We start from the raw sequence: 57,671 nt of genomic DNA on the forward strand, positions 1-57,671 counted from the left end.
GCCGGCTTAGCTCAATTGGTAGAGCAACTGACTTGTAATCAGTAGGTTGGGGGTTCAAGTCCTCTAGCCGGCATCATTTAGGGGCATAGTTTAAAGGTAGAACTGAGGTCTCCAAAACCTCCAGTGTGGGTTCGATTCCTACTGCCCCTGTAAAGTATATGGGCCTATAGCTCAGCTGGTTAGAGCGCACGCCTGATAAGCGTGAGGTCGATGGTTCGAGTCCATTTAGGCCCACCATATATTATTCCGCAGTAGCTCAGTGGTAGAGCTATCGGCTGTTAACCGATCGGTCGTAGGTTCGAGTCCTACCTGCGGAGCCATGGCCCGTTGGTCAAGTGGTTAAGACACCGCCCTTTCACGGCGGTAACACGGGTTCGAATCCCGTACGGGTCATACAAAAAAGAGTCAGCATTATGCTGGCTCTTTTTTATTTTGTTGATCCTTTTTATCATGTTACTTTCCAGAAATAAATAAAGGAATTTTGGAAAAGCTATGGTATGTATAAAAAGGAGGAAATAAATAATGACACGAGTTAGAGACTTAATGAGTACCCATATTGTACATTGTACATCGCTAGACAATGTATATGAGGCAGCTGTAAAAATGAAGGAAGAATCGGTTGGGTTAATTCCTGTTGTTGAAAATGAGCAAGTTATTGGGCTTGTTACTGATCGAGATTTAGTTGTTCGAGGGATTGCTGAAAAACATCCTGGATCTAATAAAATTACAAATGTAATGACAACAAATATTATCTCAGTTTCTCCAAATGATTCTATTGAAAAAGCTACAGAGCTAATGGCACAGTATCAAATTAGACGGTTACCAGTAGTTGATAGTGGTCAGCTTATTGGCATGTTAGCACTAGGGGATTTAGCTATAAGGGAATCGGCAGATGATCAAGCTGGATTTGCCTTGAGCGAAATCTCAGAGCGTACAGAGTAAATTGAAACTTTAATTAACCGAGATTTTAATGGTCACTCATAAAGAGCTAAATTATATATAAAGTTCAGATGCATTATTCTAGTATATATGGATTAAACTAATATGTTAGCGTGATGTATCTGAGGCATTATATAATAAGTATATGGTTAATAATTTCCACAGTTTTTTTAAATTTGTTATTCTTCATTTTTAATAAGAGAAAAGATGATATACTGATAGATATAAGTATTATGAGAGATTTTGAATATAACAATATTAATTTTTAGTGGTACGATAATAAATTAATATTTCCTACATAGATGAAAAGGGAAGGGGAATTATATGAAGGCTGTACAGGGCGATCCAAATTGGAATTTGGTTACAGATACATATATAGAACCAAATAATTTTGCTGAATTATTTTCTTTGCTTGTACCTTGTCACCCAAAAGGTGAGGGGAAAGAACGAACTATATTAGTATGGAAAGAGAAAGAATTTTATAAAGAAGAAAATTTAGCGGCATTTATCGTATATGGCATGAATAAAGTAAAGAATTTACCGCAGTTTCATAAAGATGAAATTCCAACTTTAGTGCGTATTCTTCGCTTATGCCAAGAGATTGGTTGGTATGAAGAGGCAAATGCTTTTATGATAGCACAAGGATTAGCTGAGTTTGTTCATACTTCATTGGAATATGAAACATGGGATCTTTTGACGCAATCAGTTGCTTTAAACTATTTAATTATTAAATATCGTATAGGTGAATTGACAGATAGGGATATTGAAATTTGGGATAGAGTTAAATTTAATGAGAAATGTATAACCGATTGTAAACATTTATTATCTCATAAAGAAGTATTGGAATTTACATTCTTTTATATGTGCAAGAGAGCGAAATCATTATCAAAAGAGCAATTAAATAGTGATATGATGAGTTTAGCAATGTATTGTAATACTTTCGTATATGATTTATATACACATGATTTATTACGGAAATATCGTAAGTGTACAGATTTCCTATCATATTATGGACCTAGTCAGGCAGTTTTAGCATGTCAAAGAGCTGTATTATCTCAAATTTCCGATCGCTTAGACCCATTAAAGACAACACATGTAGATGATTATTTATATGTAATGAAAGAAATGATGGAGCATATGACGATAGGAGTAATGGATCGATACGGTCATTTTATTGGAAAGCTACTATCTTATGTGCCATTTTTCGAGATGATACAAGTTCCACAGCATGCATATTATTGTGAAGAATTACTGTATATTTGTAAGGGCATTGAATATAAAGAAGAAACACTACGCAATTATATATTTATACAATTACATGATTGTTTACCATCATTCTTTAGGCTATTTCTTAAAAATAAGCGTTACGCAACGATTCATGATATTCTTTTCTATTGGTGCGATGACGAACAACGAATGAGCTTAGAGAAAAAATATAATCTGAGCTTTATTTATGAAAAATATGCTTGTGGATAAACAATATTTTCGATATGAAAAATTAATATAAATTAAAAAGGATCTCCAGTTTATGTGAGATCCTTTTTTGTTAGTAAAACAAGGAGAAAGTGATTAAAACAAGAAACAACATTCCATATAGAAGAAGTTGTGCAGTATAACTTCCTTGTATACCAAAAAAAGTATTGGCTTTCTTATACAAATGCAATATGTATTTTATTGGAGTATCTTTGAAAGATTGGTACACAGTGTCTCCTCTTTCTAAGCTTCTTGTTCTTGTTTTTGTTTTTGGTTATAAGGGACATTAATATATCTAGCTACAAATAATAAAACAGCCATAAAGAATACTGGAAATACAGTAGATAAATAAAAGCCATTACTAATTATATTTGTTATGAGAGCACTCAAAAGAAATATAGCGTTATAAATATGGGCAATTTTTTGTTTTAGTTGCACTTGAAATGATTCCATCATAATTTCTAATGCAACAAAAGCAATAATAATAGATAAAAATACAATGTTTGTATTGTAAATGATTAAACAACAGATTAAACCTAAAAAGGCTGCGTATTCAATTATAAGAGGTATATTGAGTGGCATACAATTTACCTAACTAAATATGGCAGTGGATTTACTGCATTTGTTTTTTCAAAATTCCATTCTCCATTATGTAATTCAAAATGAAGATGTTGCCCGTATGAATGACCTGTGTTGCCCATATGACCTACTAATTGTCCAGCTTGTACTTGATCACCAGTTTGTACAGTGCGATCCTTCATATGAGCATAAACAGTTGTATATAATTTCCCATTGATTTGATGCGCAATGAACACAACATTGCCATAGCTAGCTGAATAATAAGATTTCACAACTTTACCTGCAGCAGCAGCTTGGATAGAGACGTTCCCTGGAGCAGCAATATCTATACCATAATGCATTTGTTCCCAGCGTATATCAAAGGTTGAGCTAATTCTTCCTTGAGCAGGGAATTTGAAAGCAGCTGGAATAGATGAAGGCTGATCTGTTTTAGCCTGTGGTTGATTTTGTACTACATAGTGTTTTGCTACATATCCGTATCCTGTGCCAAAACGAATTTTATACCAAGTTCCTACAGTTTCTACTACTTGTACTTGTGTACCGTTTTGTAATGAACCGAGTAGAGCGCTACTTGTACTAGTGTTGCTACGTACATTCAGATTAGGTGTTGCAACAGTATATTTTGTATTATTTTGAACGGTGATTCCTTTTACTAAGGGTTGTGAACCATTAGAGATGAATGCTTTTTGTACGTAACCCGTTTGGCCATTATGTGATATTTTATACCATTCGCCTTGATCTTCTTGAACGGTAATAAACTTGCCATTTGGTAATACATCTAAAATGGAAGATTCTAAATTAGGTTCAGAGCGAACGTTTAATGCATTAGCATTGACGATGTATTGATCATTAGATTGAAGTTTGTTTTTTAGTAAAATAGCATCTTTTTGTACATAACCTACTTTATTATGAACAGATACTTTATACCAACCATTAGTTGTTTCAAGGATGTTCACTTTTGTATTAAAGCGAATTGTATCAATTGATGTGCTTTTTACGTTATCTTCTGTATGTAATGCTACTTGATCGACTTTGACATACCCAGTTTTAACATTAGATAATTGTTCAGCGTTTGCTTTTTGTACATTTGTTTCACCCATAGAAGGAAGTAAAGAAGCAATCGCTACAGTAGTTGCTGTTAAAGCCGTAGCTTTCATATTCATGGAATAGAGACCTCCTCTAGTTGTATAGTTGTAATTTTATTATAGTATAAAGATATAATATAGTGGGTGTATTCACATAAATGTAATATGAAATCAATATAAAAATAAATTTTTTGAGGATAATGATTCCTTTTTATACAATTAATTTGGGTTTTATTTTCTAAAATAGAATGTATGTATTGTATAACTTCAATATTTTGTTGATAATTAAGAAAATTAAAACAGTTGATGATGTCTTATTAGGGTGTTATACTGACAGTGATAATTTTATAGTTTGCTAGGAGAGCTGGTGTTGCCAGCTGAGAGTAGGCCGTAAGCCTTTGATCCTTTTTATTACCTGATCTAGATTATGCTAGCGTAGGGAAGCAATTCGGACACTAACAATGAGTCCCCGTTTCTTTGCGTATAGAAACGGGGCTTTTTTATTTAAAAATTTCATATTGAAACCACTAGGGGTGCTTGATTTGCTGAGAGAGGAATAATCCTTAACCCTTATAACACCTGATCTAGGTAATACTAGCGAAGGGAAGTGGAACATCGAATAAATGTATAATTTTATTTGCTGTAACCACTTCTTATATATAGAAGTGGTTTTTTATTTAGATACATATATTGAAAGGGGATAGAGAAATGAAATTTTGCGATAGATTATTAGAAACTGTGCAACCGGTTTGGGAGATGAGTCATAATCATCCGTTTGTAGTGGGTATGGGAGATGGCACGTTAGAAAAAGATAAATTCCAGTATTATATTATTCAAGATTATTTATATCTGCTAGATTATGCAAAGTTATATGCGATTGGTGTTGTAAAAGCAACGAATCCACAAGTAATGGGAAAGTTCGCTGAACAAATTGATGGGATATTAAATGGCGAAATGACAATCCATAAACAATATGCAAAAAGACTTGGAATTTCTATAGAGGATATAGAGTCTGCGAAACCATCTGCTAAAAATTTAGCTTATACAAATTACATGATGTCTGTATCTCAAAATGGCACACTTGCAGAATTAATAGCAGCGCTTCTTCCATGTATGTGGAGCTACTGGGAAATTGGAAAGCGTTTAAATGATATTCCTGGAGCAAGAGATCATGAGTTTTTTGGTGAGTGGATTCAAGGATATAGTTCGGAAGAATACGGTAATCTTTGTATTTGGTTAATAGATTTATTAAATGAAATGGCAGTTGGAAAGTCTGAGAAAGAACTAGATAGATTAGAGGAGATTTTCTTATATTCCAGTCGATTTGAATATTTATTCTGGGATATGTCCTATCGTAAGGAGATGTGGGGATTTGAGGAGCAAGAACATACTACAGTTTCATAATGTTTCTTTTCATTACGATGAGAAACCAATCATCCATGAATTAAATGCTTCTATACATGAGAAAGAGTTTGTCAGTATTATCGGACCGAGTGGATGTGGGAAAAGTACTTTATTTCGCCTTATTACAGGCCTAGATAAGGTAAGTATTGGAAAGATAGAACTGACAGAAACAAAGCACCATCCTGTAGGATATATGCCGCAAAAAGATATGCTTTTGCCGTGGAGAACAATTATTGAGAATGCTGCTCTGCCGCTAGAGTGCCAAGGTGTACAGAAGAAAGAAGCCCAAGTAAAGGCAAAGGAACTGTTATATAAATTTGGTTTACAAGGATATGAGACAAAACATCCGAAAGATTTATCTGGTGGTATGAGGCAACGCGTATCTTTTATCCGAACTTTGTTAACGGGCGGGGAGATATTGTTATTAGATGAACCGTTTAGCGCGTTAGATGCTTTAACGAAGGCCTCTTTGCAAGAATGGCTGTTTGAACAATGGCAAGAGTGGGAAAAAACAATTTTATTCATTACTCATGATGTTGAAGAAGCGTTATTTCTTTCGAACCGAGTTTTAGTAGTGGAACAGCAGCCGATAACGACTTTGACTGAGCGGATTGTACCACTTGATCATAACAGAACACGAAAAGATTTATATAAACCGGAAGTATTAGCGCTGAAAGATGAGCTTCTTAGTATGTTACAAAGGCAGGTACTTGTGTGATGAACCGATTGAAAGAATTAGTTCCTGCTATTACACTTTCTAGTATTTTACTAGCTGTGTGGGAAATAGGAGCAAGAATTGTAGATGAGATGTACATTTTACCGTCACCGTCTGCGATTGTAATGAAGATATGGAAACTAAAAGACATATTATTTACGGTTCATTTACCTGCAACGTTATACGTCGTTTTAATAGGTGTTGTTATTTCTATCGTATTAGGTGTAGGGCTAGCGATGTTAATGAATGCGAGTACATGGATGGAAAGAGCATTTTATCCATTATTAGTTGCTTCACAAACGATTCCGATTACTGCGCTTGCTCCGCTATTTGTTTTATGGTTTGGATACACAATTTGGAGTAAGGTTGTTGTCACAGTTTTAATTACGTTTTTCCCGATTGCGGTCAATACGTATGATGGACTGCGTAGTACAAAAAAAGAATGGGAGGAGCTCTTAGTTACATATGGAGCAACGAAAAGAGATATTTTTCTTAAATTAAAGTTGCCGTCTGCTCTTCCTTATTTTTTCTCAGCTTTAAAAATTGCAGTTCCGCTTAGTGTTATCGGAGCAGCAATTGGAGAATGGCTCGGTGCACAAGCTGGACTTGGATATTTCAGTAAGAGAATGATGACGCAGTTAGATGGAGCTGGCGTATTTGCACCCATTGTATTGTTATCATTATTAGCTATTTTCTTCGTCGTACTTATTTCCATATTAGAAAAGAAATTCATTAGTTGGAGGAAGCATTCATGAAATTTTTAAAGCGCATCTTTGTGTTTACATTATTAATTGCAATGATTACAGGATGTTCGAGTAATTCAGCATCAGAAAAAAGTAAAAAAGAGAAAGAAATAACAGTCATGTTAGATTGGTATCCAAATGCGGTACATAGCTTTATTTATGCAGCAATTGAAAAAGGATACTTTAAAGAAGAAGGTGTAAAGGTAAATATTAAATTCCCTTCTAATCCGACTGATCCATTAACATTGGCAGCAGCAGGGAAGGTGACAGTTGGCTTGTATTATCAGCCAGATGTTGTTATGGCAAGAGCAAATGAGCAAATTCCAGTGAAATCAATTGGGGCTGTCGTACGTTCACCATTAAATCATGTCGTATCGCTGAAATCAGCGGGTATTCAATCACCGAAAGATTTAGAAGGAAAAACAGTAGGATATTCTGGAACACCTTTAAGTGAGATGTATTTAAAAACGATGGTAAAAGAAGCTGGTGGTAATCCTGATACAGTGAAAGTAGTTGATGTTGGATTTGATTTAGTACCAGCCTTAATTACGAAAAAAGTGGATGCGGTAACAGGGGCATACATTAATCATGAAGTACCGGTTATGCGTCATGAAGGCCATGAACCAGCTTACTTTAATCCAGCTGATTACGGAGTACCGAACTATCATGAACTTGTGTTTGTAACAGGTGATAAAACGTTGAAAAAAGATAAAGAAGCGTTGCAAGCTTTCTTACGTGGTACGAAAAAAGGCTATGATTTCATGAAGAAAAACCCAGATGAAGCATTGAATATTTTATTAAATCATCAAGAAAAAGAAAACTTCCCACTTGTGCCAGAAGTTGAAAAGGAAAGTATGAAAATTTTATTAGAGAAGATGGAAACGAAAGATGAGCCATTTTTATCAGATTCAAAAGAATCTTGGGAGAAACAAAATAAATGGCTGAAGGACAAAGGAATGACGAAAGAAACCGTTCCAGCCGATGAACTATTCGAAAATATTTTAAAGTAGGCGAATGAATATGAAAAATGAGCTCCACGTAATCTCAAATGGCCATATGCCATTCGAAGAGTTAGTGAATGTAGCGATGCAAATTGAGAGTGAGATTGATTATTTGCATATTCGTGAGCGTGAGAAGAGTACGAAGGAGTTATATGAAGGTGTGGAAAGTCTTTTAATGGAAGGCTTTCCGGCTTCTAAAATTGTCATAAATGATCGAATTGATATTGCAATTTTATTAAATATTCCTCGTGTTCAACTAGGGTATCGAAGCACAGATGTAAAGTCAGTGAAAGAAAAGTTTTCGTATTTGCATGTCGGTTATTCTGTGCATTCGCTAGATGAAGCGATAGTAGCATTTAAAAATGGAGCAGATTCACTCGTTTATGGTCATGTATTTCCGACAGATTGTAAAAAAGGTGTGCCAGCGAGAGGGCTTGAAGAAATTTCTGACATTGCAAGGTGTTTATCTATACCGATTACAGCAATTGGAGGAATTACTCCAGAAAACGCAGTGGATGTCCTTACTAACGGTGTAAGCGGTATAGCAGTTATGTCCGGAATTGTAAGTAGTAGTGACCCGTATAGCAAAGCGAAATCTTATAAGGAATCAATAAGAAAGTGGGCGGAAAAACATGTGTGAGAAGTATGATGTAGCGATTATTGGTGGTGGTGTAATTGGTAGTTCAGTTGCACATTTTCTAGCAGAAAGAGGACATAAAGTAGCGATTGTAGAGAAGCAAAGAATTGCATCGGAAGCTTCAAAAGCAGCTGCTGGTCTACTTGGTGTTCAGGCAGAATGGGATGCGTATGATCCGCTATTTGAACTTGCTAGAGAAAGCCGAGCTATATTTCCACAACTTGCAGCAGTTTTACGTGAAAAGACGGGTATTGATATTGGATATGAAGAAAAAGGAATTTATCGTATTGCTCAAAATGAAGATGAGAAGGAAAGAATTCTTCACATTATGGATTGGCAGCAAAAAACAGGTGAAGATTCCTATTTTCTAACGGGAGACCATGTGCGGGAAAAAGAGCCGTATCTATCCGAATCTATTATAGGAGCAGTATATTATCCGAAAGACGGTCATGTTATTGCACCAGAGCTTACGAAAGCATTCGCACATTCTGCGGCAATGTCAGGTGCTGATATATATGAACAGACAGAAGTGTTTGATATTCGTATTGAAAATAATAAAGTGACCGGAATTTTTACGAGCGAAGGTATTGTCACATGTGAGAAAGTCGTTATTGCAGGAGGTTCATGGAGCACGAAGTTACTCAGTTATTTTCACCGCGATTGGGGTACATATCCAGTTAAAGGAGAAGTGGTTGCGGTAAGAAGTAGAAAACAACTTTTAAAAGCACCTATTTTTCAAGAAAGATTTTACATTGCTCCAAAGCGCGGTGGACGTTACGTAATTGGGGCAACAATGAAGCCACATACGTTCAATAAAACTGTGCAGCCAGAAAGTATAACTTCTATATTGGAGCGTGCTTATACAATATTGCCAGCTTTAAAAGAAGCAGAATGGGAAAGCGCATGGGCAGGATTAAGACCACAATCGAATCATGAAGCTCCTTATATGGGAGAGCATGAAGAAATAAAAGGTTTATATGCTTGCACGGGCCATTATCGGAACGGTATTTTATTAAGTCCTATTTCTGGCCAATATATGGCTGATTTAATAGAAGGAGAGCAAGAGAATCATTTGCTAGATTCATTGCTTTCTAGAAGAGTTTAGAGAGGGGATGGAAGTTTGAGATTAAAAATTAATGGTAACCAAATTGAAGTGCCAGCGAGTGTAAAAACAGTAGCTGAGTTACTTACACATTTAGAGTTAGATAACAGAATTGTTGTAGTAGAGCGTAATAAAGATATTTTACAAAAAGATGATCATACAGATACATCTGTTTTTGATGGAGATCAAATTGAGATTGTAACTTTCGTAGGAGGCGGTTGATTATGTTGAACATTGGACCATTTTCATTTCATTCTAGACTTTTATTAGGTACAGGTAAATTCCCTGATTTTGACGTACAGCAAAAGGCAATTGACGTTTCTGAAGCTGAAATTTTAACATTTGCAGTACGTCGTATGGATATCTTTGATGCAAAGCAACCTAATTTATTAGAGAAACTTGATGTGAAAAAATATACGTTATTACCAAATACAGCAGGGGCAAAAAATGCTGAAGAGGCTGTTCGCATTGCAAAATTAGCAAAAGCGTCTGGGCTTTGTGACATGATAAAGGTAGAAGTTATTGGTGATGATAGAACGTTATTACCGGATCCGGTAGAAACGTTAAAGGCATCTGAAATGTTACTGGAAGAAGGATTTATCGTACTTCCGTACACATCTGATGATGTTGTATTAGCACGTAAATTACAAGAGCTTGGCGTGCATGCGATTATGCCAGGAGCATCTCCAATCGGATCAGGACTTGGTATTGTAAATCCATTAAATTTGGGCTTCATTATTGAACAAGCGACAGTACCAGTTATCGTTGATGCTGGTATTGGTAGCCCAGCTGATGCGGCATTTGCAATGGAATTAGGAGCAGATGGCGTGTTATTAAATACAGCTGTATCAGGAGCAAAAGATCCTATTAAAATGGCGCAGGCAATGAAACTAAGTATTGAAGCAGGCCGTTTAGGATTTGAAGCAGGTCGTATTGCACGTAAGCGCTGTGCAACTGCAAGTAGTCCTTTAGAAGGAATGAGCGTAGTTGAATAATCGATATTCTCGCCAAGAACTATTTTCTCCAATTGGAGCAGAAGGGCAGCAAAAGATAAGAGAAAAGCATGTACTTATTATCGGTGCAGGTGCATTAGGTAGTGCAAATGCAGAGATGTTTGTAAGAGCGGGTGTTGGCAAGATAACAATTGTTGACCGTGATTATGTAGATTGGAGTAATTTACAAAGACAACAATTGTATGCAGAGAGCGACGTAAAGAATAATCTCCCAAAAGCTATAGCGGCTAAAAAACGTTTAGAAGAGATTAATAGCGATGTAACAATAAAAGCTCTCGTTCAAGATGTAACAGCTGAAGAGCTAGAAGAACTTGTTACAAACGTTGATGTAATTATTGATGCGACTGATAATTTCGAAACACGCTTTATTGTGAATGATATAGCACAAAAATATTCTATTCCATGGATTTACGGTGCATGTGTAGGTAGTTACGGTCTTTCTTACACAATCATTCCTAGTAAAACACCATGTTTATCATGTTTATTGCAGTCGATTCCGCTTGGCGGGGCAACATGTGATACAGCGGGTATTATATCACCTGCTGTATCTCTTGTCGTTTCTCATCAAGTAACAGAAGCTCTTAAACTGTTAGTAGAAGATTACGAATCACTTCGAGATGGGCTTGTATCGTTTGATATGTGGAAGAATGAGTATTCATGTATGAATGTGCAAAAGCTTCGCCAGCATAATTGTTCTTCATGCGGAGAGAATGCATTATATCCGTATTTAAATAAAGAGAACACATCAAAAACAGCAGTTTTATGCGGGCGAAATACAGTTCAAATTAGACCACCTCATAAAGAGGAAATGAATTTTGAACAATATAAAGAGTTGCTGGAAGGTCGCGTGAATGATTTAAATGTAAATCCATATTTACTATCATTTTCTGTTGAAGACAAGAGGTTAGTCGCCTTTAAAGATGGCCGTGTGCTCGTACATGGAACGAAAGATATAAGCGAAGCAAAAACGATTTATCATCGCTATTTTGGATAGAAAAGGATGAGTGGGATGAAAGTGAATAAAGCTTTAACAATTGCAGGGTCTGATAGCGGCGGCGGTGCTGGAATTCAGGCAGATTTAAAAACATTCCAAGAGCTTGGTGTATACGGAATGACGGCTATGACGGCAATTACTGCTCAAAACACGCTTGGCGTTCAAGGGGTATATCCTGTTCCGTTAGAAGGTATTACAGAACAGCTGAATTCAATTGGTACGGATTTAACACCAGATGCAGTGAAACTAGGAATGTTATTTAGTAGTGAAATAATTCAAATTGTTGCAGAACAAATTAAAAAATTTGGCTGGAATAATATTGTGCTAGATCCCGTTATGATTGCAAAAGGCGGTGCATCATTATTACAGCAAGAAGCAGTTCAAGCATTAAAAGAATATTTATTACCAGTAGCAACTGTTATAACACCGAATGTCCCAGAAGCAGAAGTGTTAACTGGGATGGAGATTCATAATGTTGAAGATAGTAAGGAAGCTGCAAAAGTATTGCACGAATTAGGTGCTAAATATGTGCTTATGAAGGGCGGACATGCAGAATATCAAGGTAATGAAGTAATTGATTTCCTCTTTGATGGAGAAAAATTTATTGAGTTTAGAAGCGAGCGAATTCCTTCAAAGCAAACGCACGGAAGTGGGTGTACATTTGCTTCAGCGGTTACAGCAGGACTTGCGAAAGGATACTCAATTGAAGATGCTGTTCAAGAAGCAAAACGATTTATTAGTATAGCAATTGAAGAGCCATTGAATATTGGTAGTGGTCATGGACCGACGAATCATTTTGCGTATAAAGTGAATAGAACGCGTGTATAGATAAGTGAAAAGCCAGTTTTATAACTGGCTTTTTTTCTGTTTACTTTTTCAAAATACAGGAGTAATATATCAGCCAGAATATATTTTTTTGTAAACGCTGAGTCCAATTATATGGAGCGGAGGAACCAATTTGTGCAGTGTCACTAGGGGTGAATCTTTCAAATTTGAAAGTAGGGCTACTCTCAAAGCCCGAATCCGACAGCTAACTTCGTAAGCGTCTTGAGAGAGGACGGTGCCATGATGGATACATCACTTCATCGATCTGATTAGTATAGGGGAATATCAATCTATGTTTGATTTCTTTTATACTAAGGAGGATGAGGTACATGGAACTAACACTTATTTGTGTTGGAGAAGAAAGTAAGGTAAATAGTTTAAGAGATCTAGTTGCATTTCAACATGAGTTAGTTATTTTTACAGCAAATGAAGAGGTAGCGGCTGAAGTTAGGAATTGTGGGTTTGATTGGACTTATAGTTGTAGTAAGGAGCAGGATTTTACTAGTATTTGTGAGTGTATTAAGAAGGTCATTTTACTAGGGGATGAGCTTCCAATCGTTAGTTTCTTCACAGAACACATTCGTTTTTTTTTTCAAGCACCTATTACTGTTGTTACAAGGAATAAACGATATCCAGCGAGGCTCTATGAAACAATTGGAGCTAAGTTTGTCGTGTTTACAAATTGTGATAATATTTCTTTTTTATTTTTTGAATAGGGCGGGGGAAGAAATGATGAAGGTACTATTACTTGGAGATATAGCAAATCGTTGGGCAGTATCGGTAGAGCGAGTTCAAGAATTGGTTCAGATTGATCCTCTTTTTCCCGGGCCATATATTATATTACCGTCAAAAGATGCTTTGTATTTAGAGATGGATATTACCGAGTATGAGCAGCTACATGCAGAATTGACACAAGTTTATATTCGTGGGAGAAATTTACGTGCATTTTTAAGAGGAGAATAAAGGTTGAATAAAAAAGAGCGAATGCTGAGTGCAACAGGCTATGCACTTCATGTCATTCGCTCTTTTTATTTCATATTTAAAAGGTCATTTTTAAGAAAAGAAAAGAGAAATAAAGAAAATAGATGAAATAATAGTAATAATCTTCAATGTAAGCGTTTAAATGAATGTAAATATTATTATTTTCAGCAATTTACCCCTTTACAAGTGAAATATAGAGGAGTATATTTACTCTCATAAATCATTCATAAAATTTCCAAAAAAACCTAAAATCGCTGAGTTCCAGAAATGGAGCGGGGGAACCAATTTTGTGCATCGTCACTTGGGGTGAATCTTTCAGTTTTGAAAGTAGGGCTACTCTTTAGGCCCGAATCCGACAGCTAACCTCGTAAGCGTTTAGAGAGGAGGTTTACTTTTTGTTGTTCATTTTTTGAACACTGAGTAGAGCTCAGTGTTCTTTTTTAATATTTTGATGGTAAATTTTTACAAAAAAGAAGAGAGGGATAGTTATGTTAGATGTTGTAATGGTCGGGATTTTTATTTTATTAGTTGCATCGATGGCAAGTCTTGCAAGTTGGTCAGATAAAGTTGTGAAAGAAGGAAAGCAATCATGATGATTGTCTTATCGGTTATTGTCGCAGCAATTACAGTGTATTTAGTGTATGCATTATTAAATCCAGAGAAGTTTTAATTAGGGGGAATCATTCATTATGATTTGGGTTGCAGTCATTATTACAATGCTCTTGTTTATTTTAGTAGCAAAGCCAACGGGGATTTATTTAGAAAAAGCTTTTCAAGGTAGCAAAACGTTAGATAAAGTATTCGGGCCTTTTGAAAAACTTATTTTTAAAATTACGGGTGTAAAAGCATACAATCAAACGTGGAAACAGTACGCATTATCATTAGTTTTATTAAATGGATTTATGATCGTTGTCGTATACTTCATTTTCAGATTACAAGGTGTGCTGCCACTAAATCCAGCGCATATTGAAGGGATGGAGCCTACGCTCGCTTTTAATACAGCAATTAGTTTTATGGCTGATACAAACTTACAGCATTATAGCGGTGAAAATGGTTTATCTTATTTATCACAATTAATCGGAATTACATTTTTAATGTTTGCGGCACCAGCAACGACATTAGCGCTCGTTATGGCTTTTATAAGAGGACTTGCTGGAAAAGAACTTGGTAACTTTTTCGTTGATTTTACGAGAGCGTTAACGAGAGTGTTTCTTCCTATCGCATTTATTGCGGCACTAGTTTTTGTCGCACTTGGTGTACCACAAACGTTAGATGGGGCGGTTACAGCACAAACGATTGAAGGTGCAAAGCAAAGTATTTTACGTGGACCTGTTGCATCATTCGTTTCCATTAAGGAACTTGGAAATAACGGCGGTGGATTTTTCGGAGCAAACTCTACGCATCCTTTCGAAAATCCAGGACAAATGAGTAATATTTTGCAAATGATGCTTATGATGTTATTACCAACAGCACTTCCATTTACGTACGGACGAATGGTCGGAAATAAAAAACAAGGCCGCATCCTTTTCGTGTCACTTTTTATGGTGTTTTTACTAGGATTTATAACGATTACGACATCTGAACTAAACGGGAATCCGGCATTAAATGGAATGGGTATCGAACATGTACAAGGAAGTACAGAAGGGAAAGAAGTACGATTTGGAACAGTATTTTCTTCACTATACGCAACAGTAACGACAGCTGCTGAAACTGGTGCTGTTAATACAATGCATGATACGTTAACACCAATTGGCGGTCTAGTTCCACTTGTAAATATGATGTTAAATACAGTGTATGGCGGCGTTGGAGCAGGCTTTGTAAATATTATTATGTATGCAATTATCGCGGTGTTTATATCTGGGTTAATGGTTGGACGGACACCAGAGTTTTTAGGTAAAAAGATTGAAGGTAAGGAAATGAAATTAATCGCGGTCACGATTTTATTTCATCCATTGCTCATTTTAGGATTTTCGGCATTAGCTCTTTCAACAAATTTAGGGACGGATGCTATTTCTCATTCTGGTTTCCACGGTTTAACGCAAGTTGTATATGAGTATACATCGTCAGCTGCGAATAACGGATCTGGATTTGAAGGATTAGGAGATAATACACCGTTTTGGAATATTACGACTGGTTTAGTTATGTTTTTAGGACGCTACTTTAGTTTAATTACGATGCTAGCTGTGGCAGCTTCGCTGAAAGAAAAAACGGTAGTGCCAGAAACAGTCGGAACGTTCCGCACAGATAATAGTTTATTTGGTGGTATCTTCATCGGAACAATTGTAATTGTCGGTGCATTAACATTCTTCCCGATGTTAGTACTCGGACCAATTGCAGAATTTCTTACATTGAAGTAATGGAGGGTAAATGATGAGACCGGTAGTAGTAAAAGAAAAACAATTAAATAAGTCACAAATACATGCTGTAGAAGATGAAGTTAGACAAGCGAAAACGATGGATCGTGATATCGTAACACATGCGATGAAACAATCCGTTGCGAAATTGAATCCGAAAGTCATGATAAAGAATCCGATTATGTTCGTTGTGGAAATTGGGTTTATCATTACGTTCATTTTATCTTTTCTTCCAAGCAGTTCTAGTAGTATACCAGGATGGTTTAATATAACAGTTTCTCTTATTCTATTATTTACAGTTTTATTTGCGAATTTTGCAGAAGCATTAGCAGAGGGTCGTGGTAAAGCGCAAGCCGATTCTTTAAAGCAGTCGAAGAAAGATGTGTTTGCAAATGTTGTAAAAGAAAATGGAGACATTGTCCAAGTTTCAGCAACTGATCTTAGAAAAGGTGATGTTGTTATCGTAAAACAAGGAGAAATGATTCCGAATGATGGTGAAGTAATCAAAGGATTAGCGTCTGTAGATGAATCTGCAATTACAGGAGAATCAGCTCCTGTAATAAAAGAAGCGGGTGGTGATTTTTGTTCCGTAACAGGTGGAACGATGGTCGTAAGTGATGAAATTACAATTGTTATTACGAGTAATCCTGGTGAATCATTTATCGACAAAATGATTTCTTTAGTAGAAGGAGCTGCTCGTCAAAAAACGCCGAATGAGATTGCTTTAAATACAGTATTAACGAGCTTAACTCTTATCTTCTTGATCGTCGTTGTGACGTTGCCGATTTTTACAAATTATTTAGGTTTTCAAATTGATACAGCTGTACTCGTAGCATTGTTAGTATGTTTAATTCCAACGACAATTGGTGGTTTGCTATCAGCGATTGGTATTGCGGGGATGGATCGGGTGACAAAATTTAACGTGCTAGCGATGTCAGGGAAAGCAGTAGAAGCTGCGGGCGATATTAATACAATTATTTTAGATAAAACAGGTACAATTACTTTTGGGAACCGAATGGCTCATACATTATTACCTGTAGGAAATGAAACGATTGAGCAAGTTGGAAAGTGGGCCGCTATTAGTTCTGTTTTAGATGAAACACCAGAAGGTCGATCTGTTATCGAGTATGTGCAGGGAAAATCTATATCATATAATAGAGAACTTGCAGAACAAGGTGAGTTTGTTCCGTTTAAAGCAGAAACGAGAATGAGTGGTGTTGATTTACAAGACGGAACGAAAGTGAGAAAAGGTGCTGTAGGTGCCGTTATTGAATGGGTTGAGTCACAAGGCGGAACAATTCCGAAAGATGTAAATCAAAAAGCAGACTTAATTTCAAAAGAGGGCGGAACACCACTTGTAGTTGCAGTAGATAATCGTATTTACGGTTTAATTTATTTAAAGGATACAGTAAAACCGGGTATGCGTGAGCGTTTTGAACAGTTACGCCAAATGGGGATTAAAACGGTTATGTGTACAGGTGATAATCCGTTAACAGCAGCAACCATTGCAAAAGAAGCTGGAGTAGATGAATTCGTTGCCGAGTGTAAACCGGAAGATAAAATTGCGGTTATTAAAGCAGAGCAAGATAAAGGGAAACTTGTAGCGATGACAGGTGATGGTACAAATGATGCTCCGGCATTAGCACAGGCTGACGTTGGATTAGCGATGAATAGTGGTACGACAGCAGCGAAAGAAGCGGCGAACATGATTGATTTAGACTCGAATCCGACGAAAATTATTGAGGTTGTAGGAATTGGTAAGCAATTGTTAATGACCCGAGGTGCGTTAACGACGTTTAGTATTGCGAATGATATAGCGAAATATTTTGCGATTATTCCAGCGATGTTTACACTTGCGATTCCGCAAATGGAAGCATTGAACATTATGAAATTAACATCACCACTGTCAGCGATTTTATCAGCATTAATATTTAACGCTGTTATTATTCCATTACTCATTCCGTTAGCGATGAAAGGTATTGCATATAAACCGATGAGTTCTAATGCATTGCTTAGCCGAAACTTACTTATTTATGGGCTTGGCGGAGTTATCGTTCCGTTCATTGGAATTAAAGTAATTGATATAATTGTCGGCTTGTTCATATAAGGAAGAGGGGAAAAAGATGGAAAAGAAACAAAGTATACTATCACCAATTATCCGTATTACTTTTACATTTCTAGTGTTGTGTGGACTTGTATACCCACTTATTGTTACTGGTATTGCACAAGCAGTGATGAAGGATAATGCGGATGGAAGTCTAATATATAATGATAAAAATGAAGTGATTGGTTCTAAATTAATCGGGCAAAACTTCACGGATCCACGTTATTTTCAAGGGCGTGTTTCTAGTATTGAATATAAGGCAGAAGCATCTGGTTCAAATAACTATGCACCATCTAATCCAGATTTAGAGAAACGAGTAGAGAAAAGTATTGAAGAGTGGAAGAAACAAAATCCGAGCGTTCCAGTTACAGAAGTACCGATTGATTTAGTGACAAATTCAGGTTCAGGGCTTGATCCTGACATTAGTCCGAAGGCAGCTTCTGTGCAGGTAAATCGCATCTCGAAATTAACAAATATTCCGAAAGAAACGCTAGATCAATTGATTAAAGATCAAACGGAAGGTGCGGCACTTGGCTTATTTGGAGAAAATCGAGTGAATGTCTTAAAGCTAAATTTAGCATTACAAAAATTAATGAAATAGTAACAGTGCTACCTCAATCTAACGGATTGAGGTAGCGTTGTTTCGAATGAAAGGTAGTGTTTATTTTGTATGCGGATGATTATGAACCGAAGTTTCAAAGGCGAACGCCAGAGGAATATTTAGAATATATTCGGCAACAAAATCGGGGAAAGTTAAAGTTATATGTAGGAGCAGCTCCAGGCGTAGGAAAAAGTTATAAAATGCTCTTTGATGCAAGGGAAATGAAAAAAGATGGAATTGATATTGTAATTGGTTTAATTGAAACGCATGGAAGAAAAGAGACGGAAGAAGCAATTGCTGATTTAGAAAAAGTTCCTTTGAAAGAAATACAGTATAAAGGAAAGGTATTTTATGAGCTTGATGTGGAAGGAATAAAAAAACGCGCGCCTCAAGTAGTCGTAGTGGATGAACTTGCGCATAGTAATGTTCCTGGTTCTAAATATAAGAAACGTTATATGGATGTGCAGGAATTGTTAGAGGCTGGTATATCGGTATTATCAGCTTTTAATATTCAACATTTAGAAAGTGTTCATGATATTGTAGCTCAAATTACGAATGTAAAAGTAAGAGAACGAATTCCAGATTTTATTTTACAAAAAGCAAATGAAATTCAGCTCGTTGATGCAACACCGGAAGTACTTCGGAAGAGGTTAATAGACGGAAAGATATATAAAGAAGAAAAAATTCAGCAAAGCTTACAAAATTTCTTTACGCTTAATAATTTAGGAGCACTCAGGGAATTATCGCTTCGTGAAGTCGCTGACGATATGGACGAAAAGATTAGTCAAACAGTGATAGAACCAATCGGAGTGAAAGAAAAAATTCTCGTTTGTGTACAATACAGTTCAACAGCGGAGAAATTAATAAGACGGGGATGGCGCATGGCTGATCGGTTAAATGCTGAATTGTATGTATTAAATGTTGAAAGAGAAAATATAGACTCTCTTTCAGCTGGTAAAAAACAAACAATTGAAGAGTGGAAGACGCTCACGAATCAATTTGATGCAAGTTTTGTATTAGAAGAAGCAAAGGGAAGAAAGCCAGCAGATGTTATTATTGAAGTGGCAAAAAGATTACAGGTGACGCAAATTTTACTTGGACAATCGGCTAGAACAAGGTGGGAAGAAATACGAAAAGGCTCTATTGTAAATGAAATTATGAGACAAACAAAGTATATTGATATTCATATTGTTGCGGATCAAAGAGGATAAATAGAGCCGACCTTTTTGGGGCTCTATTTTGCTTTTTGTACAGAATGAAAACTTAGCATTTTCATTGCATATAAGATTACAAGTAAAAACATAATTGCGCCTAGGAAGAAAATCCAAAAGTAATTTTGGTTAAATAAAAGAAATCCACCTATAAGTGGCCCTGTGCCCATACCAAGATAGCGGATGAAGTTGTACATACCGATAGCTGTTGCACGTTCTTGCACGAATTCTTCTGTTAATAAAGTAGTGTGAGTTGGCATAGAAAGTCCCATACTAAAACCGTACAAAGATGTAACGATAATGATGAATGGGATATTGATGCTATATGTGAAAGAGAATAAAACGACACATATAATATTGAAGAAACTCGTAATAAATAAAGTTTGCTTTGTTGTGAGGCGTTTTTGCAAAAACTTGTAGCAAAAACTTCCTAGCATGATAGAAAGAGACATTGGTACAAACATAAGACCAATTTCATTTGCAGCTTGATGAAATGAATTTGCTAAAATGCTCGGTAAAAAAACGAGAAAGCAAAAGTAAATACAAAATTGAATGAAGCCAATAAGAGTAATAGAAAATCCAGTTTTATTTTTTAAGATAAGAGAGTAATTCTTTTGTGCTTTAGACTGCTTAATTACATTCGGCTTTGTTTCTGGAAGTAGTGAAATGTTTATAATTAATAAGATAATGCCAAGTGTAGATAAAAAGAGAAATACAGATAAGTGACCATTTATACTGCCAAGAAATCCACCTATGAGAGGAGCCATTGCAGGTGCGAGGGCAAGTAACATTTGGTATAGGCTCATCGCTTCTCCGCGTTCTTTTCCTTCAAATAAATCGCCGATAATCGTTGCTGAAACTACAGGTATAGCCGCTATTCCTATAGCTTGAACAGCTCTAAAAAAGAGAAATAAATAAATGTTTGCCGAAAAAGCACATCCGATTGAACCAATTGTACTAATGACTAAACTAGGGATAAGGACAGATTTTCTCCCTTTTGTATCAATTAAAGGTCCATATACGAGCTGCATAATTGCAAGAACGAATGTGAAAAGTGAAACTGTTACATTTACAAGATAAAGAGAAGTGTGAAAAGAATTTTGAATCATCGGTAAGATAGGTGTGTAAATATTTTGAGCGAAGGAACCGAGTAAGGCACTAATACAGACAACATATAAAATGAAAGTTAGTTTAGATTTTTTCATCTTGTTAACCTCCTTTTATTTTAGTTTCCTTGGAAACTAAGTTTATTTTAACATGATTTTCTCCCTTGTAAAGATGAAAAAAAAATTTTAAAATGGTATATAGTTAAATTGTTTCTTTGGAAACTTAGGAGGCGAACGGATTGAAGCATACAACGAAGCAAATGGAAATACTGTCGGACATTCGTACACTTTTGCATAAAAAAGAAGAACATTTAAAACGACAAAACGAGAAGTTTCTTCGTGAGACAGGTGTAAGTAGTATGTCTTTATCTGAGTTACATGTAATCGAATGTATCGGAAAAAATGGTTTGATGAATGTAACGGCAATTACGACAGAAATGGGCATGACGAAGGGAGCAATCTCTAAAATTTGTACGAAGTTGTTTCAAAAGCAATTCGTTGAGAAGATGCAAATGTTAGATAATCAAAAAGAAATCTTCTTTCGCTTAACGGAAAGCGGAAATGAAATATATAAAGCTCATGAAAAATTGCATAAGCAAGCTGAAGAAAAGTGGTTGTTACTTTTAGATGGATATAGGAAAGAAGAGCAAGACTTTATTCAAAGGTTTATAAAGGATGTCTCCGATCATTTGGAAATATAATTGGAAGAAAAAACTCCTTTTTCTCAAGTCTTTTAAATATAATTTCTGAAAGAACTCATATATAATAGAAAAAGATACTTAACATGGTGAATAATTAAAGAGTCAATATATATAGAGGAGAGAGTAACATGCTTGAAAATACGGGGTTAGTATTAGAAGGCGGCGGTATGCGTGGTGTATATACGGGTGGGATATTAGAATACTTTATGGAACAAGATTTATATTTTCCATATGTAATCGGTGTATCAGCTGGTGCTTGTCATGCAGCGTCGTATCTTTCCAGACAAAGAAATAGAAATAAAACGGTCAATATTGATTATGCATCACATCCGAAATATTTGTCGTATAAAAACTTATGGAGAAAACGTCAGCTATTTGATATGGATTTCATTTTTCATGAAATTCCAGAAAAGCATGTTCCGTTTGATTTTGAAACATACTTTAATAGCCCAGAACGTTTCCTTGTAGGAACGACGGATTGTGAAACAGGACAATCTGTTTATTTTGAGAAAGAAGGAACGAATGATGATGCACTAAATTTATTACAAGCATCTAGTTCATTGCCTTTCATTGCACCAGTAGTAAATTATCGTGGTAAGCAGTTATTAGATGGCGGGATTTCTGATCCAATTCCAGTTCGTAAAGCACAGGAAGATGGATTTAAAAAATCAGTCGTTATTTTAACGAGAAATCATGGTTACGCGAAGAAGAAATCAAAATTCGGATGGATTGCAGGAAAAGCTTATAAAAAATATCCGAATCTTGTTAACACGATGTTGAATCGTTATGAAGTGTATAATGAAACACTTCACTATATTGAAAAAGAAGAGCAAGCTGGTAATTTATTTGTTATTCGCCCAGAAGTGCCGCTTCAAGTAGAGCGTATGGAAAAAGATACAGCAAAACTACAAAATTTATACGAGCAAGGCTATGAAGATGCAAAGAGACAATTTGCAGATTTGCAGGCGTTTTTGCAAAAATAATAATTAGGCTGTGGAGATGGAGTTCTCTGCAGTCTTTTTTATTATTGGTTTCAATACCGAATGTTGGTTATACACGCTTTTAGGTTATGGTATAATATGGATGAAAGTATGTAGAGAGGTGATACATATGGAAAATGTATATAAAGGACTTGGACATACTGGATTTATCATGATGCTTATTTTTGGTGGTGTATTTTTACTTCGCTGGTTTATTCATGATGAAATATTATTAGATCAACTTATTGGTTTTAGTGTGGGCATAGTAATGGTTATTTCATCAGTGTTCATTCAAAAGTATAGTAAAGAATTACAGGTAGAAGAGAAGTATTAAAAGGTTATAAGCTCCTTCATATTTTGGAGGTGCCTTTATAGTTTGAATGATTGTTATAAAAGAAAAGTAGAGCATCGGATTTCGATGCTCTACTTTTTTAATGTGGTAAGAAAATCAATTGATAAGCGAACAAGATGCCGAATACATACACAAGTGGGTGAACAGCACGGAATTTACCTTTTGCTACTTTCATAAGTGGGTATGAAATAAATCCAAGTGCGATACCTGTTGCGATACTTGATGTAAGTGGCATGCTTAAGATTACTAAAAATGCTGGGAATGCTTCATCAAATGCGTCCCAATCGATGTGGCGAACTGAACCCATCATAAGACTACCAACGATAATTAATGATGGTGCAGTAATAGCTGATACACCAGAAACAGCACTTACTAATGGGCCGAAGAATGCTGTTAGTGCGAATAGAACAGCTACTGTAACAGTTGTTAAACCAGTACGACCACCAGCTGCAACACCAGCAGATGATTCAATGTAAGCTGTTGATGGTGTTGTTCCGAACATAGAACCAATAGTTGCTGAGAATGAGTCAGATAGAAGAGCTCGTCCTGCTTTTGGAAGCTTTCCGTCTTTCATAAATCCACCTTGTTGTGCAACGCCAAGTAATGTACCTGTTGTATCGAATAGTGTAACAAGGAAGAATGAGAATACAACGCCATATAATCCGTAGTTAATTACGTCAGATACAGCAGTAATTGGATTTGAAACGATAATTCCTTCTGGTAATCCAGGCATTGATGTAACACCGTTTGAGAATGTTAACTGTCCTGTGAAGAAAGCGATAATACCAGTTAATAGCATACCGATAAATAGTGCGCCATTTACATTTAAAGACATAAGAACAATAGTAATTCCAAGTCCAGCTAGTGCTAGTAGAACTGGAGCAGAGTGAAGATCACCAAGTCCAACTAAGTTTGCATCATTTTTTGTAACGATACCTGTTAAACGTAAACCGATAAAGGCGATGAAAAGACCGATACCAGCAGTAATTGCATGTTTTAAGTTTTCAGGAATTGCTTCCATTAATTTTGTACGGAAAGATGTAAATGATAGCAAAATTAAAATCATACCTGCTACGAATACAGCAGAGAATGCAATTGCGAAAGTCATGCCTTCATGTGCTTTTACAACAGAGTAAGAGAAGTAAGCATTTAATCCCATACCTGGCGCGATTGCGATTGGTAAGTTTGTAAAGATTGCCATAAATAATGTTCCGACAACAGCAGCAATAATTGTTGCTGTAAATGCTTGTTCAAATGGAACACCTGCATCTCCAAGGATAACAGGGTTTACGACAATGATATATGCCATTGTTAAGAAGGTAATAATACCTGCCATAATTTCAGTTTTAATAGAAGTTTTATGTTTTGAAAGGTTAAACATATAAACATCCTTTCTGTTTACGAATAATTTTCACAACAGTTATATATAATATTCGTTTTTTAACTATTTTGCAATAGTTTTGCATAAAAAGTTTATAACAATTCATATTTTGTGTCTTAAATTCGAATATTAATCGTAAACCAATGTGTGAATTTCAGCTTTTTATTGTGCACATGCTAAGAAAAAGGAGTTGAAAGTAGCTATGCCACAGCAAAAAAACTTTGTAACAATGCCAGCGCAACATCAAAATAAACAGCCGGGGATTGAATCATTAATGAATCCACTTCCGCAGTTTGAAGATCCAAATTATAAAGGAAGTGAAAAGTTAAAAGGAAAGAATGTGTTAATTACGGGAGGAGATAGCGGAATTGGACGCGCAGTTTCCATCGCTTTTGCAAAAGAGGGAGCAAATGTTGCGATTGCTTATTTAGATGAGGAAGAAGATGCTAATGAGACGAAGCAATATGTTGAGAAAGAAGGTGTAAAGTGTGTATTGTTGCCGGGTGATTTAAGTGATGAACAGCATTGTAAAGATGTTGTTCAAGAGACCGTCCAGCAGCTAGGTAGTTTACAGGTTTTAGTAAATAATGTCGCGCAGCAATATCCGCAGCAAGGACTAGAGTATATTACAGCAGAACAGCTAGAAAAGACTTTTCGTATTAATATTTTTTCTTATTTTCACGTTGCGAAAGCCGCACTTTCTCATTTAAAGCAAGGGGATGTCATTATAAATACCGCGTCTATCGTTGCATACGAAGGAAATGAAACTTTAATTGATTATTCCGCAACGAAAGGAGCAATCGTAGCTTTTACAAGATCACTTTCACAATCGTTAGTGCAAAAAGGGATTCGTGTAAATGGTGTTGCACCAGGACCGATTTGGACACCACTTATTCCATCGAGCTTTGATGAGAAGAAAGTCTCTCAGTTTGGGAGCAATGTCCCTATGCAAAGACCTGGTCAACCATATGAATTAGCGCCGGCATACGTATACTTAGCGTCTGGCGATTCATCTTATGTTACTGGACAAATGATACATGTAAATGGGGGCGTTATTGTAAATGGATAGTTTTCATTTATAAGAGCAAAGTAATGTTAATTCCACTTATTATAGTGAGCGCTAGGGGGGATATAGCTGAAAAAGTTATGTTTCGTCATACTATTATTTTTCATCCTACCAGTTAGTGCTTTTGCTAATACAGATCATTTAATATTAGTGAATCTTACGACAAATCAGTTGTCTTTTTTTGAGAATGGAAATTATACAAAAACATTTCTAGTAACGACTGGAAGAGATCGTACACCTACGCCTGAAGGTAATTTTTGTATTATAACTAAATTTAAAAATAAAGAATACCATCGAAAAAAAATACCTGGGGGTGCACCGAATAACCCTCTCGGTACGAGGTGGCTTGGACTAGATAAGAATGAATATGCGATTCACGGGACGAACCGGGAATGGACGATTGGAAGTAGGGAATCAAATGGCTGTATTCGCATGCATGACAGGGATATACAATGGTTATATGACCGAGTACAATTACAAACAAAAGTAATCATTTCTCGTTTTCATACGAGCCCCGAATATGAAGCGAATAAGCTTGGTTATCGCGTTGTGAGCTGGAATGGTCGAAAAATAGAAAAAGAACAAATTGGAGTACTTACGTTAGTAGACCGCGCGGATATATATTGGCAAGAACCAAATGGACAGTTAACGAAAGTAAAAACTGTATTGCCAAATGAAAGATATCCGGTGTACTCAGAACGAAAAGATGGAATATATTATATAGGAAACAATTCGTATATTATAGATGAAACAGGAGAGAAAGTTCGTTACGAGCAAATTCCTTCTTCAATTTTAAGTAATATATATAAACGGAAATACAATGTTCCGTAATGGCTACCGTATTATAGACGGTAGCTTATTTATACTTGGAGTTTAACTGCAACTATTGTATTTTGCTGAATATAATACAGTACAGATAGGGGGCGGTTATATTATGAAAAGTGAATTTGCGTTTAAAGTTTTCTTAGTAACGACCTGTTTATTTATCGTGTATTTATATGCGTTTCTCGTCTTTTCTTTTTATGTTCCATATGTTGATTTAATATTGTTCTTCGGATTTATTTGGGCGTTTGTGAAAGCGAGGGAAGGAGAGAAGAGTATATATCGGCGCATTACCCTATGCGGGACGGCCGTTCTCATTATTTTGTACTTTTTTATTATGCATGATTTTTGGAGAGGGATGTAAAAAAGCATACGATGAATCGTATGCTTTTTATGTTTAATATTTAGGCTTAAATGTATGACAACAAGTCTCTACACTCGTTGCTACAGAACTTTCTAGCGTCTCGTTTGTTAAAACAGCAGCTGTATATGAATCATTTTCAGTTTGACCAGTTTCATCTGCATCAGGCTGAACGATGATCGCACTTGCTTGACAAAAGTTACCTTGTCCCCAAAAAGAACAGTTGGAAACAGAACATCTTACTTCTGGCATAAAACCCCCTCCTTATACATTAGTGTGGGATTTTACGCCCATTTCATGTGTAGAAGGAGTTTCCTTTTCTCGTTACTTTTTCGTTTGCTCAAGCCATTCTTTTAATTTGTCTTTCGGCTGTTCACCACTAATACGGCTCACTTCTTTGCCATCTTTAAAATGAATGATTGTTGGTGTACCTTGAATTTTATATTCATCCCAAGGAGCATCTAATTTTTCAATATCCATAACTTTCATATCAACGTTCAAGTCTTTAGCCATTGGCACTACGACAGGAGATAATTTTTGGCAATGAACGCAAGATGTTTGATAAAAGTATACTGTTTCTTCTTTTTTCTCTTTTAAATTCTTTTGAAGATCTGAAAGAGAGATTTTATTTGTGTAGTAGTCAGGACCATCTGTTTGACTACCAGTAGCACTTCCTCCTTCCATTTTTTGGCTGGTAGTAGTTTTTTCTTCCATTTGTGTTACAGCGAAAATTGCCGCAAACAAGGCGATAATAATACCACCAAATATGAGCATTTTTTTCATTCTTTCATCTCCTTATTTGTTTTTGATGACAATAAAGCTACAAACAGCGATTGTAATAAAGCCGATAAGTGCTAAAAACGGGATTGTCACAAAGCCGAACCAGTTTATGTATTCTCCCGTACATGGTACACGTCCACAAGCTGCCCCAGCAGCTGAAAATGCTGCGACTTTTTGAATTGCATAGTGATATAAAGAAATACAAGCACCAATAGTTGCGATTGGTAAAGAATAATTTGCGATGCGATAGTCTTTCTTTGCCACAGCGATACCGAGCCATAAAACGAATGGATACATAAAAATACGTTGATACCAACAAAGAACACAAGGCTCAAATTTCATGATTTCGGAAAAGTACAGACTTCCTAGTGTAGCGATAAAAGAAGCTCCCCATGCGGTAAGTAAAGCATATTCTTGCTTTTTTTCTCGTCCCATATTTTATACCTCTCTTATAATAGTTACATACTAAATTATAGTATGAAGTGGTATGGAAAAGAAAGAAAAAATATTTATATCAATAAAAGTTTTATAAGGAGAAACTTTTATTGATATAAATATTTTAAAAAAGCGCCATTCTCCGGAAGAGAATAGCGCTATAGTTTACATTTGAATTTGTTCTACTTCTTCTACATGCGACTTTTGGGATGCGTGGTCAATATATTGAAATAGGAGCTGTAATTGTTTATCAACTTCTGGTAGTTCTTTACTGTATTGATAAGCGTGTAAAAAATGCTCAATACGCTTAGAAAATAATTGATCGTTCGTTTGAACCATGAGAACGAGTAATTTATCCCAGTTACAGCAATACGTGTAATAGAGAGCTTTATCATAGTCGTTATATGTTTGCACTGTGTACCCTCCTTACCGAGAGTTATATATAGTGTGTGATAAGTAAGGAGAAATACACTTGAAAGAATTTGTTAAGAAAAAAAGTGAATGAAAAGAAAAAACGAGGAGTTTCCTCGTTCTTTAAGCTTTTGGCATTGGCGTAGGTGTTGGTTTGCCATAGCCTTCTTTGTATTTATTATCGATATAGTTACGAATTTCAAGCGTTGATTTTCCTTTTTGTTTCATGGAAGCAGATTCAACTGCGATTTCTAGGCAATTGACGCAAGTCGTTGCATGGGAGTCCCAAACAACTTCACCATTCTTTTTAATTTCACGAATAAAGCAGTTTTTATTATTTTTATGTCCTACACTTTCACCGCAACCACAATAGCATGGAATCCAATCTAATAGCTCTGCATTTTGTCCAGCGACGGTGTAGATATCTTTCATTTGTGGATCAAGCTTATCTAGGAAGGTCGGAAGTGTGTCGACTCCTTTTGTTTTCTCTTGAATGTCAGCTTGCTGAGTGTGCGATGCGTGGTCATGTTCTTCTTTTTTTGATTCAGAAGATTTTTGGTCATTTGTACCAGTACTTCCGCATCCAGCAAGAATTAAGCTTAGTACTGCAAGTAAAGAAAATACATACTTTTTCATTCGCTTGTCCCCTTTACAAATGTATTAATCAAATTGTATCAGAGATTACGGTGTATCGGTTGAAGATTTTTTCGACTGATTTTTGAAGCGCCATCTTAGCGAATGGAATAGAAATAAAAGTGGGATATAAGCGTATACAATATATAAACCTGCTTGAGATAGTACGGTATTTAATGTGTTGATACTTTCACGGTTTGTGAAAAGTAGAGAAGCTGAAAATATGATGAAAATAAAAAACGGTAATGTAAATTTAAATGAAATATGAAAGGAACGCTTCATCGTTTGACATGATGACCAAATGGTTAAGCAAAGGTTTGGTAAAATAATTAAAAACCAAACGAAAATAATAATATATTCAAAGCGCTGAATAAAAGGAACTTTAATTATTTTTAACATCGTTAAAGTAGGCCAAATAGTACGGTTTAATTGTCCCTCGCTGTAATACATAAAAGATACGATAGCTAAAACTACATAAATTAAGGTGCTAAAAGCAATTCCAGCATGGGCCCATCTTTTTAAAGATTTTCCTTTTTCAATAAAGGGATAAAAGATAAGAATTGTTTCAAACCCTAGAAATTCCAATGCAGAGTGTTTTGCAGATATAAGCATGTCAAAAGGTGAATGTGTAAAAATAGGTAAAATATTACGGAAATGAGCATATTTCATTGGATAGATTAAAAAGAATACAACGAAAATAGGAAGAACAATACCCCAAAAACATATCCCTGTCACAGAACGGAAGCCACCTTTTATAATGTAGTAAGTGACTAACAAAAACATAAGCGTAAGTTTCCATAACTTAATGGTAGGGAAAATCCAAACTTGTATCACTTCCATATATGTACGAAGAACAGTAAGGCAAAATAATAAGCAATAAAGAGTGAAAATTACAGAAAATATAGAGCCAAACCACTTTCCAAAGGTTGTTGTATGAATACTAATTAAATCTCCGTCTTTTTCAAGCATTTTTAACATACAAAACAGCACAATATGAGTTGCAATTCCCGCAATAATAAGAGAAATCCAGGCATCATAACCAGCGTTTTTTAAAATTACACGTTGATATCCGAGAATTCCTATACCAATCTGGAGAGAATGCAATAAAATAAATGCAAAATATGGAGAGACTGTCTTTGTTTTATTTATTGTATTCATTGCTTATTTCACCTCACTATTCTCCGATTCCAGATTGTACAATATTAAGATCTAAATTTATATCCACCGCTATATTTTTATACATATTTCGAATTTGTTTTATATTCCATTTTCTTGTATGGCTTCTAATTTCATCTCGTATTCCTAAAGGATCAATTTCCTTTTCTTGAAATTGTTTTATTAAATCTTCACAGTCTTTTTCGACATTTCGTTCAATTTGTTTTTTTATATAGTTGATATTTGTTTTTTTTCTTAGATCAATCCAATTAGGAGAGTTTTTAATTAATCCATTTAGTTTTAAATGGATTTTTACTTTTGGTATGTCGCCAGTTTGATCTATATCATACTTATTTTCCCCAGCTAAGTTTTGTATAACAACCATACCTTTATGTTTATCCTTTTTTATTGCTGCTTCGTAACGTCCATTTTTCGTAGGATTAATAAGTAATTTTGCTAAAACAGAATGTCTTTTATCCGTATACATGACGACTTTATCGCCTTTTAAAAAGGCAAGTCCTTTGACAGCGACAGAATGATTATCGTCCATTTTAATATAAGGAACATAGGCATCACATACAGAAGAGTAATAATTATATAAAAAAATGTTTAATTCAGTTTGTGGAATGTTCTCATTTCTTATATTTTGCTCGAGTAAATCAGCAATATATAAAGACCCATTTTTTTTTCCGTAATTTAAAAGCTCTTCAGCCGATCCATCTACAATTGCTAGTTGTACATCACGCCCGATATTTGGGTCACGTTGTAAGTTAGTAATAATCTCTCCCATTCCGCGTTCCCCTAGAGCCTTTCCAAATAGGACGACACGCATTTGACCTACAACAACATTGTGAGGAGATTTCGCATTTAATCGTGAAGCAATTGTTTCAAGTGAACGGGCAGATGTTGTTTGCGTCTCTGGTTTAGACTTTACACCATGTGTGTACTCTGGGAATAGAATAGTTCCTTGGAATTTTTTGTTTTTTGTGATGTCAAATCCAGCAATATGAATAATACGCTGTGCATCCACTATATACGTTTGTGTACAGCCAGTTTGTAAAACGAAGAAGATAATGATAAGGTGCAATAAAATTTTTTTCATTCATTCTCACCATCACGTTTTTGCTTCGATTTGTTTGGATTGTAGCGCCATTTTGATTTTGGTCTAAGAAAAGAAGGTCTTTGTGCCGTTTGACTAAATGGTAATCGAAGAAAACCTTCTGCTGTACCTAAACCACGAAATGGATATAAAGGTAATAAATAAGGTGATCCAAGTGATTTTAATTTAATTAAATGAGCTAAAATAAATACAAATCCGACAATAAGGCCTAATCCTCCGAATGCACCGGCTAAAAGAATAAGCGGAAAGCGTAACAACCGGATAGTAGAAGACATCTTTACAGTCGGTGTTGTGAAAGATGCAAGGGCGGATAAAGCAACTGCAATTAATAAAATTGTACTTGTTAAAGCTGCTTCAACAGATGCTTGTCCAATTACAATCCCCCCAACAATCCCAATCGTTTGTCCGACTTTTGTCGGTAAACGTGCTCCTGCTTCACGAAGCAATTCAATTGTAATTTCTAAAAAGAGTGCTTCTAGAATAGGAGGGAAAGGTACGTTAGCTCTCGAGAAAATAATAGGACCTAGTAAATCGGCAGGAATCATTTGATAATGATATGTTAAAGCCGCTGTATAAATAGCGGAGGAAAACAGAGAAAATATAGCTCCGAAAAAACGAATAATACGAAAGAACGATCCAATCATCCACGGTAAATAATAATCTTCTGGTGAAATGAAAAAATCCAGTAACGTTGTTGGTCCTGATAAAGCATATGGAGAGCCATCTGTTAAAATTAAAACTTCCCCGTTAATTAACGCAAATACAGCTCGATCTAATCGTTCTGTAGGTAATAGAACAGGAAAAGGTGAATTGCTATTATCACTAATAAATTGCTCAATCATAGTTGAATCAAATGGGACATCAAAGTCAATGTCTTCTAGCCGTTGTATTGCGGTGTTGATGAATTGTTCATTTGTAATTCCTTCTATATAAGCAACTGCTACTTTCGTTTTTGATATAGATCCGACGGTAACTTCTTTAAAAATGAGTTGCTCCGTTACGATATTTCGGCGTAATAAGTGGATATTTGTATCAAGGTTTTCAACGAAACCGATTTTAGGCCCGATTACGCTATACTCATTTTCTGTATCGTTATATAATCGTTTTCCTAAAACAGTACTTTCGGCACGAATTAAAGCATATTGATCAGGATTCGAATTGTTTTTTAATCGTATTAAAATATATCCACCTAATAATTTTTCACGAATATCATCAATAGAAGGGGAGGTAATAATGTCTTCAATAGAGATGATATTACATAAATCAGAGATGTTTTGGATTTGTTCCGATTCCTTTTTTATAGGAGTTAAAATGAATTGTTTAATAATAAGTGCTTCCACGACAGATTTATAATAAAACAAGCACAACGTTTCATCTTTAAGTATGTTATAAGAGACAAAATCGCTTGATTCTTTCATGGTTTGTATAAATTCTGGAATAGAACAAAGTGTTTTTGTATTAGTCTTTTTTGATTTCTTAGATGATAAACCGAACATTTTCTCACCCCTAACTTACATCATTTACTTGTGTTAGTTTTTGGGAAAGACGGGAATTTATACTTAAAAATTGAAAGTTCATAAAGAAAAGGAAGAGTGGTGAATGGCTCTTCCTTTTTAGCATTTTAATTTGTTTTTTGTTCTTTAATAGACTTCACTAATTTCATCATTTCCGCTCGTATATCTTCTTTTTTTACATTTAATTTTTCGGCAATTTGTTTAATGTCCATTCCATCTTTTTTCATTTTTAATACATCGTCAAGAGGGGTATTGCTTTTTTGAGAGATGATTGTTAACACAGTAAGATGACGCAATTTGATGTTATATTCTTTCATTTTTTGCTTTAGCTGATCCGGTGTGGATTTTTGCATAGTTGCTAACTGTTGTAGCAGTGCTTGCTTTGTTTCTTTATTCATATGATGGTTTTTCAGCTTACTTGGATCTACACCGAAATGCTCGGCTGTTTTCTCCCAAGATTTATTTTGCTTATAGTAAGCTAAAACGTCTTTTATTTCTTTATTACTAATCCTTGCAATATGAGCAGCTTTCCAAATTTCATGTTTGTTATAGCCAAGTTTTTCTAGCGATTGCATTTCTTCTTCTGAAATTGGTTTATGATGATGCATTGTTACTTCTTTTGGCGTGGCAGCGGACGTAGGGAAGGTGGATATCCCGTATAATAATGCTGCCATAGTCATACTTACTGCGATTTTTTTGTACATGTAAACTCCTCCTAGATGGATAATGTAGAAAACTGTACACATATCATTTCCATAAAATGTGAAATACTTGTGAACAAGTTAAGTTTTTTTATTCACAGCATGGAATGATGTTTTTAGAAGTTTTCCAACATAAAACATTGATTAATAGTAAAAAACTAAGGTATAATCGAAATTGAAAATCAATATCAATACCAACAATAAACTTATACATATAGATAAAAATAAGGGAGAGATAAATATGACTACATATACTTCCATCGCTAATGTGATTAAAGAAAGGCGCTCTGTTCGTACATTTACAGACAAAGCAGTAGAAAAAGATTTATTAATTGAACTATTAAACGATGCAACATGGGCACCAAATCATAAGCACCGTGAACCATGGAATTGTAAACTATACATCGGAGAAGGCCGCAAGAAATTAGTAGATGCAGTATTAAACTCTTTCACAGAAGAAGAAAGAGCGAAACGCGGTAAAATTTTATCAGATCGTTTCTTAAGCACGCCTGCACAAATCGTTGTATATATAAATGAAGATCCGCGTCAAATTCAACGTGATGAAGATTACGCTGCAACATGTGCATTTATGCAAAACTTCCAACTTCTTGCTTGGGAACGTGGATTAGGTTGCGTTTGGAAATCAGGCGGATTAAACTACAATCCATTATTTATAGAAGGAATCGGTTTAACAAGAGGCCAACGTATCGTTGGAATTCTTCATATCGGCTATTTCGATAAAGCGCCAGAAGGAAAAGCTCGTACTCCGATTACGGAGAAGATGGAGATTATTGAAGGTTAATAGATGAGACATTCTCGTTTTTGCGGGGGTGTCTTTTTATTATGCAATCAATCCTCATGAAAGCTTGTTTTTCATCATACACTTTCTTAAGGGAAAGTGTAAGGAGGGAAAATAATGAGAGCAAGTGACGATAAAGCACTGCAATATGCGATTGCGGAAATTACGGAAATTGCGACTGGATTTGGGCTTGATTTTTATCCAATGCGTTATGAAATATGTCCAGCGGAAATTATTTATACATTTGGTGCATATGGGATGCCGACAAGGTTTTCACATTGGAGTTTTGGAAAACAATTTTTCAGAATGAAATTACAATACGATTTGGGACTTAGTAAAATATACGAACTCGTTATTAACTCTGATCCATGTTACGCCTTTTTATTAGATACGAACTCTTTAATTCAAAACAAATTAATTGTCGCGCACGTTTTAGCACACTGTGATTTCTTCAAAAATAATATTCGTTTTTCAAATACGAAGCGAGATATGGTAGAGAGTATGGCGGCAACAGCGGACCGTGTGAAAGCGTATGAGCATAAGTACGGAAAAGCAGAGGTAGAAACATTTTTAGATGCCGTACTTGCCATTCAAGAGCATATTGATCCGTCGCTTATGCGTCCGAAGCTCGCATGGAGTATTGATGATTTAGAAGAGGACGAAGTAGAAAAGAAAAAGGTATCACAATACGATGACTTATGGAATTTAGATAACCGAAATAAAAAACAAGAACGCTCTAATATACGTAAAAAGAAGAAAATCCCGCCGCAACCAGAGAAAGATTTACTCCTCTTTATTGAAGAATATAGCCGTGAGCTAGAAGATTGGCAGCGTGATATATTAACGATGATGCGTGAGGAAATGTTATATTTTTGGCCGCAGCTTGAAACGAAAATCATGAACGAAGGCTGGGCGTCCTACTGGCATCAACGCATACTTCGTGAAATGGACTTAACATCTGATGAAGCAATTGAATTTGCAAAATTAAATGCGGGTGTTGTACAGCCATCAAAAACAAGCATTAATCCATACTACCTCGGTATTAAAATGTTTGAAGATATTGAAGAACGGTACAACAATCCAACAGAAGAAATGAAACGACGAGGCGTAAAACCAGGATCTGGCCGTGATAAAATGTTTGAAGTACGCGAAATTGAATGGGACGTATCGTTCCTAAGAAACTACTTAAATAAAGATCTTGTTATGCGAGAAGATATGTACTTATTCCAGCGCCAAGGAAAAGAATATAAAGTAATAGATAAAGAATGGGAGAATGTGCGTGATCAACTCGTAAATATGCGGACAAATGGTGGGTTCCCGTACTTAGTAGTAGAAGATGGAGACTACTTAAAGAACGGAGAATTATACATTAAACATAGTTACGAAGGAATCGAGCTCGATTTAAAATACTTAGAAAAAGTATTACCATATCTTCATCAGCTATGGGGAAGAACGGTGCATATGGAGTCCATTGTGGAGAGTAAGGGCGTTGTGTTTTCTTATGATGGGAAGATGGTGCACCGGAAGTATGTGTGAGGGGAAGAACGGACATAGGATACTGTGTCCGTTCTTTTTTATTTGGAACAAGGTCAAATATGCTATTCTTTAAAAAAGGGAGTTACATAGAGAAATGGAGCGATTCAAATGAGCAAAATAGGGGTATGTAAGGTTGATATTACGCCGCCTGTAGGTATTGATTTTGTCGGATATCATAGAGAGGCAGGCATAAATAATGTTGAAGAACGTATTTACGGGACAGTTTTTGTATTTGAAAAAGATGAAATAAAGACTGTGTTTATAAGCATTGATAATATCGGTATGTTAGTAGAAGATACGAATATGATTCGTGAACGAGTAGCGAGTGAGGTTCATGTGCCAGTTGAGCGAATAACTGTTGTTTATACTCATACGCATTCCGGTCCAGAGACAGTCGGTGATGATCCGCTAGTGCAGTCGTATAAAATGATTTTAGTAAATAATGTAGTACATGGTGCTGTTACTGCAAATAACAATTTAAAGCGATGCGAAGTTGGATGGGGTGTTACGACAGGTGATATTGGGGTCAATCGAAGAGAGAGAACATCTGATGGAAAAGCGAAGATGGGAACAAATATAGATGGTGTTGTAGATAAACGAATTGGTATGTTAGCAATAAGAGATGCTGAAACGAAGGAGTTATCTGGGGTTTTAGTATTTTGTACTGCGCATCCGAATGTTTTAAAAGGTGATAGTGATGAATTATCAGCGGATTATCCTGGAATGACGAGAGAGATTCTAGAGCAGATAGTGAACTGCCCTGTTATTATCGTTCAAGGTGCCGCTGGAAATGTGAATGCGAAATATCGCGGTTCAAGGGAAGCGTTAAAACAAATGGCCTATTTACTTAGTGGACATGTATTAACGATGTTGCCAACAGTTACATATAGCCCAATTGTAAATTTAAGAACAGTTTCGAGTATGATGCAAATGAAGTTGAATGATATTCCTGAATTTGATGAGATACGAAGCATGGCTCGATTAGCCGAGAAGCAGTGGGGCGTGAATACGGACGAATGGCTTACTATCGTATTAGAGAAATATAGGCAAGGTATTCGGCGGTTAAGTATTGATTTAGAAGTGCAACTGTTTCAAGTTAATGATGGGATTTTCTCTGGCATACCGATGGAACCATTTTCAGAAACTGCCCTAGAAATGAAAGAAATCCTTCAAAATGAATTAGTTTTCTTTGGTGGATATATGAACGGATATCTTGGTTATTTACCCACAAAAGACGAATATGCATATGGCGGATATGAAGTAGAATTAAGTCCTATTGTGTATGGAACAGTTACAAATTTGTTAATGCCACCGGGAGAGAATACTGCGGAGCTGATTGTGAAGAAGGTTACGGGTTTATGTAATAAAGTGAACCTTTAATGAGACAGATTTTTGAACGCAGAGTAAAGAATATGACTAAGTGTGTGATTTTGTTAAGTCAACGTAATTAATAATGATTATCATTATTAATTACGTTGACTTTTAAAAAAAGAAAAACTAGAATTTATAAAGGGATCTTCAATTGTTCGCTATCATTTGTATAGGAGGTAAGTTATGGTGTATAGCTTTATTTCTATAAGATGTAGGTTGGCTCTTTATAGTTTTGGTGTTATTTTTATCTTTTTTTGTATAGTATTTTTGGTGAATCAAAAGGTGTATGCAGAAGATGTACCGTGGACATCAGTTTCAAATGAGGGAGAACGTGTACTTTTTCAAGAACAATCTTTGTATAGTGATGATCGAGGGGGAGAAGATCTTGTTTCGCCTTCATTTGAAGGGCGTAAACATGGTAGGGAAGATTGGGGAGCCTTCTTAGAAAATACGAAGTTAAATTATTCACCTAACATTCTTACCTATTCTGTTATAGGAATAGATGATCGAATACGGGTTAATGATACAACTTCATATCCGTATAGTGCCGTAGTCCATATAGCAACTCAGTATAATAGTGGAGAAATTTATGGATGTACAGGAGCACTAATTAGTAAAGATACAGTGCTGACAGCTGGACATTGTATTTACAATAAAGAAATTGGTGGATGGGCAACAAATGTTATTGTAACTCCAGGACGTAATGGAGGACAAGCACCGTATTTACCTTATAAAGGAACAAAACTTTACTCGGTAAGTGGATGGACTGATAACGAAAATTCAAATTATGATTATGGAACGATTAAATTAAATGGGTCTCCAGGAGATTATACAGGTTGGTTTGGATATAGAACTACCTATGTAGAATCACCAAAAGGTTTACTTGCGGTGATTCCTGGATATCCAGCTGATAAAATAGGAAATGAACGTTACACAATGTGGAGAGATTATGGTCCAATTGAAGATGTTAATCCTAGCAGACTAACATACAAGATTGATACTTATGAAGGGCAAAGTGGATCACCTGTATATCATTATTTTGATACAGGTATCAAAATAATAGCCATTCATACAAGAGGGAATAAAAATATGAATTTTGGAAATCGGATAACAGACAATGTGTTTAATAATATTAAAAGATGGTCTGAATAAATATAGTAAATCCATTTGGATTCATTTTCTTAGACTTTGGTATTTAAGAAATTTAAGCGAAATATATTTAACTTCAAGTGAAACTATTGAGTTTGGAAATTTAAATGTAGGTGTAGTTCAGTTATCTAAAACAAGTATGCCCTCATACTACACCATCTTTAGGTATTGATGTAATAGTAAAGAAAGTTATAGAACAGAGCTATATGAAAAAGAACTTGGAAATATCTAAGTTCTTTTTTTGTTTCAAATTTGTGAAAGAAAGACATATTGATTGAAATTAAATTTTTTATACTCTATCATATACCCATACAGGTATAGGTTTTTGTGGTACATGAGAAAATTAAATAATATGGAGGTTTAAAATATGTCCAGAAAAATAGTTGTAGTAGGCGGAGTTGCCGGCGGGGCATCAGTAGCTGCAAGGCTTCGTCGTTTAAGTGAGGAAGATGAAATTATTATGGTTGAACGCGGTGAATACATTTCATTTGCAAACTGTGGATTGCCATATTATATTGGCGGTGTCATTACAGAAAGACAAAAATTATTAGTACAAACTGTTGAAAGGATGTCAAAGCGTTTTAATTTAGATATACGTGTATTGAGTGAAGTGGTAAAGATTAATAAAGAAGAGAAAACAATTACTATAAAGAATGTAACTACAGGTAAAACATATAACGAGGAATATGATGTTTTGATTCTTTCACCAGGGGCGAAACCAATTGTTCCACCTATTCCGGGCATTGAAGAAGCAAAGGCGTTGTTTACGTTACGAAATGTACCTGATACAGATCGTATAAAAGCGTATATTGATGAGAAGAAACCACGTCATGCGACGGTTATTGGTGGTGGATTTATTGGAGTGGAAATGGTTGAGAATTTAAGAGAACGTGGGATTGAAGTTACTCTTGTAGAGATGGCAAATCAAGTAATGCCACCAATCGATTATGAAATGGCAGCATATGTGCATGAGCATATGAACAAGCACAATGTTGAGCTTGTTTTTGAAGATGGTGTAGATGCATTAGAAAAGGGCGGGACTGTTGTACGTTTAAAAAGTGGTTCAATTATAGAGACAGATATGATTATTTTAGCAATTGGTGTACAACCAGAGAGTAGTTTAGCGAAGGATGCAGGATTAGCATTAGGAGTTAGAGGGACGATAAAAGTAAATGAGAAATTTCAAACATCGGATCCACATGTATATGCAATTGGTGATGCGATTGAAGTGAAAGATTTTGTTACAGAAACAGAAACGATGATTCCTTTAGCGTGGCCAGCTAATCGTCAAGGTCGCATGTTAGCAGATATTATTCATGGTCATACGGAGTCTTTATATAAAGGTACGTTGGGAACTTCTGTGGCTAAAGTTTTTGATTTAACAGTTGCTTCGACTGGAGTAAATGAGAAAATATTAAAACGATTAAATATACCCTATGAGGTAGTACATGTACAGGCAAATTCTCATGCAGGATACTATCCGAATGCTACGCCAGTGCTAATAAAATTAATCTTTAATAAAGAAAGCGGAAAAATTTACGGAGCACAGGCTTTAGGGCGTGATGGGGTAGATAAGCGTATCGATGTTATTGCAACGGCAATGAAGGCAAATTTAACTGTAATCGATTTACCAGATTTAGAATTATCATATGCCCCGCCGTATTCTTCTGCAAAAGATCCAGTAAACATGGTGGGGTATGCTGCAAGTAATATAGTAGATGGTTTTGTGGACACAGTGCAATGGCATGAAATAGATCACATTGTTGAAAATGGTGGGTACCTTATTGATGTTCGAGAACCTAATGAACTAAAACAGGGAATGATTAAAGGCTCTATTAATATTCCATTAGATGAATTACGTGATCGATTGGATGAAGTACCAATGGACAAAGAAATATATATCACTTGCCAACTTGGTATGAGAGGGTATGTTGCAGCGCGTATGTTAATGGAAAAGGGATATAAGGTGAAGAATGTAGATGGTGGTTTTAAGTTGTATGGGACAGTATTGCCAGAACGTGTTGTATATTGATATTTTTCATCTTCTACTTCAAGATTTAGTGAAAGATGAAAACCTATAGATTAAGGTTTTAATTTTTGTTTCGCGAACATATAAGACAAAAATTAAAAATAGGGGTTTACAAAATACCCTATAGGGTATAATATATTGTCATAGGTTATAAATGGTGACATAATGGTAATGAGGTGATTATAGAATGGAATATAATCAAGATATGAAAAATAGATTGAAACGTATTGAAGGTCAAGTTCGTGGTGTGCTTCGTATGATGGAAGAAGGAAAAGATTGCCGAGAGGTTATTACACAGTTAACGGCATCTCGTTCTGCCCTTGATCGTACAATTGGACTCGTTGTTGGAACGAATTTAGAGCAATGTTTGCGTGAACAGTTTGAAAGTGGTAATGGTTCAAATGAAGAGTTAATTAAAGAAGCTGTTCAATTACTTGTAAAAAGCCGATAATCTGTCAAACATAAGTGTTGACAGATTTTCAAAAACGTTTTAGTATACCCCTACAGGTATATGTATATAAATTGTGGAGGAATCGATTATGAGTATAAAAGTGGATATGAGTTTAGATGCGAAAGGTTTAGCTTGTCCGATGCCTATTGTGAAAACTAAGAAGGCGATAGAAGGGTTAACACCAGGGCAGGTGATTGAAGTTAAGGCAACAGATAAAGGATCTACGGTAGATATAAAAAGTTGGGCGGGTAAAGTAGGACATCAATATATCGGGACGAAACACGAGGGTGATGTATTGGTGCATTATGTTAGGAAAGCAAACGAGCATGAAGTGAATGAAATTGTGAAATATCCTCATACAATTATGAATGCAGAATTACAGTCTATATTGTCTAATGGAGAAGAGAACATTGTATTAGATGTTCGCGAAGCAGCGGAATTTGCTTTTGGCCATATTCCATCCGCCATTTCGGTACCATTAGGTGAATTAGACAGCGCAGTATTAGATAAGACGAAGCAAATTTATGTTATTTGTCGAACTGGTAACCGCAGTGATGTAGCTTGCCAAATGTTGAAAGAGAAAGGTTTTTCAAATGTGAAAAATGTCATTCCTGGTATGTTAGGGTGGCAAGGAAATGTGGAGAAATAAAATTTTTTAAACAAAAATATACCTATGGGGGTAATTAAATGGACATTAAGATGTTACAAGCAAAAGATGTTGCAGAGAAAGTTTTATTCGGAGAGTTATTCATTTTAGATGTTCGTAATGAGACGGATTATGAAGATTGGAAAATTGAAGGGAAGCAAGTTTCTTCTATTAATAAACCTTATTTTGATTTGTTAGATGGTGTAGATCATATTGTAAGTGAATTACCTAAAGATAAAGATGTTTTAGTAGTATGTGCAAAAGAAGGGTCTTCTATATTTGTGGCAGAGCAATTAACAGAGGTTGGATTACAAAATATTTATTATTTAGTTGGTGGCATGAAAGCTTGGAGTGAATATGTGAAGCCGTTAAAAGTAGGGGATGTACAGGGCGGAGGAAGTATATATCAATTTAATCGTCTTGGAAAAGGCTGTTTATCTTATATGGTTGTTTCTAATGGTGAAGCAGCAGTTATTGATGCAGTAAGAACGGTTGAAGCATATGAGGAGTTTGCGAAAGAGCATGGCGTTACGATTACGAATGTAATGGATACACATTTACATGCAGACCATATTTCCGGAGGACGTAAGTTAGCTGAAAAGGTAGGTGGTACGTATTGGTTACCGCCAAAAGATGCAGAGGAAGTCGTTTTCTCATACGAACCGCTTGTTGAAGGATCTGTTATTACGGTGGGGGGTACTAAAATTGTAATTGACGCATTATACTCACCAGGGCATACGATTGGAAGTACGTCATTCATTGTAGATGATTCTTATTTATTATCAGGCGATATTTTATTTGTAGATTCAATTGGGCGTCCTGATCTTGCTGGTAAGGCTGAAGATTGGGTGAGTGATTTAAGAAATACGTTATATACACTTTATAAGGAACTGTCTCAAGATTTAATTGTTTTACCAGCTCATTATTCAAAAATAAGTGAAATGGATGAAAGAGGCATTGTGAGTGCGAGCTTACAAGATCTATTTAAAGAGAATGTAGGGTTAAATATTGCTGATGAAGTAGAGTTTCGTAAAACTGTGACAGAGAACTTACCGCCACAACCAAATGCATATGAAGAAATTCGTCAAACGAATATGGGGAAAATTCATCCGAGTATGGAAGAAGAGCGTGAAATGGAGATTGGCCCAAATCGTTGTGCAGTGCATGAGTCATTATAAAAATAACAAATTGGAGGAATTGATGATGAATATAAAACAAGTATTAGATGCGAAAGGTTTAGCATGTCCAATGCCGATTGTAAGAACGAAGAAAGCGATGGATACTTTGCAAACTGGAGAAGTGTTAGAAGTACATGTAACGGATAAAGGATCAGTTAAGGATATTCCAGCGTGGGCAAATAAAGGTGGTCATGACATCGTAAAGCATGTAGAAGAAGCTGATGTGCTGAAATTTTGGATTAAGAAGGCGTAGGAAAAAATATTGTTATAAATGCAGAGAGGGTGGTTATATGAACACAATAGTAAGTACGCTTTTCATTGTACTTGCTACATGGTTTGTTATTTCACGATTTTTACCAGTGAAAGGTGTGCAAAATATCAGTGGAAAAGAATTAAAGAATATAGTGGAAAAAAAGGGGAAACAACTTATCGATGTTCGTACAGTAGGTGAATATAGAGGAAATCATATGAAAGGATTTCAGAATATCCCGTTAAATGAGTTAGCTAGTAGAGCAAGTCAGTTAGATAAAAATAAGGAAGTAATCGTTATTTGCCAAAGTGGAATGAGAAGTAAGCAAGCTGCAAAGATGTTGAAAAAACTAGGGTTTCAGCAAGTAATAAACGTTTCAGGTGGTATGAATGCTTTGTGAGGAGGGACTTTAAAATGAAAGAAATGACAGCAAAAGAATTAGAAGAAAAATTGTTACGTAAAGAAGCAGTAAATATCGTAGATGTCCGTGAAGTAGAAGAAGTAGCAGAAGGAAGAATTCCAGAAGCATGTAATATTCCGCTAAGGCTATTAGAGTTTCGAATGCATGAGTTGGATAAAAAGAAAGAGTATATTATCGTTTGTCGCTCTGGCGGAAGAAGTGGAAGAGCAGTTCAGTTTCTAGAGAGCTACGGTTTTCAAGCAATCAATATGATAGGTGGTATGTTAGCGTGGGAAGGTAAAGTCATATAGTGAAGTAAGTGATTTGGGCCTTTTTATAAACAGATAAATACCCCTATAGGTAATTGGAGGGAGAACAATATGGAACAACAGAAGAAAACGACAATCGTGTTATTTAGCGGAGATTACGATAAAGCAATGGCTGCTTATATTATTGCAAATGGTGCAGCGGCGTATGACCAAGAGGTAACTATTTTTCATACTTTCTGGGGATTAAATGCTTTAAGGAAAGATGAACATGTGAATGTAAAGAAAACATTTATAGAAAAAGTATTTGGAAAAATGATGCCACGCGGTGCCGATAAGATGGGATTATCCAAAATGAATTTTGCTGGCATGGGGCCAAAGATGATTAAAGGCATTATGAAAAAACATAACGCAATGCCTTTGCCAGATTTAATTGATTTGGCGAAAGAACAAGGAATTAAACTTGTAGCTTGTCAAATGACAGTAGATTTATTAGGGTTAAAAGAGGAAGAGATTATGGAAGGGGTAGAGTTTGCAGGCGTAGGGGCATATTTAGCAGATGCTTCGGATGGGAATGTAAACTTATTCATTTAAATCACCTTCTTTTTAGAAGGCGGGGGATGTAAGATGAGCTTAGTCGTATTACTTTTTATAATTGGGTTTATAGGATCGTTTATATCAGGAATGGTTGGGATTGGTGGCGCGATTATTAATTATCCAATGATCTTATACATTCCAGTATTGCTAGGATTTACTGGCTATACGTCACATGAAGTGAGCGGTATTACAGCGGTACAAGTATTCTTTGCAACTTTTGCAGGCGCGTGGGCATACCGGAAAAGTAATGACATGAATAAAACGTTAGTTATGTATATGGGAGCTAGTATATTAATAGGAAGCTTCATAGGGAGTTTCGGTGCTAACATATTAGAGGAACATACAGTTAATGTTGTTTATGCAGCATTAGCTACAATTGCAGCTATTATGATGTTTGTACCGAAACAAAATAATAGTGGAGATGTGAAGTATAATAAATGGTTAGCAAGCTTGTTAGCGTTCGTTGTAGGGGGAGCTTCAGGCATTATAGGAGCTGGAGGTTCGTTCCTTTTAGTTCCCATTATGCTAGTTATTTTAAAATTACCACTGCGCATGACGATCGCAACATCTATCGCTATTACGTTTATTTCCTCAATAGGGATTACTACAGGAAAAGTGATTACTGGGCAAGTAGTTATCATTCCAGCTCTAATTATTGCGGTTGCCAGTATATTTGCTGCGCCACTTGGAGCACGAGTCGGGAAGAGGCTAAATCAAAAAGTACTGCAATATGTATTGTCCACTTTAATTGTAGGCACTGCTGTTAAAATGTGGATCGATATGATATCAAAATAAAAGGATGGTGCTGCTTACAGCCCATCCTTTTATTTATTGCCCGTAAACCTAACGGATTATAGTTTTACTTTATGCCCAAATAACTTTCATTAAGTTTTTATATTCGTCATTTGCTAATTTATATAGCATTCTCGTATGTTCAAAGACAAGTGCTGGATTAAAGTTTGGTTCTGAGAATGCAAGAGATGCTGAAATATCAATTGCATTTTGCTTGTTTAATGTGAATTTTGCAAAGCGATAAGATGTGTTTAATTCATTAATAACATGTAAAATATCATTTGTTGATGTTGCATCAGGCACGTGAGCAACATTGAAGCAGTATATATCTACCGTAGGATGTTCGTTTTGGAAAGCAGCGATAAGTTGAATTTTTGCGCCAGCTTCTGTCTCTAATCCTACTGAAAAATGAACAGAGCCATCATTTTCATCTATATTTTCTTCCATGTATATATCGTTGGATTTTAAGTAGTCTTTAAAATCTGAGATGTTATGTTTTACTGCAGCTTTCATATGTATGAGCCCCCTGATAATTGGAATAGATTGCTACTATTTATTATAATTTAAAAATATTAAAAAAGATAGTTAGAAAGTTCTGATTTTTGATTCTGAAGAAATAAAAAGAAGCAGTACTCTACCTCCATAGAGTACTGCTTCTTTACTATTCATTGTCGTTAGACGATGGTTCTGTATCTTCACTGCTATTTTTGTTCTTATTTTTCACTTCATTGTTACTTGATTCGCGTTCACTTGAATTTTCAGACTTAGATTCTTTTGTCTTTTTCGAATCAGAGTCTGAGTCAGACTTTGTATATGCAGGTAGCCCAAGATGAGTACGAAGTTCATTTGTAACATTAGCTAATTCTTTTTTATCTGGATTGTAGTAGTAAGTTCGACCACCACCAGCAGATTTGCTACATGTATCGTCACCTTTTGCCATATAGCAATCATCACCTTGGATTTGTAATTTCTCAATTTCCGAATCCGATCCATATTTATAGAATGAAAGCATATCATCAAATGTTAAGTTTGTAACGAATTGTCCGTTAATATCATCAATGATGTTGCCAACTTTTGTTACAGAACCAACACTTGTTAGTTTCTTTAAAATAGCCTCGATAACGAGTTGTTGACGTTGTCCACGCATTGCATCACTATCGATGTGTCTTGTTCTAGCAAGAGCAAGAGCTTCTTCGCCATTTAACTTTTGAACACCTTTTTCTAGGTGAATTGCCTCAGCATTATCATTGCTATCTTGCTCAGTAAATTCAACTGGTACATCAACTTCAACACCGCCCAAGTCATCGACGATTTTTATAAATGATTTAAAGTTAAATTTCACAAAATAATCGACAGGAACATTCATTAATTTTTCAACTGCATCAATGCTTGCTTGTGGTCCGCCATTTTTTCCGTTTTTAGCAGAACCGAATGCATGAGCGTGTGTAATTTTATCTTTTTTCTTTTCTATTGGAATATAAGTATATGTGTCACGTGGGATACTCAATAGTTTAACAGTTTTGCTATCTTTATTAAATGTTGCAAGTAAAAGCGCATCTGTTCTTATAGCTTCACCATATTCTTTTCCTCGGACATCGCTTTCATCAACACCCATTATTAAAACAGAGACGTTATTTGTAATAGGTTTTACAGCTTTATCTCGTAAATCAGATTTATCACCGCGTGCTAAATCGTGTGCGGCATTTCGAACAGCAGAAGATGCTTTATTTACTAAAAACCAAGTATAACCGCCGCCTATTAATAAAACGAATAGTATAGCGCTTATAATAATTTTTATTTTTTTCTTATTTTTTTTCGGTTTACTGCGTGTATTTTCTTGCAAAGATGGGTTTTGCTCCATTTCTTGTACTCCTTCATTTGGATTGAAATACGACACTCATATCCACTTATTATAATGAAATTTAGCGAAAAAAAACATTACAAATCATTTACATTTCGTAAAAATTCAATTTATTTATAAAAAGTCAGATTTTCTATATATTATTTGTCAGATGTAGAATAAGTATAAGGGCTTTTAGTAGAAATGAAAATATATATTATGAGAAAATGATAGGGAAGTAAGATTTGTTGAAATATATCCAAGAAGAAATGAGTAAGCTTACCTATTTCTTCTATATAATAAAGAAGAATTTGACGGATAAAGGAGAGAGCATAATGAATCATACATCATTCCGAGCAATCGTTGTGAACGAAACGGAAAATCATCAGTTTGTAAGAAAAGTTGTTGAGAGAGAAGTAAGTAGTTTACCTGAGGGAGACGTATTCATACAAGTTCATTATTCTTCATTAAATTATAAAGATGCCCTTTCAGCTACTGGTAATAAAGGGGTTACGAGAACATATCCTCATACGCCGGGAATTGATGCTGCAGGAGAAGTTGTGAGTAGTGAAGATAACTCTTTTAAGGTAGGAGATCAAGTTATTGTAACGGGATATGACTTAGGGATGAATACTTCTGGTGGTTTCGGAGAATATATTCGCGTGCCATCATCTTGGGTCGTGCCTTTACCAGAAGGATTGTCATTAAAGGAAAGTATGATGTATGGGACAGCAGGTTTTACTGCGGCTTTGTCGGTATATAAGCTTATTGGAGCAGGAATCAAGCCTAGTATGGGAGATGTTTTAGTAACGGGTGCTACAGGCGGCGTAGGGAGTGTAGCTGTTAGTATATTAAGTAAGTTAGGGTTTAACGTAGTAGGAGCGACAGGGAAAATGGAAGAGGAACAGATGCTACTACGTCTAGGCGCGAAAAAAGTGATTCATCGCGCGGAATTGAATGATGAATCAGGAAGACCGATGTTAAAAGGGATATACGCCGGAGTTATCGATACTGTAGGTGGGCATATGTTAGAAACAGCTTTAAAAACAGTAAAGTATGGTGGTTGTGTAACGACATGCGGTAATGTGGCAGGCCAGGAACTACAAACAACAGTATATCCATTTATTTTACGAGGCATAAGCCTTTTAGGGGTAGATTCCGTGCAATGTCCAGTGGATGTGAGAAGAGATGTGTGGACGCTTTTAGCGAAAGAATGGGGAAATAAAGAATTACTATCTTATACAGAAGAATGTACATTAGAAGAATTAGAGAAGAAGTTTACACTTATATTGCAAGGAAAGTTAAAAGGAAGAACAGTTGTTAAAATATAATGAAAAAAGAGACGCTTAAGTTAGCGTCTCTTTTTTCATTATAATGATTGTTTTAAATTGATTTTTCCTTGTTCGCCTAAAACACCGTCAGCGATATTTACAGCGTGATCGCCAATGCGCTCTAAGTTACTTACCATATCGACGAAGATGATACTTGCATCACCTGAACAGCTGCGTTCGTTTAGACGTAATACGTGACGTTTACGAAGAACACGTTCCATTTGGTCGATTTTGCGTTCTTTTGCAATAACAGTTTGAGCTAGTTCAGTATCGAAGTTTGTTAAAGCTTCAACTGAGTCTTGCAGTGTTGAAATTGTTAATTCAAGCATTTCGTTTAACTCAGCTAATGCTTCGTTTGATAGTGAAACACGATTTGAAATTTGGAAATCTACAAGTTCTACAAGGTTTTCTACATGATCACCGACACGTTCAATATCTCCAACAACACCTGCTAAAACAGAATGTTTTTCAGAATCCGTAGGTGAAAGTGGCTTTTCTGATAGTAAAACTAAATACTCGGTAATTTTTTTATCTAAATTGTTAATAGCTCCTTCTAGTTGGGTGGCCATGTTTTCATGTTTTTTGTCTTGCGTATTTAAAAATTGATTTGCTTCTTTTAATCCGTGTAATGAAAATTCAGCCATACGCACAATCTCTTTTTGAGCTTCAGTTAAAGCGATGGCTGGAGATTGTTCAATAAAGATTGGATTTAAATGTTGCGGTTTGAAATTAATAGCAGAATCTTCGCCGCGGATAATTTTTGTTACAATCCATGCTAATACTGCAATGAATGGGAACTGAATGATTGTATTTGTTACGTTAAATGTTCCGTGTGCAAATGCAATAGTCATTTCTGGATTCAAGTTTAATGATGTTTGGAAATATTGAATTAAACTTGTAAATGGTACTAATAAAATTGTAAAGATAATTGTACCGATAATATTAAAGATAACGTGAACTAATGCTGCACGTCTTGCTGCAATTGAAGTACCGATTGCTGCTAATACTGCTGTAATTGTCGTACCGATGTTATCACCGAATAATACAGGAAGAGATGCTTGTAAATCGATTGCACCTTGACCGAATAGTTCTTGTAAAATACCGATTGTTGCGCTTGAACTTTGTACAATTAAAGTGAAGACTGTACCGACAACAATTCCTAAAATTGGATTATCACTCATGCTAATCATTAAATCTTGGAATGACTCTAAAGAACGAAGAGGTTTCATACCTGCGCTCATTAATTCTAAACCGAAGAATAGCATACCAAAACCGAATACAACTTGACCTACAGAATGTACTTTTTTATTTTTAAAGAAGAATAGTAAGATCGCTCCAACTGCCATAACTGGGAGAGCATATTCTCCGATTTTAATTCCGATAATAAATGCAGTAACTGTCGTACCGATGTTTGCACCCATAATAACACCGATTGCTTGTCTTAATGTCATAAATCCGGCACTTACAAGTCCGACTGTTAAAGCGGTTGTTCCTGAACTGGATTGGATTAATACAGTAACTAACATACCTGCTAGTACACCCATAAGTGGGTTTGTTGTAAAACGATCTAGAATATCACGAAGACGATCTCCAGCTGCTTGTTGCAGTCCATCGCCCATGTATTTAATCCCGAATAAGAAAATACCTAATCCACCAATGAACTGGAAGATCATATCTTGAACATTATATTCCACGCATTCCACTCCTTAAATTTCATGTACGATGTAATTATTAACTGAACCTTGAGGCACTGTAAACGGTTTGGTAGTAAAATTTACACTAATTTTACAAAGAGAAGAAAAGTTTACAATCCCTTAAAGAAACAGCTGTATTTTATTGGTTTTCATCTTGTATAAATCTTAATTTTGTAAAGAAATCACACTTTTTAGAATAATAATGTCCAGTTGAATATCAAGGAAAGCGTCTGCGAGTTCATCGTATATTTTTTGATGAAAGTTAAAAAAATATGTAGGAAAATGCATGTAGTTTTATAACAGCAAAACGAGGGGAAATAATTTTTTAACACGATAAAAAAGCCACTGATTTATCCAGCAGCTTTTTCCGTGTTTTTATCGCTATGCTTTTGTTTTCTTATGCTTGTAATGTAAATGAAGAGAAAAGCAATAAGTAATAGAGAGGAGTAACGATATACAGTTGCATAGTTTGTAAAATGAGCAATAAATCCAAATATAATAGCTCCAGCGCCGATTCCAAGGTCAAATGCGGAGAAGAATGTAGCCGTTGCTACGCCGCGTCGATGCGGTGCTACGCGGTCAATCATCCATGCTTGTAGTGCAGGTTGGATCGCTCCAAAACCACTTCCGTAACATGCTGCAGCAATAATTAAGCTCGGAATTGTCGTCGTATACGACAATAAAATAATACCTGTAAACGTTATAATAACTCCCGGAATAATGACGAATGTATGGCCTTTTGCATCATATAGCTTTCCAGAGAATGGACGAGTTACAGCGATTGCTAGTGCGTTACATAAAAAGAAGAGGCTAATATCAGCTATGCCCACTTCTGTAGCAAATAGTGTGATAAAACTTCCGATTCCTCCGTACATTAATGTAATACATAATATTAATAATGAAGGAAGTAAAGCTTTACGCTCAATAAATCCATCGAGAAAAGTACTAGATGATTGTTGTGGAGGCTGTTTCGTTTTTTGGATTTGAAGTAGTTTCGTTAATATTAATGAAACAATTGTGCACGATAATGCACATAAAAAAAGAATTGTGAAGTTATATGTTTGCATAAGCCATAGTCCGATAAGTGGACCGAGGGCCATTGCGATTGTTCCAGAAAGACCAAAATATCCCATGCCTTCTCCGCGGCGAGCTGAGGGAATTAAATCAGAAACGACAGTTCCATATGTAGTCGTTGTAATACCGAAACCAGCTCCGTGTAAAATACGAACAGCAAGCAAGAGAAAGATAGTTGAGGCGAAAAGGTAACTGCCCATAGCAAGTAAACAAATAGCAGTACCGATCATTAAAATGATTTTTTTATTGAATTTTTGCAAGGCATTCCCAGTTAGCGGTCTAACAAAAAGTGCCGCAACGGTAAACATGCCGACAACCAATCCGATATTGGAACTTGTGCCACCAATTTCTTTCACATAAACAGGTAAGGTTGGAATTAACATTTGAAACCCTAAAAACATACATAAGTTTGCAAAAATTAAAGCAACAAACTCTTTTGTCCATAACGGTTCTCGTTTTACGAGTATTGCTTCTCCCATATATTCATCCCCTATATAAAATTTTCTCTTTTCTTTCGAGTATATGTATTGGCCAATGAAACAGTCAAGGAAGGTGTCTTGAAAACGGATAACAATTTTTAAGATGAAAAACTGACAAATTTGTGTAAAAGCTACACAACTATGAAAAAAAGATGTAAAGTATAGATGTATAGACTTGTAGGTGTTAAGAATGATAGAAATTGTTTTTTCTTTAAAGAAAGCGGATTCAAAAGGGTAGTGAACAAGAAGGGGATATATACTTTTTCACTACATATATTTGAAAAGGTTTACAATATGATGAAGAAAGAGGCGTGTACATATGAGACGATTAGGTATTTCTATTTATCCAGAACATTCAACAGTAGAGAAAGATAAGGAGTATTTAACATTAGCAAGTAAATATGGATTTACACGTGTGTTCACATGTTTATTATCTGTGGATGGAGAAAAAGAGAAAATTATAGAAGAATTTAAAGAAACGATCTCTCATGCGAATGCATTAGGGTTCCAAGTATTAGTTGATATTAGTCCATCTGTTTTTGAACAATTAGGTATTTCGTATAATGATTTATCATTCTTCCATGAATTAGGTGCGTACGGTATTCGTTTAGATGTTGGTTTCTCAGGATTAGAAGAATCAATTATGACTTATAATCCGTATGGTTTGAAAATTGAGATTAATATGAGTAATGGTACGAAGTATGTAGATAACATTATGAGTCATAGACCAAATCGTGAAAATTTAATTGGTTGTCATAATTTTTATCCGCATCGTTATTCAGGATTATCATACGATCATTTCATTAAATGCTCGAAACAATTTAAAGATTACGGTATGAGAACGGCTGCTTTTATTTCATCATTTGATGCAACATACGGACCTTGGCCAGTAACAGAAGGGTTATGTACATTAGAGCAGCATCGTGAATTACCGATGACAACACAGGCGAAGCATTTATTTGCGACGGAATTAATTGATGATGTTATTATTGCAAACGCATATGCGTCAGAAGAAGAATTACAAGCACTAGGTGCATTAAATAAAGAGAAACAAACATTTGATATAGAACTATATGATACAACGACAGAATTAGAAAGAATTATCGTATTAGACGAACCACATTTTTATCGCGGAGATGTATCTGAATATATGATTCGTTCTACACAAAGTCGTGTGAAATATAAAAAAGAAGAGTTTAAACCTCATAATACGCGTGAAATTAAGCGTGGAGATTTATTAATTGATAATGAACAATATGGCCAGTATAAAGGCGAATTACAAATTGCATTAAAAGATATGGTGAATACAGGAAAAACAAATGTAGTTGGTCGAATTATAGAAGAAGAAATTTTCTTATTAGATTATTTACAAGCATGGGATAAATTCGGGTTCACATTAAAGAAATAGAGAGAATATAAAGGGGAAAAACTACTGATTTCAGCAGCTTTTCCCCATTTATATATAAAGAGCGAGAGGAAGAGCTATGACAAAGGTGCATCAGCGATTAATTTCTATTTTAGAGGAGTTTTTAGAAGAGAAATCGATGTTAAATCGAGCTTTTTTAGCGGGCCGTTTACATGTATCGACGAAGACGATTCAAAAGGATATAAAATTATTAAATGATATATTGGAAGAAAACGGAGCGAAAATCGAATCGCAAAGAGGGACTGGGTACGAATTAGAAATTATACAAACGAAGAAATTTGAAGACTTTTGTGTGAGTCTATTTCAAAAACAGACGGAAAAGATCCCAACTTCTTATGAAGAAAGAATAGCGTATATTCTGCATCGTGTTTTAACGACAGAGGGATATGTGAAGCTTTCAGAATTAGCAGAAGAGATTTATGTGAGCAAATCAACGGTCAATTTAATTATGAAAGATGTTACAGATATATGTAGTCGCTATAAATTACAAATTGAGAAGAGACCGTATTATGGTATACGTATTGTTGGAGAGGAATTTAATATTCGTTCTTGTTTATCACAATATGGTTTACCGCGTTATGACCATACTCCGTTTCATGAGCAATTTGAGCAGACGGAGACGTATTTATCGCTACCTCATATATCACTCATTCGTTCAATTATATTAAAGTATATTGAAGGCGGAACAATATATTTATCTGATATAGAAATTGATAATTTGGTCATTCATATTGCAATCGCATTAAAGCGTTGTCAAAGTCAACATTATATGAAAGGACTGCATGCGGAGCAATCAGAACTTATAATAAAGAAAGAATATACAATTGCGAAGCAGATTTTAGGAGATTTAGAGAAAGAGTTAAAATTTTCATTTCCAGAAGAAGAAGTATTATATGTGACGATGCATTTATTAAGTACTGCTGTTACAACGAGAGATCGCTATGAAAATGTAGAAGAGCTATTAGGGAAAGATATATATGCATTTATGCAACATATTCTTTTTAAAGTAGCGGAAGAACGGAATCTTATTTTTTATTATGACGAAGAATTATTATTTGGATTTGGTATTCATTTAAAAACGTTATTAAATCGTTTGAAGTATAAGTTAAATACGAGAAATCCTCTTTTGGCAGAAGTGAAAAAGAATTATCCGTATGCTTTTGAAATTGCGGTTCTTGTTGGAGATATCATTGGTGAATATACGGGTGAATCGATCCCTGAAAGTGAAATTGGCTATATTGCAATTCACTTCGGCGGAGCGATGAGCCGTTTGCAGGAGCAAAATCAAAAGAAAAGATGCTTATTAGTTTGTGCGACTGGTCAAGGAAGTGCACAACTATTAAAATATAAAATTTTATCACAGTTCCGAGATAAATTAGAGATTGTAGGTATTACAGGCTATTATCAATTGAAAGTAGAAGATCTTTATAAAGAAAAAATAGATTGTATTATTAGTACGATTCATATACCGAGTGGCTTGCCTGTTCCAGTTATAAAAGTGAATTCAATATTTGATGATAAAGAGATTAAATCGATTGGTCAGCGGTTGTTTACGCATGTGAATACTAGTGTGCAGCCTTATATTAAGGAAGATTTAATCTTTTTAAATCATAGTGCTTCTACGAAAGAGGATGTTATTCAGTTTTTATGTGAGAAAGCTGCTGAGAAACATTATGTACAAGAAAACTTTTATGCTTCTGTTATGGAAAGAGAAAATACGTCTCCGACAGCGGTTGGGAATTCAGTTGCAATCCCGCATCCGATGCAGTTATTAAGTGAGGAAACTTTTTTGATGTTTTGCACACTTGAAAAGGCTGTTGATTGGGGAGATAAAAAAGTACAAGTAATTATTTTATTTAGTGTAAAGCGCAATAATAATGAAGATTTGCAAAGGCTTTATGATTTTTTATATGATATTATGTCTAGTCAAACTACGATAGAGAAACTTACTCAGACCGAGGTAATTGAAGATTTTCAAGAGATTTTATTATCATTTTGAAAAAGTATATAAAAACTTCCGTTACATAACGGAAGTTTTTTATGTTTAATTGTATGCGTTTTCATAATAAGATAAAAATATAGAAAACATATAGCTTGGGGGAATTTAAAATGGCTGATATGCAAACTCCATTTGCGTTAATTTTACATGGTGGCAATGCGAGAAGTGCAGCGCTTGAAGCAATCGCTTTTGCAAGACAAGGAGATTTTGAGAATGCGGGTGAAAAGATGAAACTTGCTAGTGAGGAAATTTCAGCAGCGCATCGTATTCAAACGGATTTAATTCAAGAAGAGGCAAGAGGAATTCATGCAGAAATCAGTTTACTGTTAGTGCACGCACAAGACCATTTAATGAATGCAATTACGGTGAAAGAACTAGCTGAAGAATTTATTACTCTTCATAAACGAGTAGAAGAGAAAGTGACAGTATAAGATGTATATTTTATTATGTTGTGCAGCAGGTATGTCAACGAGTATGGTCGTAAGAAAAATGCAAGAAGAGGCAAAGAAACAGGGGAAGAATTATAAAATTAAGGCGGTTGATTCAGAACTTGTGAAACTTGAAATAAAAGAAGCCGATGTCGTTTTAATCGGTCCACAAGTGAAATATTTATTTCCAGCTGTAGAGTTTCTTGCAAACTCATACAACATACCAGTTGCAATTATAGACCAACGAGATTATGGCATGTGTGATGGTTTGAAAGTGCTTAGGCAAGCAGAACAATTAGTTTTAGCATAATTATATCTTTTTAAATATAAACATTATAATGTTATAAAGTTTATTTCATTCTTTTATAGTAGAGAGAAAGAGGAGGGCTATTGATGAATGGGTTTATGAGTTTTATGGAACAAAAGATTATGCCAACAACGCAAAAAATTGCAGGACAACGACATTTATTGGCAATTCGAAATGGGGTTATTTCTACATTACCGTTAACGATCGTCGGGTCATTTTTCGTTATCTTTTTAAATTTACCAATTGATGCATATATGGAATGGATTGCACCGTTTCGCCATATTTTAGATATTCCATTCCGATTTACAGTAGGACTAATGGCCTTATACGCAGCGTTTGGAGTAGGGGCTTCGCTCGCGAACTTTTATCAGCTCAATCAATTAAGTGCAGGGCTACTATCTGTACTCGCCTTTTTACTAGCATCAGTTGAACCAATTCAAATTACGAAAGCTGTACCAGGTGTTATTGATGCAGGTCGATATATTTCAGTAGGAACATTAAGTGCAACGTCTTTATTCGGCGCAATTGTTACAGCATTAATTGCAGTAGAAATTTATCATTTTATGATTAAGCATAATATTTCAATAAAATTACCAGACAGTGTACCACCAGCAGTTTCAAATTCGTTTGCAGCATTAATTCCAACATTAGTAGTTATTCTTTTATTTTGGGGCATTCGCTACGGTTTGAAATTCGATGTAAATACAACAATTACATATTTAATCGCACCATTAAAATCAGTACTAGTAGGAAATAACTTATTCGGTGGTTTATTAACAGTATTCTTAATCGTGTTCTTCTGGTCATTTGGTATACATGGACCGGCGATTTTAGGACCAATCATTCGTCCGATGTGGGATTCAGCAATTCTTGAAAATATGGAAGTGTTCACGGCTACAGGAAATGCACATCAGTTACCAAACTTATTTACAGAGCAATTCATTCAATGGTTCGTATGGATTGGCGGATCAGGCTCAACGTTAGCTTTAGTAATTATGTTTATGTTCTCTAAATCTAAGTTCCTAAAAGAGTTAGGTAGATTATCATTCGTACCAGGTTTATTCAATATTAACGAGCCAATTATTTTCGGGGCTCCGATTGTAATGAACCCAATCTTAATTATTCCGTTCGTTATTACACCGCTAGTGACAACGACAGTATCATATTTCGCAGTTGTTTCAGGTATGATTCCACTCATGATGGCGAAACTGCCATTTACGATGTTAGCACCAATTGCAGCGATTATTAGCACGGACTGGACAATTATGGCTGGTGTACTTGTACTTGTTAACTTTGCGATCTCATTCGTTATTTACTATCCATTCTTCAAAATGTATGAGAAACAACAATTAGCAGGAGAGGAGAAAACAGAATGCTCGGAGCAATTATCATCTTAATTACATTCGTGGTCGGACAGTGTATTGCCCATTATTCGAAATGGGTACAAAGTAAATCTTTATTAGTGTTACTACTAGTATCAGTTTTATTTATCAGTTGTTCAATGGGTGCATATGTAATGTTAGGATTGCAATCACCTTACGTAATTATTGTACCGACAATTTTATGTGCAACGTGTTTATCTGCAAAATATAGATTTACGAGCATGGCATTAATACAACGCGTGAAGGAGATGCAAAAGCATGGAGCGTAAATTAGGAATTTCACTTTATCCAGAACATTCAACGAAAGAAAAAGATATGGCTTATATTTCCGCAGCGGCACGACACGGTTTTTCAAGAATATTTACTTGTTTGTTATCTGTGAATCGTCCGAAAGAAGAAATTGTAGCTGAATTTAAAGAAATTATTAATCATGCGAAAGATAACAATATGGAAGTTATTTTAGATGTAGCTCCGGCTGTGTTTGATCAGCTTGGTATTAGTTATAGCGATCTATCATTTTTCGCAGAGTTAGGCGCAGACGGTATTCGTTTAGATGTAGGTTTTGACGGATTAACGGAAGCGAAAATGACGAATAATCCGTACGGTTTAAAAATTGAGTTAAATGTAAGTAACGATATTGCGTACTTAGAGAATATTCTTTCGCATCAAGCGAATAAATCAGCTTTAATTGGTTGTCATAATTTTTATCCGCAAAAATTCACTGGTCTTCCGTACGATTATTTCATTCGTTGTAGTGAACGCTTTAAAAAGCATGGTATTCGCAGTGCAGCATTTATTACATCACATGCCGCAAACATTGGTCCATGGGATATTAACGACGGATTATGTACGTTAGAAGAGCATCGTAATTTACCAATTGAAGTACAAGCGAAGCATTTATGGGCAACAGAGCTAATCGATGATGTCATTATCGGAAATGCTTATGCGAGTGAGGAAGAGTTAGAGAA

65 protein-coding genes, 5 tRNA genes and 4 riboswitches (1 of these 74 running past the window's edge) are annotated in these 57,671 nt (G+C 35.5%); of the genes, 53 read left to right on the forward strand and 17 right to left on the reverse strand.

The window, feature by feature from the left end; all coding sequences use genetic code 11:
- The 7 genes from BM089_RS25805 (at position 1) to BM089_RS25835 (ending at position 2,415) form a co-directional block, all read left to right on the forward strand.
- Positions 1-73 (forward strand) — tRNA-Thr (locus BM089_RS25805).
- Between the two features lie 6 nt (positions 74-79).
- Positions 80-150, forward strand: a tRNA-Trp gene (locus BM089_RS25810).
- Positions 151-160: 10 nt separating this feature from the next.
- Positions 161-237 (forward strand) — tRNA-Ile (locus BM089_RS25815).
- A gap of 8 nt (positions 238-245) precedes the next feature.
- Positions 246-320: transfer RNA gene (locus BM089_RS25820), tRNA-Asn, on the forward strand.
- 1 nt (position 321) lies between these two features.
- Positions 322-393: transfer RNA gene (locus BM089_RS25825), tRNA-Glu, on the forward strand.
- A gap of 129 nt (positions 394-522) precedes the next feature.
- The gene (locus BM089_RS25830; protein WP_090978427.1) at positions 523-942 is read left to right on the forward strand and encodes a CBS domain-containing protein; all 420 of its coding nucleotides are present in this window, start codon (positions 523-525) and stop codon (positions 940-942) included.
- A gap of 321 nt (positions 943-1,263) precedes the next feature.
- Complete coding sequence (locus BM089_RS25835; protein WP_000648915.1) at positions 1,264-2,415, forward strand: DUF3965 domain-containing protein; 1,152 nt, start codon at positions 1,264-1,266, stop codon at positions 2,413-2,415.
- 240 nt (positions 2,416-2,655) lie between these two features.
- Here the strand turns inward: BM089_RS25835 and BM089_RS25845 are convergent, their stop codons facing one another.
- Together BM089_RS25845 and BM089_RS25850 are read right to left on the reverse strand one after the other, a co-directional pair.
- Positions 2,656-2,994, reverse strand: coding sequence for a hypothetical protein (locus BM089_RS25845; protein ID WP_090978429.1), 339 nt, complete (start codon positions 2,992-2,994; stop codon positions 2,656-2,658).
- A gap of 5 nt (positions 2,995-2,999) precedes the next feature.
- Positions 3,000-4,154 (reverse strand): SH3 domain-containing protein, encoded by a 1,155-nt coding sequence (locus BM089_RS25850; RefSeq protein ID WP_001056045.1) that lies wholly within the window; start codon positions 4,152-4,154, stop codon positions 3,000-3,002.
- 269 nt (positions 4,155-4,423) lie between these two features.
- A riboswitch (TPP riboswitch) is annotated at positions 4,424-4,535 on the forward strand.
- Between the two features lie 60 nt (positions 4,536-4,595).
- A riboswitch (TPP riboswitch) is annotated at positions 4,596-4,699 on the forward strand.
- An 85-nt stretch (positions 4,700-4,784) separates the two neighbouring features.
- Here BM089_RS25850 and tenA point away from each other — a divergent pair.
- The 19 genes from tenA (at position 4,785) to kdpDN (ending at position 19,761) form a co-directional block, all read left to right on the forward strand.
- Entirely contained in the window at positions 4,785-5,480 is a 696-nt protein-coding gene (tenA, locus tag BM089_RS25855; protein WP_000666820.1) for a thiaminase II, read from the forward strand.
- Positions 5,449-6,198 carry an ABC transporter ATP-binding protein gene (locus tag BM089_RS25860; RefSeq protein WP_090978431.1) on the forward strand — a complete coding sequence of 250 codons (750 nt, stop codon included), beginning with the start codon at positions 5,449-5,451 and terminating at the stop codon, positions 6,196-6,198. The genes tenA and BM089_RS25860 overlap by 32 nt, the downstream gene beginning before the upstream one ends.
- On the forward strand, positions 6,198-6,950 hold the full coding sequence (locus BM089_RS25865) for an ABC transporter permease (RefSeq protein ID WP_001080857.1): 753 nt from the start codon (positions 6,198-6,200) through the stop codon (positions 6,948-6,950). The genes BM089_RS25860 and BM089_RS25865 overlap by 1 nt, the downstream gene beginning before the upstream one ends.
- Entirely contained in the window at positions 6,947-7,948 is a 1,002-nt protein-coding gene (locus BM089_RS25870; protein WP_000670422.1) for an ABC transporter substrate-binding protein, read from the forward strand. Before BM089_RS25865 ends, BM089_RS25870 begins: the two co-directional genes overlap by 4 nt.
- Positions 7,949-7,958: 10 nt before the next feature.
- The gene (tenI, locus tag BM089_RS25875; protein WP_000787167.1) at positions 7,959-8,579 is read left to right on the forward strand and encodes a thiazole tautomerase TenI; all 621 of its coding nucleotides are present in this window, start codon (positions 7,959-7,961) and stop codon (positions 8,577-8,579) included.
- Positions 8,572-9,681, forward strand: a complete 1,110-nt coding sequence (gene thiO / locus BM089_RS25880; RefSeq protein ID WP_090978433.1) for a glycine oxidase ThiO — start codon at positions 8,572-8,574, stop codon at positions 9,679-9,681. The genes tenI and thiO overlap by 8 nt, the downstream gene beginning before the upstream one ends.
- 15 nt (positions 9,682-9,696) lie before the next feature.
- On the forward strand, positions 9,697-9,900 hold the full coding sequence (gene thiS, locus BM089_RS25885; RefSeq protein ID WP_088022297.1) for a sulfur carrier protein ThiS: 204 nt from the start codon (positions 9,697-9,699) through the stop codon (positions 9,898-9,900).
- A gap of 2 nt (positions 9,901-9,902) precedes the next feature.
- A complete protein-coding gene (thiG, locus tag BM089_RS25890) occupies positions 9,903-10,673 on the forward strand; it encodes a thiazole synthase (RefSeq protein WP_000931980.1) in 771 nt (256 codons plus the stop codon).
- Positions 10,666-11,685, forward strand: coding sequence for a thiazole biosynthesis adenylyltransferase ThiF (thiF, locus tag BM089_RS25895; RefSeq protein WP_001065409.1), 1,020 nt, complete (start codon positions 10,666-10,668; stop codon positions 11,683-11,685). The genes thiG and thiF overlap by 8 nt, the downstream gene beginning before the upstream one ends.
- A gap of 15 nt (positions 11,686-11,700) precedes the next feature.
- The gene (gene thiD / locus BM089_RS25900; protein ID WP_090978436.1) at positions 11,701-12,513 is read left to right on the forward strand and encodes a bifunctional hydroxymethylpyrimidine kinase/phosphomethylpyrimidine kinase; all 813 of its coding nucleotides are present in this window, start codon (positions 11,701-11,703) and stop codon (positions 12,511-12,513) included.
- 85 nt (positions 12,514-12,598) lie between these two features.
- A riboswitch (cyclic di-AMP (ydaO/yuaA leader) is annotated at positions 12,599-12,746 on the forward strand.
- Between the two features lie 93 nt (positions 12,747-12,839).
- Positions 12,840-13,226: a hypothetical protein gene (locus BM089_RS25905; protein WP_139213332.1), complete on the forward strand. Its 387-nt coding sequence runs from the start codon at positions 12,840-12,842 to the stop codon at positions 13,224-13,226.
- A 13-nt stretch (positions 13,227-13,239) separates the two neighbouring features.
- The gene (locus BM089_RS25910; RefSeq protein ID WP_002025339.1) at positions 13,240-13,473 is read left to right on the forward strand and encodes a hypothetical protein; all 234 of its coding nucleotides are present in this window, start codon (positions 13,240-13,242) and stop codon (positions 13,471-13,473) included.
- Between the two features lie 3 nt (positions 13,474-13,476).
- A complete protein-coding gene (locus BM089_RS31805) occupies positions 13,477-13,599 on the forward strand; it encodes a hypothetical protein (protein WP_001034419.1) in 123 nt (40 codons plus the stop codon).
- Positions 13,600-13,733: 134 nt separating this feature from the next.
- A riboswitch (cyclic di-AMP (ydaO/yuaA leader) is annotated at positions 13,734-13,879 on the forward strand.
- 100 nt (positions 13,880-13,979) lie between these two features.
- Complete coding sequence (locus BM089_RS25920; protein ID WP_000887894.1) at positions 13,980-14,084, forward strand: SipW-dependent-type signal peptide-containing protein; 105 nt, start codon at positions 13,980-13,982, stop codon at positions 14,082-14,084.
- Positions 14,084-14,161 carry a K(+)-transporting ATPase subunit F gene (gene kdpF / locus BM089_RS25925; RefSeq protein ID WP_223153441.1) on the forward strand — a complete coding sequence of 26 codons (78 nt, stop codon included), beginning with the start codon at positions 14,084-14,086 and terminating at the stop codon, positions 14,159-14,161. Before BM089_RS25920 ends, kdpF begins: the two co-directional genes overlap by 1 nt.
- A 19-nt stretch (positions 14,162-14,180) precedes the next feature.
- A complete protein-coding gene (gene kdpA / locus BM089_RS25930; protein ID WP_000638330.1) occupies positions 14,181-15,848 on the forward strand; it encodes a potassium-transporting ATPase subunit KdpA in 1,668 nt (555 codons plus the stop codon).
- A gap of 13 nt (positions 15,849-15,861) precedes the next feature.
- Positions 15,862-17,952 carry a potassium-transporting ATPase subunit KdpB gene (gene kdpB / locus BM089_RS25935; RefSeq protein WP_001248006.1) on the forward strand — a complete coding sequence of 697 codons (2,091 nt, stop codon included), beginning with the start codon at positions 15,862-15,864 and terminating at the stop codon, positions 17,950-17,952.
- A gap of 16 nt (positions 17,953-17,968) precedes the next feature.
- Entirely contained in the window at positions 17,969-18,550 is a 582-nt protein-coding gene (gene kdpC / locus BM089_RS25940; protein ID WP_090978440.1) for a K(+)-transporting ATPase subunit C, read from the forward strand.
- A 56-nt stretch (positions 18,551-18,606) separates the two neighbouring features.
- A complete protein-coding gene (gene kdpDN / locus BM089_RS25945; RefSeq protein ID WP_090978442.1) occupies positions 18,607-19,761 on the forward strand; it encodes a KdpD-like non-kinase potassium sensor in 1,155 nt (384 codons plus the stop codon).
- A gap of 23 nt (positions 19,762-19,784) precedes the next feature.
- Here kdpDN and BM089_RS25950 read toward each other — a convergent pair whose 3' ends face one another.
- Positions 19,785-20,966, reverse strand: a complete 1,182-nt coding sequence (locus BM089_RS25950) for an MFS transporter (protein WP_090978444.1) — start codon at positions 20,964-20,966, stop codon at positions 19,785-19,787.
- Between the two features lie 140 nt (positions 20,967-21,106).
- Here BM089_RS25950 and BM089_RS25955 point away from each other — a divergent pair, with 140 nt between their 5' ends.
- The 3 genes from BM089_RS25955 (at position 21,107) to BM089_RS25965 (ending at position 22,882) form a co-directional block, all read left to right on the forward strand.
- Positions 21,107-21,568 (forward strand): MarR family transcriptional regulator, encoded by a 462-nt coding sequence (locus BM089_RS25955; protein WP_090978446.1) that lies wholly within the window; start codon positions 21,107-21,109, stop codon positions 21,566-21,568.
- 128 nt (positions 21,569-21,696) lie between these two features.
- Entirely contained in the window at positions 21,697-22,551 is an 855-nt protein-coding gene (locus BM089_RS25960) for a patatin-like phospholipase family protein (RefSeq protein ID WP_090978448.1), read from the forward strand.
- A gap of 127 nt (positions 22,552-22,678) precedes the next feature.
- Positions 22,679-22,882: a hypothetical protein gene (locus tag BM089_RS25965; protein WP_090978450.1), complete on the forward strand. Its 204-nt coding sequence runs from the start codon at positions 22,679-22,681 to the stop codon at positions 22,880-22,882.
- A 97-nt stretch (positions 22,883-22,979) separates the two neighbouring features.
- Here the strand turns inward: BM089_RS25965 and BM089_RS25970 are convergent, their stop codons facing one another.
- Positions 22,980-24,281 (reverse strand): NCS2 family permease, encoded by a 1,302-nt coding sequence (locus BM089_RS25970; protein WP_000482717.1) that lies wholly within the window; start codon positions 24,279-24,281, stop codon positions 22,980-22,982.
- Positions 24,282-24,483: 202 nt separating this feature from the next.
- On the opposite strand from BM089_RS25970, the gene BM089_RS25975 reads away from it, so the two are divergent.
- The 3 genes from BM089_RS25975 to BM089_RS25985 all read left to right on the forward strand — a co-directional run bounded on the left by BM089_RS25975 (position 24,484) and on the right by BM089_RS25985 (position 26,533).
- Positions 24,484-25,350 (forward strand): SDR family oxidoreductase, encoded by an 867-nt coding sequence (locus tag BM089_RS25975; protein WP_001136286.1) that lies wholly within the window; start codon positions 24,484-24,486, stop codon positions 25,348-25,350.
- Between the two features lie 66 nt (positions 25,351-25,416).
- Positions 25,417-26,178, forward strand: a complete 762-nt coding sequence (locus tag BM089_RS25980; protein WP_090978452.1) for a L,D-transpeptidase — start codon at positions 25,417-25,419, stop codon at positions 26,176-26,178.
- Between the two features lie 103 nt (positions 26,179-26,281).
- Entirely contained in the window at positions 26,282-26,533 is a 252-nt protein-coding gene (locus BM089_RS25985; protein WP_090978453.1) for a hypothetical protein, read from the forward strand.
- A gap of 33 nt (positions 26,534-26,566) precedes the next feature.
- Here BM089_RS25985 and BM089_RS25990 read toward each other — a convergent pair whose 3' ends face one another.
- The 9 genes from BM089_RS25990 to BM089_RS26030 all read right to left on the reverse strand — a co-directional run bounded on the left by BM089_RS25990 (position 26,567) and on the right by BM089_RS26030 (position 33,282).
- The gene (locus tag BM089_RS25990; protein WP_001115481.1) at positions 26,567-26,782 is read right to left on the reverse strand and encodes a DUF1540 domain-containing protein; all 216 of its coding nucleotides are present in this window, start codon (positions 26,780-26,782) and stop codon (positions 26,567-26,569) included.
- A 72-nt stretch (positions 26,783-26,854) separates the two neighbouring features.
- Complete coding sequence (locus BM089_RS25995; protein WP_090978455.1) at positions 26,855-27,313, reverse strand: thioredoxin family protein; 459 nt, start codon at positions 27,311-27,313, stop codon at positions 26,855-26,857.
- A 12-nt stretch (positions 27,314-27,325) separates the two neighbouring features.
- Positions 27,326-27,745 (reverse strand): disulfide formation protein C, encoded by a 420-nt coding sequence (locus BM089_RS26000; RefSeq protein ID WP_000532261.1) that lies wholly within the window; start codon positions 27,743-27,745, stop codon positions 27,326-27,328.
- A gap of 165 nt (positions 27,746-27,910) precedes the next feature.
- Entirely contained in the window at positions 27,911-28,159 is a 249-nt protein-coding gene (locus BM089_RS26005; protein WP_001195459.1) for a YhdB family protein, read from the reverse strand.
- A gap of 120 nt (positions 28,160-28,279) precedes the next feature.
- Positions 28,280-28,792, reverse strand: coding sequence for a PCYCGC domain-containing protein (locus BM089_RS26010; RefSeq protein WP_000761026.1), 513 nt, complete (start codon positions 28,790-28,792; stop codon positions 28,280-28,282).
- 45 nt (positions 28,793-28,837) lie between these two features.
- Positions 28,838-29,947 (reverse strand): GerAB/ArcD/ProY family transporter, encoded by a 1,110-nt coding sequence (locus BM089_RS26015; RefSeq protein WP_090978457.1) that lies wholly within the window; start codon positions 29,945-29,947, stop codon positions 28,838-28,840.
- A gap of 16 nt (positions 29,948-29,963) precedes the next feature.
- Positions 29,964-31,046 carry a Ger(x)C family spore germination protein gene (locus tag BM089_RS26020; protein ID WP_000722245.1) on the reverse strand — a complete coding sequence of 361 codons (1,083 nt, stop codon included), beginning with the start codon at positions 31,044-31,046 and terminating at the stop codon, positions 29,964-29,966.
- Positions 31,043-32,560: a spore germination protein gene (locus tag BM089_RS26025; protein WP_072939951.1), complete on the reverse strand. Its 1,518-nt coding sequence runs from the start codon at positions 32,558-32,560 to the stop codon at positions 31,043-31,045. Before BM089_RS26025 ends, BM089_RS26020 begins: the two co-directional genes overlap by 4 nt.
- A gap of 125 nt (positions 32,561-32,685) precedes the next feature.
- Positions 32,686-33,282: a hypothetical protein gene (locus BM089_RS26030; protein WP_139213333.1), complete on the reverse strand. Its 597-nt coding sequence runs from the start codon at positions 33,280-33,282 to the stop codon at positions 32,686-32,688.
- A 238-nt stretch (positions 33,283-33,520) separates the two neighbouring features.
- On the opposite strand from BM089_RS26030, the gene BM089_RS26035 reads away from it, so the two are divergent.
- The 13 genes from BM089_RS26035 (at position 33,521) to BM089_RS26100 (ending at position 44,746) form a co-directional block, all read left to right on the forward strand.
- Positions 33,521-34,081, forward strand: coding sequence for a nitroreductase family protein (locus BM089_RS26035; protein WP_000214819.1), 561 nt, complete (start codon positions 33,521-33,523; stop codon positions 34,079-34,081).
- A gap of 114 nt (positions 34,082-34,195) precedes the next feature.
- Positions 34,196-35,614: a stage V sporulation protein SpoVR gene (gene spoVR / locus BM089_RS26040; protein WP_072939945.1), complete on the forward strand. Its 1,419-nt coding sequence runs from the start codon at positions 34,196-34,198 to the stop codon at positions 35,612-35,614.
- Positions 35,615-35,722: 108 nt separating this feature from the next.
- Entirely contained in the window at positions 35,723-36,994 is a 1,272-nt protein-coding gene (locus BM089_RS26045) for a neutral/alkaline non-lysosomal ceramidase N-terminal domain-containing protein (protein ID WP_086422277.1), read from the forward strand.
- A 174-nt stretch (positions 36,995-37,168) separates the two neighbouring features.
- The gene (locus BM089_RS26050) at positions 37,169-38,137 is read left to right on the forward strand and encodes a trypsin-like serine peptidase (RefSeq protein ID WP_065228331.1); all 969 of its coding nucleotides are present in this window, start codon (positions 37,169-37,171) and stop codon (positions 38,135-38,137) included.
- Between the two features lie 364 nt (positions 38,138-38,501).
- On the forward strand, positions 38,502-40,166 hold the full coding sequence (cdr, locus tag BM089_RS26060; RefSeq protein WP_086422274.1) for a CoA-disulfide reductase: 1,665 nt from the start codon (positions 38,502-38,504) through the stop codon (positions 40,164-40,166).
- Between the two features lie 184 nt (positions 40,167-40,350).
- Positions 40,351-40,614: a metal-sensitive transcriptional regulator gene (locus BM089_RS26065; protein WP_000456206.1), complete on the forward strand. Its 264-nt coding sequence runs from the start codon at positions 40,351-40,353 to the stop codon at positions 40,612-40,614.
- An 88-nt stretch (positions 40,615-40,702) separates the two neighbouring features.
- Positions 40,703-41,263 (forward strand): sulfurtransferase TusA family protein, encoded by a 561-nt coding sequence (locus BM089_RS26070; RefSeq protein ID WP_090978460.1) that lies wholly within the window; start codon positions 40,703-40,705, stop codon positions 41,261-41,263.
- A 38-nt stretch (positions 41,264-41,301) separates the two neighbouring features.
- Complete coding sequence (locus tag BM089_RS26075; protein WP_090978462.1) at positions 41,302-42,438, forward strand: MBL fold metallo-hydrolase; 1,137 nt, start codon at positions 41,302-41,304, stop codon at positions 42,436-42,438.
- Between the two features lie 22 nt (positions 42,439-42,460).
- Positions 42,461-42,691, forward strand: coding sequence for a sulfurtransferase TusA family protein (locus BM089_RS26080; protein WP_016513699.1), 231 nt, complete (start codon positions 42,461-42,463; stop codon positions 42,689-42,691).
- 37 nt (positions 42,692-42,728) lie between these two features.
- Positions 42,729-43,088 carry a rhodanese-like domain-containing protein gene (locus BM089_RS26085; RefSeq protein ID WP_016513698.1) on the forward strand — a complete coding sequence of 120 codons (360 nt, stop codon included), beginning with the start codon at positions 42,729-42,731 and terminating at the stop codon, positions 43,086-43,088.
- Between the two features lie 14 nt (positions 43,089-43,102).
- Complete coding sequence (locus BM089_RS26090; RefSeq protein WP_044783308.1) at positions 43,103-43,399, forward strand: rhodanese-like domain-containing protein; 297 nt, start codon at positions 43,103-43,105, stop codon at positions 43,397-43,399.
- Positions 43,400-43,468: 69 nt separating this feature from the next.
- On the forward strand, positions 43,469-43,948 hold the full coding sequence (locus tag BM089_RS26095; protein WP_000437741.1) for a DsrE/DsrF/DrsH-like family protein: 480 nt from the start codon (positions 43,469-43,471) through the stop codon (positions 43,946-43,948).
- A 33-nt stretch (positions 43,949-43,981) separates the two neighbouring features.
- The gene (locus BM089_RS26100; protein WP_000060742.1) at positions 43,982-44,746 is read left to right on the forward strand and encodes a sulfite exporter TauE/SafE family protein; all 765 of its coding nucleotides are present in this window, start codon (positions 43,982-43,984) and stop codon (positions 44,744-44,746) included.
- 69 nt (positions 44,747-44,815) lie between these two features.
- On the opposite strand, the gene BM089_RS26105 is transcribed toward BM089_RS26100, so the two are convergent.
- Entirely contained in the window at positions 44,816-45,256 is a 441-nt protein-coding gene (locus BM089_RS26105) for a hypothetical protein (protein ID WP_000642361.1), read from the reverse strand.
- A gap of 148 nt (positions 45,257-45,404) precedes the next feature.
- The gene (locus BM089_RS26110; RefSeq protein ID WP_086402826.1) at positions 45,405-46,604 is read right to left on the reverse strand and encodes an LCP family protein; all 1,200 of its coding nucleotides are present in this window, start codon (positions 46,602-46,604) and stop codon (positions 45,405-45,407) included.
- A gap of 314 nt (positions 46,605-46,918) precedes the next feature.
- On the opposite strand from BM089_RS26110, the gene BM089_RS26115 reads away from it, so the two are divergent.
- Positions 46,919-47,914, forward strand: coding sequence for a YhdH/YhfP family quinone oxidoreductase (locus tag BM089_RS26115; protein ID WP_086402827.1), 996 nt, complete (start codon positions 46,919-46,921; stop codon positions 47,912-47,914).
- Positions 47,915-47,952: 38 nt separating this feature from the next.
- Here the strand turns inward: BM089_RS26115 and BM089_RS26120 are convergent, their stop codons facing one another.
- Together BM089_RS26120 and BM089_RS26125 are read right to left on the reverse strand one after the other, a co-directional pair.
- Positions 47,953-49,608, reverse strand: a complete 1,656-nt coding sequence (locus BM089_RS26120) for a Na/Pi cotransporter family protein (protein ID WP_090978464.1) — start codon at positions 49,606-49,608, stop codon at positions 47,953-47,955.
- Between the two features lie 350 nt (positions 49,609-49,958).
- A complete protein-coding gene (locus BM089_RS26125; protein ID WP_000503255.1) occupies positions 49,959-51,161 on the reverse strand; it encodes an MFS transporter in 1,203 nt (400 codons plus the stop codon).
- Positions 51,162-51,480: 319 nt separating this feature from the next.
- On the opposite strand from BM089_RS26125, the gene BM089_RS26135 reads away from it, so the two are divergent.
- The 7 genes from BM089_RS26135 to BM089_RS26165 form a co-directional block, all read left to right on the forward strand.
- The gene (locus BM089_RS26135; protein ID WP_001253350.1) at positions 51,481-52,569 is read left to right on the forward strand and encodes a DUF871 domain-containing protein; all 1,089 of its coding nucleotides are present in this window, start codon (positions 51,481-51,483) and stop codon (positions 52,567-52,569) included.
- 76 nt (positions 52,570-52,645) lie between these two features.
- On the forward strand, positions 52,646-54,586 hold the full coding sequence (locus BM089_RS26140; protein ID WP_090978466.1) for a BglG family transcription antiterminator: 1,941 nt from the start codon (positions 52,646-52,648) through the stop codon (positions 54,584-54,586).
- Positions 54,587-54,696: 110 nt separating this feature from the next.
- Positions 54,697-55,017 carry a PTS lactose/cellobiose transporter subunit IIA gene (locus BM089_RS26145; RefSeq protein WP_090978468.1) on the forward strand — a complete coding sequence of 107 codons (321 nt, stop codon included), beginning with the start codon at positions 54,697-54,699 and terminating at the stop codon, positions 55,015-55,017.
- A gap of 1 nt (position 55,018) precedes the next feature.
- Complete coding sequence (locus BM089_RS26150; protein ID WP_000275645.1) at positions 55,019-55,324, forward strand: PTS sugar transporter subunit IIB; 306 nt, start codon at positions 55,019-55,021, stop codon at positions 55,322-55,324.
- An 83-nt stretch (positions 55,325-55,407) separates the two neighbouring features.
- Positions 55,408-56,718 carry a PTS sugar transporter subunit IIC gene (locus BM089_RS26155; RefSeq protein WP_001013057.1) on the forward strand — a complete coding sequence of 437 codons (1,311 nt, stop codon included), beginning with the start codon at positions 55,408-55,410 and terminating at the stop codon, positions 56,716-56,718.
- Positions 56,694-56,972, forward strand: coding sequence for a hypothetical protein (locus BM089_RS26160; RefSeq protein ID WP_090978470.1), 279 nt, complete (start codon positions 56,694-56,696; stop codon positions 56,970-56,972). The genes BM089_RS26155 and BM089_RS26160 overlap by 25 nt, the downstream gene beginning before the upstream one ends.
- A protein-coding gene (locus tag BM089_RS26165) for a DUF871 domain-containing protein (RefSeq protein ID WP_090978472.1) crosses the window boundary here: on the forward strand, positions 56,962-57,671 show its 5' portion. Its footprint extends 376 nt past the window's final position; the window shows 710 of its 1,086 coding nt (coding positions 1-710); the start codon lies at positions 56,962-56,964; its stop codon lies beyond the right edge, outside the window. Before BM089_RS26160 ends, BM089_RS26165 begins: the two co-directional genes overlap by 11 nt.

The sequence above is a fragment of the Bacillus sp. 5mfcol3.1 genome (assembly GCF_900114335.1).
Classification (GTDB): domain Bacteria; phylum Bacillota; class Bacilli; order Bacillales; family Bacillaceae_G; genus Bacillus_A; species Bacillus_A thuringiensis_S.

Coding starts and splice junctions, on each gene's coding strand:
- kdpA (WP_000638330.1), top strand. CDS start 14,181: ATGATTTGGGTTGCAGTCATTATTACAATGCTCTTGTTTATTTTAGTA.
- tenA (WP_000666820.1), top strand. CDS start 4,785: ATGAAATTTTGCGATAGATTATTAGAAACTGTGCAACCGGTTTGGGAG.
- BM089_RS25920 (WP_000887894.1), top strand. CDS start 13,980: ATGTTAGATGTTGTAATGGTCGGGATTTTTATTTTATTAGTTGCATCG.
- BM089_RS26050 (WP_065228331.1), top strand. CDS start 37,169: ATGGTGTATAGCTTTATTTCTATAAGATGTAGGTTGGCTCTTTATAGT.
- BM089_RS25910 (WP_002025339.1), top strand. CDS start 13,240: ATGATGAAGGTACTATTACTTGGAGATATAGCAAATCGTTGGGCAGTA.
- BM089_RS26100 (WP_000060742.1), top strand. CDS start 43,982: ATGAGCTTAGTCGTATTACTTTTTATAATTGGGTTTATAGGATCGTTT.
- BM089_RS25950 (WP_090978444.1), bottom strand. CDS start 20,966: ATGAAAAAATCTAAACTAACTTTCATTTTATATGTTGTCTGTATTAGT.
- BM089_RS26020 (WP_000722245.1), bottom strand. CDS start 31,046: ATGAAAAAAATTTTATTGCACCTTATCATTATCTTCTTCGTTTTACAA.
- BM089_RS25960 (WP_090978448.1), top strand. CDS start 21,697: ATGCTTGAAAATACGGGGTTAGTATTAGAAGGCGGCGGTATGCGTGGT.
- BM089_RS25865 (WP_001080857.1), top strand. CDS start 6,198: ATGAACCGATTGAAAGAATTAGTTCCTGCTATTACACTTTCTAGTATT.
- BM089_RS26030 (WP_139213333.1), bottom strand. CDS start 33,282: ATGTACAAAAAAATCGCAGTAAGTATGACTATGGCAGCATTATTATAC.
- BM089_RS25975 (WP_001136286.1), top strand. CDS start 24,484: ATGCCACAGCAAAAAAACTTTGTAACAATGCCAGCGCAACATCAAAAT.
- BM089_RS25870 (WP_000670422.1), top strand. CDS start 6,947: ATGAAATTTTTAAAGCGCATCTTTGTGTTTACATTATTAATTGCAATG.
- BM089_RS26125 (WP_000503255.1), bottom strand. CDS start 51,161: ATGGGAGAAGCAATACTCGTAAAACGAGAACCGTTATGGACAAAAGAG.
- thiD (WP_090978436.1), top strand. CDS start 11,701: ATGAAAGTGAATAAAGCTTTAACAATTGCAGGGTCTGATAGCGGCGGC.
- BM089_RS26140 (WP_090978466.1), top strand. CDS start 52,646: ATGACAAAGGTGCATCAGCGATTAATTTCTATTTTAGAGGAGTTTTTA.
- BM089_RS25905 (WP_139213332.1), top strand. CDS start 12,840: ATGGAACTAACACTTATTTGTGTTGGAGAAGAAAGTAAGGTAAATAGT.
- BM089_RS26135 (WP_001253350.1), top strand. CDS start 51,481: ATGAGACGATTAGGTATTTCTATTTATCCAGAACATTCAACAGTAGAG.
- BM089_RS26160 (WP_090978470.1), top strand. CDS start 56,694: ATGCTCGGAGCAATTATCATCTTAATTACATTCGTGGTCGGACAGTGT.
- kdpC (WP_090978440.1), top strand. CDS start 17,969: ATGGAAAAGAAACAAAGTATACTATCACCAATTATCCGTATTACTTTT.
- BM089_RS26090 (WP_044783308.1), top strand. CDS start 43,103: ATGAAAGAAATGACAGCAAAAGAATTAGAAGAAAAATTGTTACGTAAA.
- kdpF (WP_223153441.1), top strand. CDS start 14,084: ATGATTGTCTTATCGGTTATTGTCGCAGCAATTACAGTGTATTTAGTG.
- BM089_RS25985 (WP_090978453.1), top strand. CDS start 26,282: ATGAAAAGTGAATTTGCGTTTAAAGTTTTCTTAGTAACGACCTGTTTA.
- BM089_RS26150 (WP_000275645.1), top strand. CDS start 55,019: ATGTATATTTTATTATGTTGTGCAGCAGGTATGTCAACGAGTATGGTC.
- BM089_RS26155 (WP_001013057.1), top strand. CDS start 55,408: ATGAATGGGTTTATGAGTTTTATGGAACAAAAGATTATGCCAACAACG.
- kdpB (WP_001248006.1), top strand. CDS start 15,862: ATGAGACCGGTAGTAGTAAAAGAAAAACAATTAAATAAGTCACAAATA.
- tenI (WP_000787167.1), top strand. CDS start 7,959: ATGAAAAATGAGCTCCACGTAATCTCAAATGGCCATATGCCATTCGAA.
- BM089_RS26145 (WP_090978468.1), top strand. CDS start 54,697: ATGGCTGATATGCAAACTCCATTTGCGTTAATTTTACATGGTGGCAAT.
- BM089_RS26080 (WP_016513699.1), top strand. CDS start 42,461: ATGATGAATATAAAACAAGTATTAGATGCGAAAGGTTTAGCATGTCCA.
- BM089_RS25845 (WP_090978429.1), bottom strand. CDS start 2,994: ATGCCACTCAATATACCTCTTATAATTGAATACGCAGCCTTTTTAGGT.
- cdr (WP_086422274.1), top strand. CDS start 38,502: ATGTCCAGAAAAATAGTTGTAGTAGGCGGAGTTGCCGGCGGGGCATCA.
- BM089_RS26070 (WP_090978460.1), top strand. CDS start 40,703: ATGAGTATAAAAGTGGATATGAGTTTAGATGCGAAAGGTTTAGCTTGT.
- BM089_RS26000 (WP_000532261.1), bottom strand. CDS start 27,745: ATGGGACGAGAAAAAAAGCAAGAATATGCTTTACTTACCGCATGGGGA.
- BM089_RS25990 (WP_001115481.1), bottom strand. CDS start 26,782: ATGCCAGAAGTAAGATGTTCTGTTTCCAACTGTTCTTTTTGGGGACAA.
- BM089_RS26045 (WP_086422277.1), top strand. CDS start 35,723: ATGAGCAAAATAGGGGTATGTAAGGTTGATATTACGCCGCCTGTAGGT.
- BM089_RS25835 (WP_000648915.1), top strand. CDS start 1,264: ATGAAGGCTGTACAGGGCGATCCAAATTGGAATTTGGTTACAGATACA.
- BM089_RS25850 (WP_001056045.1), bottom strand. CDS start 4,154: ATGAATATGAAAGCTACGGCTTTAACAGCAACTACTGTAGCGATTGCT.
- BM089_RS26015 (WP_090978457.1), bottom strand. CDS start 29,947: ATGAATACAATAAATAAAACAAAGACAGTCTCTCCATATTTTGCATTT.
- BM089_RS26025 (WP_072939951.1), bottom strand. CDS start 32,560: ATGTTCGGTTTATCATCTAAGAAATCAAAAAAGACTAATACAAAAACA.
- BM089_RS26035 (WP_000214819.1), top strand. CDS start 33,521: ATGACTACATATACTTCCATCGCTAATGTGATTAAAGAAAGGCGCTCT.
- thiG (WP_000931980.1), top strand. CDS start 9,903: ATGTTGAACATTGGACCATTTTCATTTCATTCTAGACTTTTATTAGGT.
- BM089_RS26075 (WP_090978462.1), top strand. CDS start 41,302: ATGGACATTAAGATGTTACAAGCAAAAGATGTTGCAGAGAAAGTTTTA.
- BM089_RS26085 (WP_016513698.1), top strand. CDS start 42,729: ATGAACACAATAGTAAGTACGCTTTTCATTGTACTTGCTACATGGTTT.
- BM089_RS26010 (WP_000761026.1), bottom strand. CDS start 28,792: ATGAAAAAGTATGTATTTTCTTTACTTGCAGTACTAAGCTTAATTCTT.
- BM089_RS25995 (WP_090978455.1), bottom strand. CDS start 27,313: ATGAAAAAAATGCTCATATTTGGTGGTATTATTATCGCCTTGTTTGCG.
- BM089_RS26105 (WP_000642361.1), bottom strand. CDS start 45,256: ATGAAAGCTGCAGTAAAACATAACATCTCAGATTTTAAAGACTACTTA.
- BM089_RS26095 (WP_000437741.1), top strand. CDS start 43,469: ATGGAACAACAGAAGAAAACGACAATCGTGTTATTTAGCGGAGATTAC.
- BM089_RS26110 (WP_086402826.1), bottom strand. CDS start 46,604: ATGGAGCAAAACCCATCTTTGCAAGAAAATACACGCAGTAAACCGAAA.
- BM089_RS25965 (WP_090978450.1), top strand. CDS start 22,679: ATGGAAAATGTATATAAAGGACTTGGACATACTGGATTTATCATGATG.
- BM089_RS26115 (WP_086402827.1), top strand. CDS start 46,919: ATGAATCATACATCATTCCGAGCAATCGTTGTGAACGAAACGGAAAAT.
- spoVR (WP_072939945.1), top strand. CDS start 34,196: ATGAGAGCAAGTGACGATAAAGCACTGCAATATGCGATTGCGGAAATT.
- BM089_RS26065 (WP_000456206.1), top strand. CDS start 40,351: ATGGAATATAATCAAGATATGAAAAATAGATTGAAACGTATTGAAGGT.
- BM089_RS25830 (WP_090978427.1), top strand. CDS start 523: ATGACACGAGTTAGAGACTTAATGAGTACCCATATTGTACATTGTACA.
- BM089_RS25970 (WP_000482717.1), bottom strand. CDS start 24,281: ATGTTTAACCTTTCAAAACATAAAACTTCTATTAAAACTGAAATTATG.
- thiO (WP_090978433.1), top strand. CDS start 8,572: ATGTGTGAGAAGTATGATGTAGCGATTATTGGTGGTGGTGTAATTGGT.